The 57671-nt window shown below is 43.5% G+C and carries 57 protein-coding genes, 1 tRNA gene, 2 pseudogenes and 1 riboswitch (1 of these 61 running past the window's edge); of the genes and pseudogenes, 17 read left to right on the plus strand and 43 right to left on the minus strand.

Features of this window, described 5'->3' with window-relative positions:
- A pseudogene (locus ABUE20_RS17890) lies at nt 1–405 on the plus strand (hypothetical protein); the annotation flags it as partial.
- On the plus strand, nt 402–2009 hold the full coding sequence (locus ABUE20_RS17895) for a BatD family protein (protein WP_408621323.1): 1608 nt from the start codon (nt 402–404) through the stop codon (nt 2007–2009). The pseudogene ABUE20_RS17890 and the gene ABUE20_RS17895, both read left to right, overlap by 4 nt.
- A gap of 101 nt (nt 2010–2110) precedes the next feature.
- Here ABUE20_RS17895 and ABUE20_RS17900 read toward each other — a convergent pair whose 3' ends face one another.
- The 4 genes from ABUE20_RS17900 to ABUE20_RS17915 all read right to left on the minus strand — a co-directional run bounded on the left by ABUE20_RS17900 (nt 2111) and on the right by ABUE20_RS17915 (nt 5911).
- On the minus strand, nt 2111–2392 hold the full coding sequence (locus tag ABUE20_RS17900; protein WP_408621324.1) for a YfcZ/YiiS family protein: 282 nt from the start codon (nt 2390–2392) through the stop codon (nt 2111–2113).
- Nucleotides 2393–2549: 157 nt separating this feature from the next.
- Nucleotides 2550–3509, minus strand: a complete 960-nt coding sequence (rssA, locus tag ABUE20_RS17905) for a patatin-like phospholipase RssA (RefSeq protein ID WP_408621325.1) — start codon at nt 3507–3509, stop codon at nt 2550–2552.
- A 207-nt stretch (nt 3510–3716) separates the two neighbouring features.
- Nucleotides 3717–4295, minus strand: a complete 579-nt coding sequence (locus ABUE20_RS17910; RefSeq protein ID WP_408621326.1) for a thymidine kinase — start codon at nt 4293–4295, stop codon at nt 3717–3719.
- A 32-nt stretch (nt 4296–4327) separates the two neighbouring features.
- A complete protein-coding gene (locus ABUE20_RS17915; protein WP_408621327.1) occupies nt 4328–5911 on the minus strand; it encodes a Na+/H+ antiporter NhaC family protein in 1584 nt (527 codons plus the stop codon).
- A 51-nt stretch (nt 5912–5962) separates the two neighbouring features.
- Nucleotides 5963–6137: riboswitch (Lysine riboswitch) on the minus strand.
- A 226-nt stretch (nt 6138–6363) separates the two neighbouring features.
- Here ABUE20_RS17915 and ABUE20_RS17920 point away from each other — a divergent pair.
- On the plus strand, nt 6364–6771 hold the full coding sequence (locus ABUE20_RS17920; protein ID WP_408621328.1) for an H-NS family histone-like protein: 408 nt from the start codon (nt 6364–6366) through the stop codon (nt 6769–6771).
- Nucleotides 6772–6932: 161 nt separating this feature from the next.
- Here the strand turns inward: ABUE20_RS17920 and queE are convergent, their stop codons facing one another.
- Nucleotides 6933–7592: a 7-carboxy-7-deazaguanine synthase QueE gene (gene queE / locus ABUE20_RS17925; protein ID WP_408621378.1), complete on the minus strand. Its 660-nt coding sequence runs from the start codon at nt 7590–7592 to the stop codon at nt 6933–6935.
- Nucleotides 7593–7669: 77 nt separating this feature from the next.
- On the opposite strand from queE, the gene queC reads away from it, so the two are divergent.
- Nucleotides 7670–8329 (plus strand): 7-cyano-7-deazaguanine synthase QueC, encoded by a 660-nt coding sequence (queC, locus tag ABUE20_RS17930; RefSeq protein ID WP_408621329.1) that lies wholly within the window; start codon nt 7670–7672, stop codon nt 8327–8329.
- An 86-nt stretch (nt 8330–8415) separates the two neighbouring features.
- Entirely contained in the window at nt 8416–8910 is a 495-nt protein-coding gene (rrtA, locus tag ABUE20_RS17935) for a rhombosortase (RefSeq protein WP_408621379.1), read from the plus strand.
- Here rrtA and pyrF read toward each other — a convergent pair.
- The 6 genes from pyrF to cmk form a co-directional block, all read right to left on the minus strand.
- A complete protein-coding gene (gene pyrF / locus ABUE20_RS17940; RefSeq protein WP_408621330.1) occupies nt 8882–9583 on the minus strand; it encodes an orotidine-5'-phosphate decarboxylase in 702 nt (233 codons plus the stop codon). The genes rrtA and pyrF overlap by 29 nt on opposite strands.
- A gap of 1 nt (nt 9584) precedes the next feature.
- A complete protein-coding gene (gene lapB / locus ABUE20_RS17945) occupies nt 9585–10751 on the minus strand; it encodes a lipopolysaccharide assembly protein LapB (protein ID WP_408621331.1) in 1167 nt (388 codons plus the stop codon).
- A gap of 6 nt (nt 10752–10757) precedes the next feature.
- A complete protein-coding gene (locus tag ABUE20_RS17950) occupies nt 10758–11045 on the minus strand; it encodes a LapA family protein (RefSeq protein WP_408621332.1) in 288 nt (95 codons plus the stop codon).
- Between the two features lie 62 nt (nt 11046–11107).
- Complete coding sequence (gene ihfB / locus ABUE20_RS17955; RefSeq protein WP_408621333.1) at nt 11108–11398, minus strand: integration host factor subunit beta; 291 nt, start codon at nt 11396–11398, stop codon at nt 11108–11110.
- An 86-nt stretch (nt 11399–11484) separates the two neighbouring features.
- The gene (gene rpsA, locus ABUE20_RS17960) at nt 11485–13158 is read right to left on the minus strand and encodes a 30S ribosomal protein S1 (protein WP_408621334.1); all 1674 of its coding nucleotides are present in this window, start codon (nt 13156–13158) and stop codon (nt 11485–11487) included.
- Between the two features lie 104 nt (nt 13159–13262).
- On the minus strand, nt 13263–13943 hold the full coding sequence (gene cmk / locus ABUE20_RS17965) for a (d)CMP kinase (RefSeq protein WP_408621335.1): 681 nt from the start codon (nt 13941–13943) through the stop codon (nt 13263–13265).
- Between the two features lie 160 nt (nt 13944–14103).
- On the opposite strand from cmk, the gene ABUE20_RS17970 reads away from it, so the two are divergent.
- Entirely contained in the window at nt 14104–15408 is a 1305-nt protein-coding gene (locus ABUE20_RS17970; RefSeq protein WP_408621336.1) for an anti-phage deoxyguanosine triphosphatase, read from the plus strand.
- Nucleotides 15409–15471: 63 nt separating this feature from the next.
- Here the strand turns inward: ABUE20_RS17970 and ABUE20_RS17975 are convergent, their stop codons facing one another.
- From ABUE20_RS17975 to ABUE20_RS17995, 5 genes are all read right to left on the minus strand, one after another.
- Nucleotides 15472–15903 (minus strand): GAF domain-containing protein, encoded by a 432-nt coding sequence (locus tag ABUE20_RS17975; protein WP_408621337.1) that lies wholly within the window; start codon nt 15901–15903, stop codon nt 15472–15474.
- 226 nt (nt 15904–16129) lie between these two features.
- Complete coding sequence (locus ABUE20_RS17980) at nt 16130–16744, minus strand: SanA/YdcF family protein (protein ID WP_408621338.1); 615 nt, start codon at nt 16742–16744, stop codon at nt 16130–16132.
- Between the two features lie 700 nt (nt 16745–17444).
- Nucleotides 17445–18143 (minus strand): phosphatase PAP2 family protein, encoded by a 699-nt coding sequence (locus tag ABUE20_RS17985; protein WP_408621339.1) that lies wholly within the window; start codon nt 18141–18143, stop codon nt 17445–17447.
- Nucleotides 18144–18148: 5 nt separating this feature from the next.
- Entirely contained in the window at nt 18149–18748 is a 600-nt protein-coding gene (locus tag ABUE20_RS17990) for an undecaprenyl-diphosphatase (RefSeq protein WP_408621340.1), read from the minus strand.
- A 279-nt stretch (nt 18749–19027) separates the two neighbouring features.
- Nucleotides 19028–19684 carry an SDR family oxidoreductase gene (locus ABUE20_RS17995; protein WP_408621341.1) on the minus strand — a complete coding sequence of 219 codons (657 nt, stop codon included), beginning with the start codon at nt 19682–19684 and terminating at the stop codon, nt 19028–19030.
- A gap of 333 nt (nt 19685–20017) precedes the next feature.
- Here ABUE20_RS17995 and ABUE20_RS18000 point away from each other — a divergent pair, with 333 nt between their 5' ends.
- Both ABUE20_RS18000 and ABUE20_RS18005 read left to right on the plus strand, forming a co-directional pair.
- Nucleotides 20018–20206, plus strand: coding sequence for a hypothetical protein (locus tag ABUE20_RS18000; RefSeq protein WP_408621342.1), 189 nt, complete (start codon nt 20018–20020; stop codon nt 20204–20206).
- A gap of 407 nt (nt 20207–20613) precedes the next feature.
- Nucleotides 20614–21777 carry a linear amide C-N hydrolase gene (locus ABUE20_RS18005; protein WP_408621343.1) on the plus strand — a complete coding sequence of 388 codons (1164 nt, stop codon included), beginning with the start codon at nt 20614–20616 and terminating at the stop codon, nt 21775–21777.
- 94 nt (nt 21778–21871) lie between these two features.
- On the opposite strand, the gene pptA is transcribed toward ABUE20_RS18005, so the two are convergent.
- Both pptA and ABUE20_RS18015 read right to left on the minus strand, forming a co-directional pair.
- On the minus strand, nt 21872–22102 hold the full coding sequence (gene pptA, locus ABUE20_RS18010) for a tautomerase PptA (protein WP_408621344.1): 231 nt from the start codon (nt 22100–22102) through the stop codon (nt 21872–21874).
- Nucleotides 22103–22335: 233 nt separating this feature from the next.
- Nucleotides 22336–23130, minus strand: coding sequence for an NAD(P)H-dependent oxidoreductase (locus ABUE20_RS18015; RefSeq protein WP_408621345.1), 795 nt, complete (start codon nt 23128–23130; stop codon nt 22336–22338).
- A gap of 89 nt (nt 23131–23219) precedes the next feature.
- Here ABUE20_RS18015 and ABUE20_RS18020 point away from each other — a divergent pair, with 89 nt between their 5' ends.
- Nucleotides 23220–24131 (plus strand): LysR substrate-binding domain-containing protein, encoded by a 912-nt coding sequence (locus ABUE20_RS18020; RefSeq protein ID WP_408621346.1) that lies wholly within the window; start codon nt 23220–23222, stop codon nt 24129–24131.
- A 461-nt stretch (nt 24132–24592) separates the two neighbouring features.
- On the opposite strand, the gene ABUE20_RS18025 is transcribed toward ABUE20_RS18020, so the two are convergent.
- From ABUE20_RS18025 to ABUE20_RS18060, 8 genes are all read right to left on the minus strand, one after another.
- The gene (locus ABUE20_RS18025) at nt 24593–26725 is read right to left on the minus strand and encodes an LssY C-terminal domain-containing protein (RefSeq protein ID WP_408621347.1); all 2133 of its coding nucleotides are present in this window, start codon (nt 26723–26725) and stop codon (nt 24593–24595) included.
- Nucleotides 26726–26973: 248 nt separating this feature from the next.
- On the minus strand, nt 26974–27543 hold the full coding sequence (locus ABUE20_RS18030) for a DUF1643 domain-containing protein (protein ID WP_408621348.1): 570 nt from the start codon (nt 27541–27543) through the stop codon (nt 26974–26976).
- A complete protein-coding gene (locus tag ABUE20_RS18035) occupies nt 27524–28948 on the minus strand; it encodes a glycoside hydrolase family 1 protein (protein WP_408621380.1) in 1425 nt (474 codons plus the stop codon). The genes ABUE20_RS18030 and ABUE20_RS18035 overlap by 20 nt, the downstream gene beginning before the upstream one ends.
- A 92-nt stretch (nt 28949–29040) precedes the next feature.
- Nucleotides 29041–29976, minus strand: a complete 936-nt coding sequence (locus ABUE20_RS18040) for an AraC family transcriptional regulator (RefSeq protein ID WP_408621349.1) — start codon at nt 29974–29976, stop codon at nt 29041–29043.
- A gap of 23 nt (nt 29977–29999) precedes the next feature.
- Nucleotides 30000–30899, minus strand: coding sequence for a DMT family transporter (locus ABUE20_RS18045; protein WP_408621350.1), 900 nt, complete (start codon nt 30897–30899; stop codon nt 30000–30002).
- 250 nt (nt 30900–31149) lie between these two features.
- Nucleotides 31150–32235 carry a Gfo/Idh/MocA family protein gene (locus ABUE20_RS18050; RefSeq protein WP_408621351.1) on the minus strand — a complete coding sequence of 362 codons (1086 nt, stop codon included), beginning with the start codon at nt 32233–32235 and terminating at the stop codon, nt 31150–31152.
- Nucleotides 32236–33009: 774 nt separating this feature from the next.
- Complete coding sequence (locus ABUE20_RS18055) at nt 33010–33915, minus strand: potassium channel family protein (protein WP_408621352.1); 906 nt, start codon at nt 33913–33915, stop codon at nt 33010–33012.
- Between the two features lie 39 nt (nt 33916–33954).
- A complete protein-coding gene (locus ABUE20_RS18060) occupies nt 33955–35961 on the minus strand; it encodes an alpha-amylase family glycosyl hydrolase (RefSeq protein ID WP_408621353.1) in 2007 nt (668 codons plus the stop codon).
- 268 nt (nt 35962–36229) lie between these two features.
- Here ABUE20_RS18060 and ABUE20_RS18065 point away from each other — a divergent pair, with 268 nt between their 5' ends.
- Both ABUE20_RS18065 and ABUE20_RS18070 read left to right on the plus strand, forming a co-directional pair.
- Nucleotides 36230–36823 (plus strand): LysE family translocator, encoded by a 594-nt coding sequence (locus tag ABUE20_RS18065; protein ID WP_408621354.1) that lies wholly within the window; start codon nt 36230–36232, stop codon nt 36821–36823.
- A gap of 19 nt (nt 36824–36842) precedes the next feature.
- Nucleotides 36843–37658: a helix-turn-helix domain-containing protein gene (locus ABUE20_RS18070; protein WP_408621355.1), complete on the plus strand. Its 816-nt coding sequence runs from the start codon at nt 36843–36845 to the stop codon at nt 37656–37658.
- A 72-nt stretch (nt 37659–37730) separates the two neighbouring features.
- Here ABUE20_RS18070 and ABUE20_RS18075 read toward each other — a convergent pair whose 3' ends face one another.
- The 3 genes from ABUE20_RS18075 to xerD all read right to left on the minus strand — a co-directional run bounded on the left by ABUE20_RS18075 (nt 37731) and on the right by xerD (nt 39368).
- A complete protein-coding gene (locus ABUE20_RS18075; RefSeq protein WP_408621356.1) occupies nt 37731–38075 on the minus strand; it encodes a hypothetical protein in 345 nt (114 codons plus the stop codon).
- 231 nt (nt 38076–38306) lie between these two features.
- Nucleotides 38307–38381: transfer RNA gene (locus ABUE20_RS18080), tRNA-Gly, on the minus strand.
- 90 nt (nt 38382–38471) lie between these two features.
- Entirely contained in the window at nt 38472–39368 is an 897-nt protein-coding gene (gene xerD, locus ABUE20_RS18085; protein ID WP_408621357.1) for a site-specific tyrosine recombinase XerD, read from the minus strand.
- A gap of 66 nt (nt 39369–39434) precedes the next feature.
- Between xerD and fldB the strand changes: the two genes are divergently transcribed.
- On the plus strand, nt 39435–39959 hold the full coding sequence (fldB, locus tag ABUE20_RS18090) for a flavodoxin FldB (RefSeq protein ID WP_408621358.1): 525 nt from the start codon (nt 39435–39437) through the stop codon (nt 39957–39959).
- Here fldB and ABUE20_RS18095 read toward each other — a convergent pair.
- The 5 genes from ABUE20_RS18095 to ABUE20_RS18115 all read right to left on the minus strand — a co-directional run bounded on the left by ABUE20_RS18095 (nt 39949) and on the right by ABUE20_RS18115 (nt 44469).
- Complete coding sequence (locus ABUE20_RS18095; RefSeq protein WP_408621359.1) at nt 39949–40908, minus strand: LacI family DNA-binding transcriptional regulator; 960 nt, start codon at nt 40906–40908, stop codon at nt 39949–39951. The two genes, fldB and ABUE20_RS18095, sit on opposite strands and share 11 nt — an antisense overlap.
- Nucleotides 40909–41045: 137 nt before the next feature.
- Complete coding sequence (locus ABUE20_RS18100) at nt 41046–41354, minus strand: PTS lactose/cellobiose transporter subunit IIA (RefSeq protein WP_408621360.1); 309 nt, start codon at nt 41352–41354, stop codon at nt 41046–41048.
- On the minus strand, nt 41354–42757 hold the full coding sequence (locus ABUE20_RS18105) for a glycoside hydrolase family 1 protein (protein ID WP_408621361.1): 1404 nt from the start codon (nt 42755–42757) through the stop codon (nt 41354–41356). The genes ABUE20_RS18100 and ABUE20_RS18105 overlap by 1 nt, the downstream gene beginning before the upstream one ends.
- Before the next feature lie 20 nt (nt 42758–42777).
- Complete coding sequence (locus ABUE20_RS18110) at nt 42778–44133, minus strand: PTS sugar transporter subunit IIC (RefSeq protein WP_408621362.1); 1356 nt, start codon at nt 44131–44133, stop codon at nt 42778–42780.
- 15 nt (nt 44134–44148) lie between these two features.
- A complete protein-coding gene (locus ABUE20_RS18115) occupies nt 44149–44469 on the minus strand; it encodes a PTS sugar transporter subunit IIB (protein ID WP_408621363.1) in 321 nt (106 codons plus the stop codon).
- A 300-nt stretch (nt 44470–44769) separates the two neighbouring features.
- Here ABUE20_RS18115 and ABUE20_RS18120 point away from each other — a divergent pair, with 300 nt between their 5' ends.
- Entirely contained in the window at nt 44770–46056 is a 1287-nt protein-coding gene (locus tag ABUE20_RS18120) for a PTS sugar transporter subunit IIC (RefSeq protein ID WP_408621381.1), read from the plus strand.
- Here the strand turns inward: ABUE20_RS18120 and ABUE20_RS18125 are convergent.
- Nucleotides 46045–47556 (minus strand): Ppx/GppA phosphatase family protein, encoded by a 1512-nt coding sequence (locus ABUE20_RS18125; protein WP_408621364.1) that lies wholly within the window; start codon nt 47554–47556, stop codon nt 46045–46047. The genes ABUE20_RS18120 and ABUE20_RS18125 overlap by 12 nt on opposite strands.
- Before the next feature lie 73 nt (nt 47557–47629).
- A complete protein-coding gene (locus tag ABUE20_RS18130) occupies nt 47630–48355 on the minus strand; it encodes a tRNA1(Val) (adenine(37)-N6)-methyltransferase (protein ID WP_408621365.1) in 726 nt (241 codons plus the stop codon).
- Between the two features lie 110 nt (nt 48356–48465).
- Here ABUE20_RS18130 and srmB point away from each other — a divergent pair, with 110 nt between their 5' ends.
- Nucleotides 48466–49695, plus strand: coding sequence for an ATP-dependent RNA helicase SrmB (gene srmB, locus ABUE20_RS18135; RefSeq protein ID WP_408621366.1), 1230 nt, complete (start codon nt 48466–48468; stop codon nt 49693–49695).
- Nucleotides 49696–49839: 144 nt separating this feature from the next.
- Nucleotides 49840–50229: a cytochrome b562 gene (locus tag ABUE20_RS18140; RefSeq protein WP_408621367.1), complete on the plus strand. Its 390-nt coding sequence runs from the start codon at nt 49840–49842 to the stop codon at nt 50227–50229.
- Nucleotides 50230–50281: 52 nt separating this feature from the next.
- Here the strand turns inward: ABUE20_RS18140 and ABUE20_RS18145 are convergent, their stop codons facing one another.
- On the minus strand, nt 50282–51142 hold the full coding sequence (locus ABUE20_RS18145; RefSeq protein ID WP_408621368.1) for a LysR family transcriptional regulator: 861 nt from the start codon (nt 51140–51142) through the stop codon (nt 50282–50284).
- A gap of 93 nt (nt 51143–51235) precedes the next feature.
- On the opposite strand from ABUE20_RS18145, the gene ABUE20_RS18150 reads away from it, so the two are divergent.
- A complete protein-coding gene (locus tag ABUE20_RS18150) occupies nt 51236–52210 on the plus strand; it encodes a nitrilase family protein (RefSeq protein ID WP_408621382.1) in 975 nt (324 codons plus the stop codon).
- A gap of 259 nt (nt 52211–52469) precedes the next feature.
- On the opposite strand, the gene ABUE20_RS18155 is transcribed toward ABUE20_RS18150, so the two are convergent.
- From ABUE20_RS18155 to ABUE20_RS18180, 6 genes and pseudogenes are all read right to left on the minus strand, one after another.
- Nucleotides 52470–52790, minus strand: coding sequence for a hypothetical protein (locus tag ABUE20_RS18155; protein ID WP_408621369.1), 321 nt, complete (start codon nt 52788–52790; stop codon nt 52470–52472).
- Between the two features lie 364 nt (nt 52791–53154).
- Nucleotides 53155–53631 carry a hypothetical protein gene (locus ABUE20_RS18160; protein ID WP_408621370.1) on the minus strand — a complete coding sequence of 159 codons (477 nt, stop codon included), beginning with the start codon at nt 53629–53631 and terminating at the stop codon, nt 53155–53157.
- Between the two features lie 370 nt (nt 53632–54001).
- Nucleotides 54002–54313 (minus strand): YdhR family protein, encoded by a 312-nt coding sequence (locus ABUE20_RS18165; protein WP_408621371.1) that lies wholly within the window; start codon nt 54311–54313, stop codon nt 54002–54004.
- 444 nt (nt 54314–54757) lie between these two features.
- On the minus strand, nt 54758–55855 hold the full coding sequence (locus ABUE20_RS18170; RefSeq protein WP_408621372.1) for a hypothetical protein: 1098 nt from the start codon (nt 55853–55855) through the stop codon (nt 54758–54760).
- A gap of 555 nt (nt 55856–56410) precedes the next feature.
- On the minus strand, nt 56411–56935 hold the full coding sequence (locus ABUE20_RS18175; protein WP_408621373.1) for a RipA family octameric membrane protein: 525 nt from the start codon (nt 56933–56935) through the stop codon (nt 56411–56413).
- 167 nt (nt 56936–57102) lie between these two features.
- Nucleotides 57103–57233, minus strand: a pseudogene (locus ABUE20_RS18180) (IS256 family transposase); the annotation flags it as partial.
- 310 nt (nt 57234–57543) lie between these two features.
- Between ABUE20_RS18180 and ABUE20_RS18185 the strand changes: the two are divergent.
- Nucleotides 57544–57671, plus strand: the start of a protein-coding gene (locus ABUE20_RS18185) for a type II toxin-antitoxin system TacA family antitoxin (RefSeq protein WP_408621374.1). It continues 148 nt past the right edge of the window; the window shows 128 of its 276 coding nt (coding positions 1–128); the start codon lies at nt 57544–57546; the stop codon falls past the right edge of the window.

Genomic DNA, 57671 nt, shown 5'->3' on the forward strand with positions numbered 1-57671 from the left:
CAACAGCAACAGCAACAGCAACAGCAACAGCAACAGCAACAGCAACAGCAACAGCAACAGCAACAGCAACAGCAACAGCAACAGCAACAGCAACAAAAAAATGCGACACGCTCAGCTGCAAAGCAAGCACAAAATGGTCCGGAACATCAGAAAAGCGCAGAGGAAAAGTCGGGACATCCGACCACAACGTCAAAAGTAGATCCAAACTCACCCGCTCAAACACCGGAAACAGAGCAACAAACAAGCCAAAGCGTGGATAGTGCGACGCCACAGACGCCCAAGGATATGAAAAAATTGCAAAACTGGCTGAATGAAATACCTAACGATCCAAGCCTTCTACTTAAAAATCAAATGCAAATGGAATACCGTCAGCAACCCCACAAGCCATCGGAGGAAAACTGGTGATTCGTTTTATCCGGATAGCTATTTTTATCATTTTAAGTTGTCTCAGTGCGCAGGTTTGGGCCAAAGTTACGGCAACGGTTAGCCAAAATCCTGTCTATGCCGGTCGACCTTTTACACTTGAAATTACAGCCAATGCATCTTTGGATGCCTCAGCATTTAATCGAGCTAAATTGATGCAACCCCAGTTCGTGGTCGGACAAACCTCTACGGGCCGCAACATTTCCGATATCAATGGAGTGACAACCCGGCAAACTCAGTGGGTCACAACATTGTTGGTTCGCCAACCAGGAACCTACACCATCCCTGCATTTAACGTTGGCGGCAGTTTCACGCAGCCGATCCAACTTCAAGTACTAGCTGATACTGGACAACCGATACAACAGCAATATGTCAAACTAGAAACGGCAATCACTCAGAAAAATGCGTGGGAAAATCAACCCCTGCTGTATACCGCCAAAATTCTAATTGGAACAACGTTAAGTGATGGCAATTTTTCACCACCATCCGCTGAGCATGCCGATGTTGAACAAATAGGCAAAGACCAGCAGCAAATTGAAATTATTAATGGTCAACGTTACCAGACACTGATTCGTCACTGGCTGATCACACCCCATCAACCAGGGCCATTCACGATCAAAAGTCCTGAATTAACAGGAAATGCAGGCATCCCCAGTGACACATTTGGCATGACTGAATACCCTGTCACAGTCCAGGGCAAAGATCAATCTATTCAAGTTCAGGCGATGCCGAAGGGATTTAAAATCCCTTGGCTTGCAGCAAGTCACCTGACACTTAGTGATCAAATTAGTCCTAAGCGGGATCAGTATCAACCCGGTCAAGCGATCACCCGTACGATTACCTTAACGGCAGAACAAGCCGGATTAAAGCAACTGCCCCAGCTACAATTTCACTATCCGGCAGGCCTTCGCATTTATCCGGAAAAACCTAAAGATCATTTGTTTATTAAAGATGGGAAAGTTTACGCTCAGCGCACTTATACTATTGCAATGATCCCAGAACATTCGGGCTCGTTGAAAATAGATGCTCAGACCCTTCATTGGTGGAATATTGATGATCAAACCCGTCAGAGTACCACCATTCCGGAAATCCGATTAAACATCGCGGAAACGCCCCATCATTCGGCAGCAACGGCCCCTATCGACACGTTACCTTCCGAACCGACATCCCCCACAGAAACCTCATTCTGGGGCTACATGGGGTATGCGTTATGGTTAATCACTTTGCTCATTTGGCTATTCAGAGAGTGGTCTTTGCGCCGTAAAACTCACGACAAACCCATTACAACAGGGCAACAAGATACCATCCCTCATGATTCAAGCTGGCGAACTTTTGAAAAAGCAGCTCAAAGCAATCAGGCTATCCCAGCCGAAACAGCGTTAAGAGAATGGCTTGCAGAACATCCTGAATTTCAGCCTTTACTTTCAACGTTGCTCAATGAACTAGCCCAAATAGCATGGTCTTCTAAACAAACATTAAACTGGGATGGATTAGAATTTTTACACCGGATCAATCAAATTCTAAAATCGACTCCGGCCACTGTTCACCATAAAGCCAAAACGCAACTCCCTTCACTTAATCCATAAGGGACAGTTGAGTTGGGAGTAGTACTTAAAGTCATGTACGCAACAAAAAGGCCACCATGCAAAAGGTGGCCTTTTCAACTCGACAAAAAAGCGAATAATTATTAACGCAATGACATCTGGAAAATAAGATTTTCAGCTTGGCATCCGAAAGTAACAGTACCAGCCAATTTAAATTGGTCGCCTTCAGGTTGAACTTCAACTTCGATTTGAGCAGGTTCATTCTCCGCTTTACGCACTTTTTCAGTTAATAAAGCTAGGGCCTGCTCTGCTTCAGCTTTAGACGAAAATTGCTGTTCAATAGGAGTCGAGCATTCGGAGCCATCAATAATGGAACCAATTTCAACACAACTACAAGCCACACATTCTTCTGCTTTTGATTTCATACCATCTCCTCGAGAGCTCAATCGCTTAACCCTACTAATATATCACTCCTAGCAATTACCGCCACTGAAGTTCTGGAATCGATAGCATATGTCTAAGAGCCATGATGCTTAAACGGTTAAATTTTATGCAGTTTCAGTCATAAACGCTCAATAACTCTTAAGGCAACATATCGGTAAACTGGTGACTAATTCGCATCACAGCCTGATACCCTAAATCAATACACTCTTGGGCCCGAAAAAATTCCATGAGGCCAATATCACTCACCTGAGGAGCAATTAACACTTCAGGGGGATCTCCTGCCATACGAGAGCGCTTTAGCTTATCTTCAAGAATATCTAAAGAACCAGACATCACAGCCATCATATTAGGGGTGTCATTCTGCCGCTTCACTTTGGCTCGTCCTCCAAGCCGTCCAACGACCGAATGAAAATAACCCGTACCGACCCCCATCATCCGGGAAAATAAAGTGTCATTGCCTTCTCGGCGCGGTTCCCCGCGACGATCATGTAATAAAATCGGTTCCAGACTAACCGATTTACGACTAAATCGATGAGCTTGCAGATCAACAGCAATAACATGGGTTGCCCCCAGAGCCCGACACAATGAAACAGGCACTGGGTTCGAAACGGCTCCATCAACCAGCCACTGACCATGCCAGCGGATCGGTGATAAAAGTCCTGGCATGGCACAGGAAGCACGCACGGCTCGACGCATATTCCCCCGCTGTAACCATATTTCATGACCGCTATAAAGTTCTGTCGCAACCATAGCAAATGGTAACTGTGACGCCTCAATATTTCGTGGTCCCAACAAGTCATCCGCAAGGCTAAAAACTTTTTTACCGGCGATCAACCCTCCCCGATGAAACCCAACATCAAGCAGCTTAAACACCTCCCAGTTGGTCAGAGAACAAACCCAGGGTTCCAGTTCTCCCATGCATCGATTGGCATAAGAGGCTCCGACAAAAGCCCCTATGGAACACCCAGCCACAACTTCCGGATAGATATTCAGCTCTTCCAATGCTTTCAAAACACCGATATGAGCCCACCCTTTGGCCGCGCCGCTGCCAAGAGCAATACCGATCTTAGGATGATTCGGATAGATTTGCTTATACATGAGCAGTAAGCCCCACTACAGTAATTGACTGAAATATTTTCAGGACTTCAACGTAAAACCGAATGCCAGACATTTCAACCGTTATCTAAGCACAATCACGGTTGAACGAGGGATGCATCGTATACAGCTAATCCTATAGGCTCCAATACAAGATCAACCGAACGGGAGAATAGACAGAAAGAGAGAATAAGACATACGGCCAATCAATTAATCTGCAGAAGATTGCCCTGATAGAAAATGCTTACGGCATAAAGAAATATAACGTTCATTTCCACCGATTTCGACCTGTTCACCATCACGCAAAACATGCCCTTCGGAGTCTACCCGGGCGTTAAAGTGAGCCTTATTACCACACCAACACACGGTTTTCAGCTCTTCCAGCTTATCGGCCAAACACAACAAATGGTAAGCACCTTCAAACAACTCACATCGAAAATCAGTTTTCAGGCCATAAGCAATAACCGGAATTTTCAACTGATCAACAATATAAGCAAGCTGATAAACCTGTGCTTTAGTTAAAAATTGAGCTTCATCTACGATAACGACATCAATCGCACTTGGATAACTCACGACAAAATCATAAAGATCTACATCAGATTGAAATGGAATAGCTTGAAGCGTTAACCCAACTCGGGCTGAGATGATCCCTTCTCCTGCCCGGTCATCAATGGCAGGAATTAATGCTAAAGGGTGCATGCCTCGTTCTACATAATTAAAATGCGCCTGAATTAACTGCGTTGATTTTCCAGAATTCATAGCCGCATATTTATAATGTAACGAAGCCATACCACCCCCTGTCAAACTCGTTCTAAACGCTTTTATTCTGAGACAGTCGAACCGGCAGCAACTTGAGGTTGCCGTCTGAACCACAATAAAGAAACACCTAATAGAATTATACCGCTTCCAATGGCCAACAATACAGACCCAGTATAACCGACAATAACATAGCTTAATGCCGTAACAAATGCGGTCAATAACGCATAAGGTAACTGCGTGGTCACATGGTCAATATGATGACAACCTGCACCGGTAGACGATAAAATCGTCGTATCAGAAATAGGTGAACAGTGATCACCAAACACAGAGCCAGCTAAAACAGCCGCTAATATAGGGTACATCAATTCGGGATAACTCACAGCGGCGATCTCTCCGGCAATCGGTAACATCACGCCGAATGTTCCCCAACTTGTTCCGGTTGCAAATGCCATAATCCCAGAGATAACAAAAAGTAACACCGGCAATAAAAATCCAGGTAACGCAATATGCTTCACTAAGCCAGCCAAAAAAGTTCCCGTATGCATATCTCGAATAACAGTTGCAATAGACCAGGCAAATAATAAAACCAAAATTGCACCAATCATCGAATAAGCGCCTTTGATAACGGTTTTACTCAATGGCTGAATGCCTACGCCCATAAATAAACTAAACAGAATAGATGTAATAAAACCAGCACATCCTCCCATAACCAGAGAGCCAGCCACATCAGTATTCTTTAATAAACTAAAAATTGTCACTGGAGCATCAACATCTAAACTCTGATATCCAGTCCAGAGAAAAGCGGTAAATGTAGCGATAGCTAAAATAACCAACGGTAAAATTAATCCCAATGGAGAACCATTCACAATCGCAGCAAAATCCTCCGATGAGCCCGCAGGAACACCTTTTGATTCATCATAAACATGCCCTTCCAGGGCACGCTGTTCATGTCGAGCCATTCCGGCTAGATTGATATTAAAATACGCAACAACAAATGCGGTAAATAGGGCAAATAATGCATAAAAGTTAAGAGGAATGATGGCAACAAAAGCATTTAATGATGAAATATTATTCATTCCATGCGCGGCAAGAATTCCACCGATTAATGCAATTATATAAGCCCCCCAACTGGAGACTGGCATTATTACACACATAGGGGCCGCAGTGGAGTCAAGCAGATAAGCTAATTTTGCTCTTGAAATTTGCGCTTTATCTGTAACCGGTTTTGCAATATTTCCAACAGCAAGACTATGAAAATAATCATCAATAAATACAACGAAACAAAGTAACGCTGTCATTAATGAAGCTCCCCGATGGGTATTTATCCGTTTTCTTGCCCAATTTGCAAATGACTTGGTCGAGCCATTGACCTGCATTAATCCAGTCATGGCCCCTAACAAAAGTAAAAATACCAATATATTTATATTCCAGCTATTCCATTGATCTCCATCACGGATTAATTTTTCAATTAGCTCAAGAAGATAAGCTATAGAGTTTGTTATATTTCCCCCAGCAAGGAATAAGGCACCAATGATAATTCCTCCAGCCAGTGACAATAAAACCCGCCGGGTCAAAACCGCCATCAATAGTGCAACAAAAGGGGGAAGTAACGAATAAATAGAATCAGAATATGATATCAGGTTCATGAGCTCTCGATAAAAATGAAGGAGACCTACCAAATCGACAGTATCGAGATATAACTCAGTAGCTCTCCATAGTTTTCAACTACGACAGTGATGCATCTTTCGAATACATCCCCAATATAGGCACCTTGATAAAATGCATATATTTCGGCATAGTTCCCTTTCATCACTTTTTATCGGCATCACCCTACAAGCGACTACTGATGAACCACGCACCTCTACTTTCAATTTTGGTGGGCGATTGTAAACAGATGAAACCAAATTTCAAGTGATTTATATAAACGATTTTATATGAGATCGTTAATATAAATCGAAATATTTCATTAATAATAAGCATTGTTAAATTATTTTAATTATTTATGCGCAGATTATTTGACAAGACATTTTTATTGAATGAAAATTAGATTTGATATAAATATAAGCACAAAGTACGTAACTAAAAGCGGGAATTAATCATGAGTGATTTTTTAAAAACATTTCTTAATGCACGCAGCTTAAAAGCAGCGACCAAGGATCTTTCTCTGGAACAGATGGAAGAAACCTTGAGTAAATTAGATGCAATTGTGAGTGAACGTCGTGAATCAGAAGACGCACGCGTAGCTGCAGAGCAAGCTAAATTACAAAAATTAAAACAGTATCGGGAAATGATGGAACAAGACGGTATTGATCCTTCTGAATTAATGGATGTGTTCGAATCCAAACAAGCCGCACAGGGCCGTCGTAAACGTGCACCATTACCACCTAAATATAGCTATTTAGAAAATGGTGTTGAAAAAACATGGACAGGCCAAGGACGTACTCCTGCTGTGATTCAAAATGCAATTGATAATGAAGGAAAAACAAAAGAAGATTTCCTCATTTAAGTTTTTGTTATTATTGCTGTCGTAAATCAATAAAAGCCGATATTGTCGGCTTTTATTTTTTTATTCATCACATATTCACTCTAAACTAAACGACGAATTAATTTATTGTAACAAAACGAAAAACTTCTTAGCTCAGCCCTCACTATTTCTAATTAATACTTTTATAAAACTCCGATATATTTATGTAACTGAACGCTCAGGCGCCAATTATTTTTGATGCAGGTTTCGATACACAGTTGTGTTGCTCGAGGTTGCTGACTAATCGGCTGCAACGCGATTTTCGCAGCTGTCGGACAACGCTCTAATAGCGCCTCTAGCGCTTCAATATCGGCCAGACGACCTACCGGATGTTTGACTTCATCAGCCCGGGTCATTGCCTGTGCTAAGACCTCTTTTTTACCTCGCATCCCAATTTTAGGGGATACCGTAACCCAGCTACGAGAATCGACTGAAATAGGATAAGTTCCACTGGTTTCTATCTGACACTGATACCCAGCATCATGCAATTGTGTGGTTAAAGGTCTTAAATCATAAGAACAGGGTTCCCCACCAGTGATGACCACATGTTTAGCCTGATATCCTTTCACTAACTCGACTAACGATGCAACATCACCATGAGCCCATACATTTCGATCTTGGCTGGGTTGATTGATCTGCATTAAAGATCGTTCATCTTCTAAATGGATCTCCCAAGTATGTTTCGTATCACACCACGGACATCCGACATCACACCCCTGTAAACGAATAAATATGGCAGGAGTGCCGGTATAAAACCCCTCTCCTTGAATCGTCTCGAATACTTCATTAATGCGATAATTTATATTAGACATTTGTCACCCGGGCTAATTTAAGCGAAAATCCGTTGTTTATAGTGAATAGCTAAAAGAAGCGCAACCCCATGAAAGAAAAAGTTGTCATTATTTACTCTGGCGGAATGGATTCATATACAGTTTTAAACCGAGCCATTCAAGAAGGATTCGAAGCCTACCCACTGACCTTTAATTATGGTCAACGGCATAAAAAAGAGATTGATGTTGCATCTGCCGTCTGCCAGGAATTAGGTCTGGAGCACAAAGTGGTTGATATCACTGCGATTAATCAACTATTGCAAGGCTCTTCATTGACATCAGATATTGATATCCCTGAAGGACATTATGCTCAGGAAAATATGAAATCAACGGTTGTCCCCAATCGAAATATGATTTTACTCTCTTTAGCAATTGGCTATGCGGTCTCCATTGGCGCCACCAAAGTTTTTTATGGTGCACACTCGGGTGATCATGCCATTTATCCCGATTGTCGCCCTGAGTTTGTTGAAAAAATGAATGCCGTCAGTCAAATTGCCAACTATGATGCCGTTGAAATTATTAGTCCCTACCTACATCAAAGTAAAATTGAGATCTTAAGAGATGGTTTAGAAATGGGTCTAGACTATGGAAAAACTTGGACCTGCTACAATGGCCGGGAAAAAGCCTGTGGCCGCTGCGGTGCTTGTCAGGAACGTTTAGAAGCTTTTGAGCTCAACCACTGCCAAGATCCTCTGGAGTATGAAGACTGAAGCATTTCGCTAAAATTCCAAAAATATTCTGGGCCGCCATTAGTTTAAGTGGATGTTCATTATTACTTCAACCTTGGGGTGATGCTCTGGGTTGGGGGCGTTTTGAAATTATTTATCAACATCAATATTGGCGGCTTTTAACCGGCATTCTCGTTCATGCTAACTTATGGCATTGGCTTATGAATGTCGGAGCCTTACTCCTTATTGCAGCTATTTTTGGAAAACAACTCTCACTGAAACACTGGGGGATCATCAGTCTAATCATGACCCTCATCGCCAATGGATTATTATTACTCCAAGTGCAAACTCGCTTCTATGTCGGATTATCAGGCTTGCTACATGGATTACTAGTGTATGTCGCCCTTCATCAATTTACTCGAGCCAAATTGGAAAGCAGCCTGATATTAACGGCCATTGCGCTCAAAATTTACTTGGAGTTTATTTTCCCTCAAGGGTTAGGTGACCAACAGCTCATTTCCGTTCCTGTGGCCACCATTGTCCATCGTTATTTCTGCTTTACAGCGATTATCTGTTTCATCATTTTTACTAAAATCATAAAACGGTACGAATGGATTGATTGATCGTTTTTAGCATTGCCAAAGGATCAGCGGCCTGAGTAATAGGACGTCCAATGACTAAATAATGAGACCCAGCTCGGAGTGCACTGTCCGGTGTCATAATCCGCCGTTGATCATCACCTTTGGAGTCGGCCAAGCGGATCCCCGGTGTCACTAAAGCAAAATCAGCCCCACAGCACTGCTGCAGTAATTTAGCTTCCTGAGCCGAGCAAACCACCCCATCCATCCCACTCTTTTTCGCTAATAATGCCAACCGCTCAACTTGTTCAGCCACTGAACCGATATAACCTAGTGCTGATAAGTCAGATTGTTCCATACTCGTGAGCACTGTCACGGCAATCAGCAATGGCGGTTTTACATATTCAGAAAGCGCTTCCCGAGCCGCCTGCATCATCCGTTCACCACCACTGGCATGGACGTTCACCATCCAGACCCCAAGCTCTGCAGCCGCTTTAACGGCTTTAGCTACCGTATTGGGAATATCATGAAATTTAAGATCGAGAAAAATTTCAAACCCTTTTGCTTGCAGCTCCTTCACTAATTCCGGCCCAAATAGGGTAAACATCTCTTTACCTATTTTCAGCCGGCACTCATGTGGATCTAATTGATCAACAAGAGATATACAATCTTTTTTGTGAGCGAAATCTAAAGCGACAATGACTTTAGGGTCATACATACTATTCTCCATCTAATCCCCGTATCGGTTTAATTGAACCCCAACTTTTACACGAAGGGCAATGCCAGTACATCGCATGGCTGGAAAATCCACATCGATGACATTTATAATGTGGCCGAACCAAAAGTTGGTGAGCCACTAAGTCTTGCAATAACTGTAAACTTTGCCGGGCAGGACCAGGCTCAGCCTGTCGAACATGATATCCAATAAGCTGATGAAACCCCCGCATCGTCGGATGTCGTTTCAAATCATCCAGCACCAGACGTTCTGCCATCTGTATATTTTCGGTTTCAAGCATATTCGCTAAGGTCACCGTAATTGTCGCACCCCCGCCCAATTTCATCGCCCGTTCCAAAAAATGACGATAGCCTTCGGTATCGTGTAGTCCCAAATAGGCTTTTTCAACCAGATGCAAATAATCACTGAGCATATCAATGTCTAACTCAGGAAGCTGTTCTAACAACTTAATGGCTTCTTTAAAATTATTCTGTTCAATGAGCAATTGTGATAAATAAACCCGAGCCCGAACACACCCTCGATCTTTATTTAATGCTTTCTTCAAAAGGCTGTAAGCTCGTTTTAACTGACCATTGGTTTCTTCCTGCATAGCCAGTTCACAATAAAAATGTGCAATTTGTTGTTGGATGTCAGAAATAGTTTGAGAGGAAAGCTGTTCGGCGACATGAATGGCTTTAGCCCATTCCCGGGTCTGCTGATAAAGTGTAAGTAAATGCGTCAACGCACTTTCTGAATGCTCAGGTTCATCCACTAATTCCAGTAGAATCGCTTCAGCGCGATCAAACAACCCCGCGACCTGATAATCCCGGGATAGTTGTAATAATGCCAATTGCCGTTGTTCAATATCGAGATTAGGACGAGCAATTAAATTTTGATGGATACGAATAGCCCGATCCACTTCTCCACGCTGCCGGAATAGATTTCCCAGCGCTAAGTGGGTTTCGATCGTTTCTTCGTTGACTTGCAGTAAATCAATAAAGAGATCAACCGCTTTATCGGATTGATCAGACAGCAGTAAATTCAGGCCATCAACATATTGTCGGGATAATTGATTGGATTTTTGCTTACGATTCTGCCGCACACTGCGCTGGCCCATATACCAACCATACGCGACAGCAACAGGTAAAAGAAGAAACAACAATCCAAACACGGATATTTAATCTCCGGTCAATTTGCTTTGAAGTTGTTGTAATTCCCGCTGTTGTTTTCTAAATTGTCGTCTGAATTGCATCAGTTGTAAACGAACTTTCAGATAGAAGAAACCGAGCCCCAGACAAGCAATTACAAAACCTAAAATGAACATAATCGCCATGAGCCAGGAAATACGTAAATTTCCCTGTGCGATTAAATAATGGACACGAATAATCTGATCATTTTGTCCTCCAATAGCTAATGCTAAAACAAACAAAATAATCACGAGAACCAGAATACCAATTGCCTTCAAAAATGCTCTCCCCAAATGAATGCCGGGTTACCACCTAAAAGGTCAACGATGCACCGATTCATTTAATCTTGAGAAAATAAATTCACTCTGTCTCGCAGTTCTTTACCTGGTTTAAAATGTGGTACATATTTTCCAGATAACTCAACTCTTTCACCCGTTTTCGGATTACGGCCGACGCGAGGAGCCCGGTAGTGTAATGAGAAACTACCAAAACCACGAATCTCTATTCGATCCCCATTTTGTAACGAACCAGCCATTTGCTCAAGGATCTCTTTAATCGCTAATTCCACATCTTTAGCAGAGAGATGAGTATATTGACTAGCAAGCCGTTCAATCAAATCAGATTTGGTCATATGCACCCCGAAAGTGAAAAATAAACCGACTACTCTCAGTTTAGATAGGATTCAGAGGGGATCAAGTCCCCTCTGAATAATAACGCTTATTCGCTTTTAGCAGCAGCTTTAAACGCTTCAGCCATTGCGTTACCTAACTGCGCATCTTCCTGCGAGTTCAGGCTAGCCATGGCTTCTTTCTCATCAGCTTCATCTTTCGCACGGATAGACAGGCTGATTGAACGGTTTTTGCGATCAACACCAACAAATTTAGCGTTCACAGCATCACCGACGGAGAGAACAGTTGAAGCATCTTCGATGCGTTCGCGAGAGATATCAGCTACACGGATGTAACCTTCAACACTATCGGCTAATTCAACTGTTGCGCCTTTTGCATCAACAGCAGTAACTGTACCATCAACAATCGCACCTTTTTTCAGGTTGTCGACATAGTTGTTGAATGGATCTTCAGCAAGCTGTTTCACGCCTAAGCTAATACGTTCACGTTCTGCATCAACTTGCAGAACAACGGCTTCGATTTCGTCGCCTTTTTTATAGTCACGAACAGCTTCTTCGCCAGCAACATTCCAGCTAATATCTGACAAGTGAACCAAACCATCAATACCACCATCTAAGCCGATGAAGATACCGAAATCAGTGATTGATTTGATTTTGCCTGATACACGGTCACCTTTCGCATGATTTTCAGCGAAAGAATCCCAAGGATTCGCTTTACACTGTTTCAGACCTAAAGAGATACGACGACGTTCTTCGTCGATATCCAGAACCATAACTTCAACAACGTCACCCACGTTAACCACTTTAGATGGGTGGATGTTTTTGTTAGTCCAATCCATTTCTGAAACGTGAACCAAACCTTCAACGCCATCTTCGATTTCAACGAAGCAGCCGTAATCAGTCAGATTAGTCACACGGCCTTCCAGACGAGTGTTTTCTGGATAACGGTTCGCAATAGCAACCCAAGGATCTTCACCCAGTTGTTTCAAGCCTAATGATACGCGAGTGCGTTCACGATCAAATTTCAGAACTTTAACTGTAATTTCATCACCAACGTTAACGATTTCACTTGGATGTTTAACACGTTTCCAAGCCATATCAGTGATGTGCAGCAGACCATCAACGCCGCCCAAATCAACGAATGCACCGTAGTCAGTAAGATTTTTAACAATCCCTTTAACTTCCTGGCCTTCTTGTAAGTTTTCTAGCAACTGTTCGCGTTCAACGCTATGTTCTGTTTCAATAACAGCACGGCGAGAAACAACGACGTTATTGCGTTTCTGATCTAATTTGATAACTTTGAATTCAAGGTCTTTGCCTTCCAGATGAGAAGTATCACGAACTGGACGAACATCAACCAAAGAACCAGGCAAGAATGCACGAATATTGTTAACTTCAACAGTAAAGCCACCTTTCACTTTACCATTGATAACGCCAGTTACAGTTTCTTGCTGTTCGTAAGCAGCTTCCAACTGTACCCAAGCTTCATGTCGTTTCGCTTTTTCACGAGACAGAATAGTCTCACCGAAACCATCTTCCACTGCGTCCAGAGCTACATCAACTTCCTGGCCAACTTCTACTTCCAGTTCACCGGCGCTGTTTTTGAATTGCTCTGCAGGAATAGCAGACTCTGATTTTAGGCCCGCATCAACCAGAACCATTCCGTTCTGAATAGCAACCACAGTACCTTTAACAATCGAACCAGAACGGAATTCCAGATCGTTAAGAGACTCTTCAAAGAGTTGAGCAAAAGATTCAGTCATGTTTAATTTACATATATAAAAACGACCACTCGGCATTCCCGCCAAATGGGGTTATTTCAACAAGCCGCAAAATCCTTATTGCAAGCTATACAAATCCCGAACAATTATCGGGTTATCCTTGAATCGATATAAGCCATTGCCTGATTGACGACATCATCCAGGGTCAATGCCGATGAATCGAGCACCAAAGCATCCTCTGCCGCTATTAACGGCGCAATTGGACGATTTCGGTCCCGATCATCTCGAGCTTTAATATCGCTCAAAAGGTCATCAAAGTTAACACTAATACCTTGCTCTTGCAACTGCCGCTGACGACGTTTTGCCCGAACTTGAGCGCTAGCATCCAAAAATATCTTCACAGGAGCATCTGTAAACACGATCGTGCCCATATCTCGGCCATCAGCAACCAATCCCGGATTTTGCCGAAATCCGCGCTGACGACGCAATAACGCTTCTCGAACCCGAGGAAACGCTGCTATTTTAGAGGCCGTATCGCCTGTACGTTCCAGTCGGAGTTCTTTCGATACATCTTCGCCTTCAAGAACCACCTTAACCAACGTCTCACTCTGTTCAAAACGGACATCTAAATGAGCCGCGAGCAAGCATAATGCATCTTCATTATCCATATCGACATTGTGATGAATGGCTGCAAGTGCCAATACCCGATATATCGCACCACTGTCCAGCAGGTGAAATCCTAACGCTTCAGCAATTCTTGCACACAGCGTTCCCTTCCCTGCGCCACTTGGCCCATCGACAGTTATCACGGGGACTGGTTCTGACATGATACCTCCAACTCACGAACAATATGATTCTGGTCCTTATTATACGTATTTCCTCCTTTAATTGGCACTTTTCAGCAAAATGAATTCTAGAAAAGCTTGACGTCAAAGCATGAACCCCCATACATTGGATACAATTCAATCATACGGGGTTATGTGTGTTATGGAGCGAGCCGTTTCTTCTTTTAAACTTTGGAGCGCGCGGCGCGATACACAACAATCAGAGCGACAACTTGATCCCCGAACGCCTTGGCAACGAGATCGCGGCCGCATCTTACATTCGGCAGCCTTCAGGCGTTTGCAGAGTAAAACGCAAGTATTGGATATAGGGCACAATGATTTTTATCGTACTCGCCTCACCCATTCACTCGAAGTATCCCAAATCGGAACTGGGATCATTAGTCAACTCAAACCACAATGCCACGAGGCCGTTCCTCTTCCCAATCCCGTACTAATTGAAGCGATTTGTTTAGCTCATGATATTGGTCACCCTCCATTTGGGCATGGGGGTGAAGTCGCGCTCAATTATATGATGCATCATCATGGGGGATTCGAGGGCAATGCTCAAACGTTCCGGATTTTAACCCAGCTAGAACCTTATACTCGTGATCAAGGCATGAATCTAACCCGAAGGACACTGTTGGGATTAATGAAATACCCAGTGCTCATCGATACCGTTACCCGACAACAGCATCCCCCTGAAATCAAAAATTTCAGGCATCTTAGAGCATCTTTATGGCTTCCTGCCAAAGGGATTTATAATCAGGACCAAGACTATTTAAACTGGGTCATGGCTCCTTTGACGACATCCGATCAGCAGTTTTTAATGCAAACGGAAGGAATCGGTATTGACGCTCACAAAATATCCGTCCATAAATCTTTCGACTGTTCCATTATGGAGTTAGCTGACGATATTGCGTATGGCGTTCACGATCTCGAAGATGCCATCATGATGGGATTACTGCATAAAGATACCTGGCAAACAGAGATGCTCCCTGAGATCCTCAACTTACCCGCTTGCTGGCTCACCGAACAGATTGAAAGCCTCACAGAAAAATTATTCAGTACCTATCATTACGAACAAAAAGATGCCATCGGTAGCCTTGTCAATGCATTCATCACGGCCATCCGACTCGACTATCAAGATGATGTACAAGAACCGCTCATTGCCTATCAAGCGAAAATGCAATCGCCTTATCAGGAAGCATTAAATAGTTTGAAACATTTTGTCATGGCTCACGTGATCCGGACACCTGAAGTTGAGCAAGTCCGTTACCGGGGACAGCAAACAATTATGGAGCTATTTGAGGCTTTAGATAGTGATCCACTGCGATTACTTCCATTAAACACTCGAACCCGATGGACCCAAGCCCAAGAAGAAGGCACTGAAAAAAGAGTGATAGCAGACTATATAGCTGGAATGACCGACGAATACGCACTGCGTTTATATCAACGTTTATTTGGATAAAAAAGCCCGGCTCCATGCCGGGCAAAGCTAGGGACTATCGCTTTCACGATTCTGTATATCCGGCTATAAACTAGCTTGATTAGGGGCTAGGTTATACTGAATATAATCTTTAGCCATCATTTCAACTAAAAACATATCATGGTCATTAAATCCATCAATTTTGCGCTGAGTCGAGCTAAAGTTCAAAGTTCCAAACACAGTGTCTCGCACAATCAACGGATAACCAATGTAACTTTGTATGGATGTTTCTAGTTCAATATGACCTAGACGAATTTTTTTCGATTCTTCAGGCGCTACAAATGTTAACAAACCTCTCCGTTGCATCACTTGTTCGCAGAAAGTTCCGCGTCGATCAAAGCTATCTCCGGATAACAAGATAGAGTTTCTATCGGCATGGTGAATCACTGTTAAGTGACGTCCACAACAAACACTGACGACACCACATTCCATACCTAACGCAGAACACCCATCATTTAACCAAGCTTGCCAATCCATAACTACACCCCTCTTTGCTACTGAGCAATGAGTTACAAAGGACATGCCAACTATAGATTTAATGCCAAATTAAAAAATAACCATTTGTTTTATCAAAATATATTTTTTTAAATTAGGTTAATTCAAGTGATATGAAATAAATTTTTCAGATGTCATAAAATTGCAATATGCAAAAATTGTCAGAAACAGAATGCAAATTGCAATCGCACTATAAAACTAACGTCAATTAGGCCAACTGTTTAGCCGGGGGCAGAATATATAATTCAAATACGGCAAGAACCCGAGCACCAACTTCACGAATACGGGTACGCCAGTAATAAATAAAAGGAGCATCATCAGCAATTAAACCAATACAATCCATATTAAAATAATTGGCAATAAATAAGGCCCGAGTTAAATGAAATCGCTGTGAAATAATAATGATATGTGATTCACCAAAGACTGACTTAGCCCGAAAAATAGAGTCGATCGTCCGATATCCTTGATTATCAATCTGAATAATACGCCGGGGAACCCCTTTTTTAACCAGATCATTGAGCATAGTGCGGGGCTCATTGTAATACCGGGAAGCTTTATCACCACTGACGATAAAGCGTGTTACTTTACCATGCCGATATAATGCAACCGCCCGATCCAGACGATTCATATAAAATGGATTGAGCCGTTTTCCCACATATTTACTCGTTCCTAACACCAATGCCACAGGACGAGGCGGGATCTTGTTTAAATCGGTATAAACCTGATCCTGAGTGGACCAACGCATCAATTGATCAATGACGACACACCCCAGAACGGCGATCAAGATGACAACAGTCAGCCCAATTCCCAATTTATAAAGCAAGTTGCCTCCTCATCGTAAGTTCATTTAAAGCCCCTTCAGGGAACATCGTGTTCTAATCAGAGTATGGCTCATTATTAGTTCGTCACCGACCGACACTCAGCCGATAGCAATCGAGAGCAAAGACCATTCAACTTCAGTCCCCTAAGCTATCAACTTTCAGATCACTCAGTAAAAATATCATTTCTTTGACTAATAAAAAACAACCACTCCAAACCTTACCAAGGACCTTATGCGTTTATCTCCATCGAGGCAAACCACTATCACACATAGGATACCGATCGAATTTAGACTAAAAGTCAAACTTGCGATGACTCGAAAAGGCATACCTATTCTATAAAAACTCAAGCCATTAAAGTGAATCAACAGAAATCCAGCGACAGCACCGCTATTTTCAACTCTGTTTATCAGAAATTTCACGCAGTCTTCATGCCTCTAATCGCTCAGAACATGAGTCTTATATTAAGCGCATTAAAAGTGTGCGCCTAATTCATCATAATGCATTGTTATTATTGATAAATAATCTTTATCTTTAACCTAAATGATGCGAGTTGATTGGGAAGAACTTGTAGATCAAACGGTGAGGAGCAGTGATTGGAAATTAGTTTTCATGGACAACGCTTGGACTACTTCAGATATTTCAGAAATGGACCTGAAGTAATCCTAAAAGCAATGGATCGTTCATTATTGAATTTTGTGCAAACTAAACCTTTTTCCGCCTATTCATGCGATATGGCAGGTAATACCACCACGTATAAAGGTAATAGAGCGAAACCTGAATGAGCCATACCCACCACATCGCCCACAAGTTATGCGTAAAGAAGTGCGCACCACGCATCACTTGCCCAAATCCCATCAGGGTTCCTAAACCGATCCCAAAGACAAGACTCCATTTAGCCACTCGAGAAGAAATTGGATACAACACAAAATAGAATGCCATTAACCCAAATCCCCCTGAGGCATGTCCCCCAGGGAAACAGCGACCACGCCCGGGAAATTCAGAAATATGCCCTAACAATGGATACTCATAAGCCTGACCACCATACCGGATCAGATCCCACGGACACGAATGGTGGCTAAACGACTTTAACCATCCAATCACTAATGGCCCAGACGCAATGATCAACGCAATCACAATCCAATGATAACGACGTAGAATTACCCCAAGTATTAATAGGGAACTTGACAGTGCAATCACAAAATATTTTACATAATAATGGTTTACAACCGCTAGCCAATAATTCTGTTTCAATGGAAACGAACTGGTTTGAGGATCATACCAAAGGTCACTTAAAAATAAGTCTAAACGTGCATATCGAGATAAAGCAAAAAATACCAAGCCAGAAATCACTAATATAATGAACTGTTGTAAATAAAAACGATTCGCAAATTTATATGGCATTGCATTTACCTAGGCATTGTTGATCTTTGATTTTTAAGCAATAAGCCCATTATTTTTTGATTAATTCGTATTGCCCATACAATCAATGGCTGTAAAAATTGAGAAATATAATTATAGAATAAAAATGTTAACGGCAGCGTCAGGATATAAGCGCCAAAAATATCAAAAGGATAATGTACTCCCGAAAATACCCGTGCCCATCCGGTCACTAACGATAAAACTAAAAGTAGGCCCCCTAATTTTTTATAAGTTTTTTCGAAAAAAATATAAAAACCGACACTAGCCATCAACGTGACATGATCACTTGGAAATGATGAATCCGAAACATGACTCAATAAAGTAAGCCCGATATGATCAGCAAACGGCCGATTATGGTACCAAATTAACGAAATCAGAAAACTCATCGATAACGCCAATACAGCATTGATCCCTGCACTCAATGCCACATTTTGGCTGCGCTCCCCTTTGAACCAAAGGATCATCAGAGTGAATGGAATAATAAACAATGGTAATTCCGCTAATGTTTGAATAGCCATCAATCCAATCTTATCAGGTTGATGTGATGCATTTATAAGCAAAAATAGCCACTGATTTAAAGCGTCCATAAGATACTCTCTTCACTTGAACAACGAATGGCTCTGAAATATAAAAAGTGAATCTTAGGAAATGCTTAGGAAAAAATAGATATATTAAATTTTTATTTCAATTATCCAACTAAAAAAGAGCTAGGGCCTTATAGCGGCTCACTCCAATAAACATAAAATGACTCAATTAAGAAGCTTGAGCCGCTTTAATCATAAATATAACCGATCCCATCATCATGACAGTTTAAAATAAATCATAGGCAGCGCTGCAAGAAATGAAGCGCTGTAGGTCACCGACCGTTATCGGGCTATTTTTGCAACAGCCTCAGCAACCGGGGTATCCCCTTGAGTAAGTTCTAAGATCACCCGATTTACAGCGGGTTGCTCAATAAGTTCCGCCAATGTGGCAGCCACATCTTCCCGGGGAACAACGCCATATGGAATAGCTAGCCCTAAATTAATTTTTGCCGTACCGGCATCATGACTTAAGGTTCCAGGACGCAGGATCACCCAATCCAAATCAGTGGCAGCAAGATACACGTCGGCTTGTTTTTTGATCTTCATATAATGTTCAAAAGCATGATGAACAGGTTCTTGCCCTCGAATCGATTCAGGAAATGCAGAGACCAATAAAAAGCGCTTTATTCCCGCAAGCTTAGCCGCTTCGACGGATGTTTCCAAACCTTCACCATCAATCGCGGTAGTAAGTTCAACTCCGGCACCACCCGCCCCAGCACTAAAAACGACGACATCACATCCGTTCATCAACTCGGCGAGATCAGCACTTTCAAGTTTGACTAAATCACCCAAAACTGGAGTGGCACCCAGCTTTTTAAGTAACTCGGCTTGCTCCGGTTTACGATGCAGACTTGTGACCTGATGCCCCTGGCAAGTTAGCTGTTTAGCCAATGGGCGAGCCACGCCTCCGGCACCACCGACAATAAAAATATGACCCATAATCAAGTGCTCCTGTTTATGAGAATAAAATTTCATAATAACGAGCCTAACTAAAAGCTACAATGTGCTCGCACCTGTTTCCCATTGTTGCTTAAGTTTGGCTAACATAAAACACCTTTGAAAAGCAGCCAGTTTCCCGGAATTATTCTTTGTGGCCATCCACGACACCTATCCACAAATGCTTTCACGCCAAAGATGTGACCCACAACACTTTTCCTTGAAATAAATACATCATAAGTAAAAAAGTCAGTCGGTCTTAAGTTAATCCTAAGTATCAGCGCCTAAGATGACCCTAAAATTAAGTGGATACGTACTTATATTGCGTGAGGATTTATGAACCGTTTCATTTCGTTTGTCTTGTTTATGATGACATTTTGTCTCACATCTATTGTCATCGCCTTCTTTTTTGTGCTTATGCTCGGCATTGTGGCCTATCGGAAACTGTTTGTTCGTCCTGAACCCCAAACTTATAAACCCGGCCGGATATTTGATGGCGAATTTGAAGTCAAACATGATCAATGATGTTTACTCTAATCCCAGATTTTTAGATAAAAACCCAACGCTATCACTGATAACAGCCGTCACTATTTTTCAAGACCAAGCAGTGACGGTTTTATATATCATTATGAAAAATAGTTAATCTTTCCGTTGAATTTTGTTCAAATGAAATGCATTTCGAATAAAGAGTAACGACATTCAGGATGATTTTAAATACACGCTTCTGAAAACCTCTGAGCCGCATGCTCAAATAAACATCACACTGCTTCAGTTTATCCTTACATAAATCTAATTGCCTTTAACATTCACGACCTTTCGCTTTAATGTTAATAACAGATCACATAATAAATTAGATATTAATTATTACCAGAGCGCTACACTGAAATACATCGATCTCACGATGACCCGTACGACATAACAAGGAACTTTGTATGTGCATTGATATCAATATACCGATTATAGATAAAGACCATATTTTTCAGGCAAATACATCAGCCCGATCCATGGAATTTGCAATCAACTTAGAAAGTGAAATAGTTTTTATACCGAGAGCTCATAGTTTTAACGTCAAAGAGAACGATTTAGGTTTTAGCTGGAGCGGAAAATATGCCTTTGCCCATTTGAACATGCTTCGAGACACACTCACCCAACACTATACCGGTTCATCAAAATTTAATGATACCTATAATTATATCTGTGACGGAATGAACGAACATGGTCTGAGTATCGGTGGTCTTTATCTCCCAGGATTTAGTCGGTATCCCGATCCTGACCAACTCACTGAAGCTTGTAAATCAAAAGCCATCAGTAATTTATATTTTGGTTCATGGGTACTCTCAAATTTTGATTCCGTCGAGAATGTGATACAGGCACTCAAAAATGAAGAGGTGATTGTATATAACCCCATCATTGAACCTATTAATATTGCCGCTGACTTCCACTTTGTTATTCATGATCAACAAGGGAATAGTGTTGTTTTAGAATGGACAACCGATGCTTTGTATCCCCAAATGTATACCCGGCACCTTCAGCATGAAAACCGACAGTCGCCTCAAAAACCAATCGATCAACATCAATATATCGGCGTCATGACGAATGCACCAACTTATGACTGGCATATCAATAATATCGCCAACTATACCCATATGACAAACCGCCCATTTGATGATCATGTCATCCCTATCAACCGTCTAACCCAGTCATTAAATGGTAGTGGATTAACAGGGCTCCCGGCCGACTCACTTCCCAGTTCAAGATTTATTCAAACTTATGTTGTTTATCATCTGGCCACACAACCATCAACTATTCCACAAGCCTTGACTCTGGGACAGAAATTACTAAACCGGGTTGATATTCCCTTGGGATTATTACAACAAGAAGATAAATCATCCATTGGTTCCGACATTACGCAGTGGGCTGTTTTACGTGATCACGAACATGCTAAGTACTATTTCAGAAGCTACTCAGATTTATCACTACGCGTTGTTGATATTACAGCGATGGCCCACAAGTACCACACCGTCATGATTTCAAAAGCATGTCAGTTTGATCAAGCTGCCAAGGCAATAGCCATGGAATTATCACCCATCCAGTAAACTATATGAGCTATCCATCCATAAATGGCGACGCTAAACATCGCCTTTATGGATGGTCCTTTCAACGTTTGGCAACAATAGGAACAATCGCCCCTTAGTATTCGTATCCGGGCTTTTTCACCAACGTATCTAAATGTGCTTTGATTTTAGGATCGTACACCTGTTTTTTCCAATCTGCCGGTGCCACTTCCTGCATTGCAATCGAGATAGACTGTTCTGATGCGCCTAGGTATTTTTGCAGGCTTGCAGTTATTTCATGAGCAAGAGACTGCTTTTCTGCATCACTCAAATCCCGGGGAAAATATTCGATCGAAACATGCGGCATAAATCCACTCCTGTATCAATTTATTCTTATCAAAGCGCTACTCTATCATATTTCCCAACGAGACTAATGATGAATCCCCAAACAGGAAAAAGTCGCCATACTCAGTCACCACAGCGGATCCAATAAAAAACGACCCAGCCTCTTCCTTCTAAAACACATCATGATTAAATCTGAATAGATTACCTTATCCAGAGGCTTGGTCTCGAACCGTGGTGATTATTTTTAACACCATTTCAATGCTTATCTTTAAAACCCGAAATATGCGCCGAAAACCCTATAACTGCTGGATTCACATCATCTTTAAGAGTGAGTGATGGGATCGCATAGGCTCCTCCATTTTGCCGCAAATAAGGAATAGCCGGAGTCGAATCTAACGTATCCAAGCGCTGAAACAAATCGGAGCAAATCTGTTCAAAACGAGTCCCATCCGTCTTCCCAGCTCGATAGACAATAAATGGCGGTAAAACCTCAAATCCCGGATAAAATAAAACACCATGCTGGATCGGAAACAGAATATCGTCGATGGGTCCATTGACCCCCCGCTCACTATAATGTGATTCCCATCCCCCCGTCGTAACGACGAGCAGAGCTCGTTTGCCGGACAAATTCCCCTCTCCGTAACGATCCCCCCAATGCCGATCCGAATGTTCACCGAATCCGTAGGCAAATCCATAGGCATACACGCGTTCAATCCATCCTTGCATAATGGCTGGCATCGAAAACCACCATAAAGGAAACTGGAAAATCACGGTATCAGCCCACATTAACTTCTCCTGCTCCGCAGAAATATCACGGCTCTGAGTCCCAGTTTCATAAGCATATTTTGAATCCAAAGATGGATGGAAAGGCTGACTATCATCCCTTGATAACATATCATTTTTATCCAGAACCGCTTTCCAGTTCATCGCATATAGATCAGAGACCTGTACTTCATGTCCTTCAACTTGCAGGTGTTCAACCATTTTGGATTTCAGTGCCCCATTGAGCGACCGAGGTTCCGGATGTGCGTAAACAATCAAAATATTCATCAATCATCGTCCTCAATAAAAAGTCAGGACTCATCATAAAAAAACGCCTAATATAATTTAAATTAATTTCTAAAATACCAGCTATTAATATGATTAATTTCAATACCATCGATTTGAATTTACTCAAGACATTAGATGTGTTGCTAACGGAGCATAATGTCACGCGCGCTGCGGAACGACTACATCTGTCGCAACCTTCGGTCAGTGTACACTTATCCAAATTAAGAGACCTATTGCATGATCCCCTGTTACTCCCAAGCTCAAGAGGTATGAAGCCAACTGTTCTAGCTGAAAGCATACGACAGCCACTACGCCAAGCATTGGTTTCATTAGAAGCGGCACTCAACACGAATCTAATATTTGATCCAACCCAGAGCGAGCGGACTTGGAAATTAGCCGGCTCAGATTATGCGGAATTTGTGGCCATTCAACCAACGATGCATCAGTTGTTACAAACGTCGATACAATGTCGGTTATCTATGATTCACATGCATCCGGAACGACTGATCCGGCAACTGGAACGAGGTGAGATCGATCTGGCCTTTCATCTCCGGGACCCCTCTCTTGCAGAATTGAAAAGTAAGTCATTACTAACAGAAAGATATGTGCTAACGGGGAGACGTAATCATCCGGCTCTCCAAACTCCCATTGATTTAACAACATTTTGTCAGTTAAAACAGGGGATTGTATCGCCATATGGGGGTGGTTTTGCCGGAGTCACTGACACAATACTTCAATCTTTACAGATGGCACGTAACGTTGTGCTTTCCGTCCCGAATTTTCACTTTTTAATCGCATCACTAAAACAATCCGACTTGGTTGCAATGCTACCCGAACGATTAGTTTGCCATGATCCAGAGTTACTGGTTTGTGAACCCCCACTAGCGCTACCCTCGTTTGAACTCGCCATGCTCTGGCATGAACGCTCTCACCGAGATCCGGCGCACCAATGGCTTAGACAGCAATTTACAAAACATGTATCAGAACAAGCGAATATCTGAACCAATCAAATGATGGTTGATAGCAGCCCAATAACCGAGAAAGGTCCCATCATCATTTTATGAATCGCAACGGAAGCGATCTCCGCTCACAAAACATTTAAATGGATAACCCCTTAAACGTCCTGTGCGACAGTGAACGGTGTCTCAAAGAAGCGGGTTGCGAAAATCCATCCTTGGAGCGGCTCACATCGGTCATCCATGACCTCACTTCCTCAAGTTGCGAAACTGTGTTTCGAACTTTCGTCACCTAAGCTGCCTGTGCGGCAGTGAACTAGAGCTTATCATGAAAATAGTCAGATACCATAGACAGTTACGTTAAAATAGCCTGTTAGACCTTTTTTTAGATGCGTTATATAAGCTATTGATTTTTAATCCCCAATTTTTAAAGAACAAATTTTGGGTCAAACATATATCTATTGTCTAATCCTTGAATCGTGCGTATATGATGACGTATGTCGTTGTTACCGACTTGGCCTCAATGAACGACAAGATTTTAAAGTTAAAATACTACGAATACCTTCATACTCGAAACCAGAAACAAAAGGCTGTGGCCGTGTGGCTAGTGGTAACGTAGCTTCGGTAGTGATCCCTCCAATTTTGCGAAGCTGGTTTATCAGACGACTACGTGCAGCATCAAATCCCGAATCTGCCCGGGGAATAACATGCCATTTAGGCAAACGCTCATGACCTGTCGACGCTACAAACACCTGTAAGCCATTCTGCGTTTTGTAATCTGTTGACCAAACTCTTAGAAAATAGCGATTGAAAACCATTCCAGGCGCATCAGGTTGAGACCATTGTTGACTTTGAGGCCGATCTTGCCAAAACCAGAGAGAAAGAGGTGCATTTGGATCATCATGTTGAAACCATACGCTATAGTAGGCCCGAAAAACATGTCGCCAACGAATAGGATCGGCCAAATACCATCCAGCAGCGCGCATACAATTCTGTAACTCATCAGGTTGAGCCTGTATCACTAAATTAATCGGTGATTGCCGAACTCCGGCGACTGAAAGTGCATAACGACTCGCTGGATCAGGAAACAACTGTTCGGCACGATTAAACTGATCCACAATCGGTACAGTCACTACCGGAAGGCTAAACTGGGGAGCGCGTAGATTCATTCCTAAAATAAATCCACCCCAAAGCAAAGTCATCAGAACACTTGCTACGGTCAGTCGTTTTTTCATCGCGGAAGCTCGAAGCAAAAATTGCTGAAAACGGCTCCAGCCCATGTAACTTAAGGCGATACCAAATAAAAGCCCTAGCGAACCCACTAAATAGCCAGCCAAAATATCGCTCAGATAATGAACACCCAAATATAATCGACTAAAACCGATACTAGCTGCTAACAATATCCCTGCAAAAATCAAATTAATTCGAGTTCGCCACCCCCGAACTGAAACAATGAATACAAAAAACAAAAACCCATAAAATGCAATACTAACTGTGGCGTGCCCACTAGGAAACGCATAGCCACCGGGAGTGATTAGCGCGACATCCGGCCGGACTCGGTGAAAAGCAAACTTACCAATAGTTGTGAGCACATTGGCCAGTCCAGCCGCCAGGCACATTGGCAAAATAAATTGGGTCTGACGCATGCGTCCAAATAAACAAGCCATCAGTCCCATTCCCAACACAATCACCGGCGGGCTACCCAAAGTGGTAATAGCATAAAAAACATGATTCAGAAATGGTGTCCGAAAGCTGGCAATTAGGGCATCAACTCGAAGATCTGTGGCTACGATCGCTTCTTTTTCCAGCAAATCTTCCACTAATCCACCGAATAACAGTACAACATAGCCCATCGCCACCCCAATCAAAGTCAACGGTAGCCCTTTTATTTGACTTGTATCGATACGTTGTTTAAAAAACGAACTCAGACGAGGGTGTCGTTTGTTCCAAGTGATGACTTCAGAATTATCAGCAATCGCTTGGCCCACCGACTGGCAGACAGACCAAGCAAGCTGTGCACTACCGGCCCCAAAACGGATCACCGCCCAGCGCAACAGATATAAAAGCAACAACAATGCGATAAGTGCCACCAGCATCATCCCTATACGGGATAACCAGGTGTGGGCCAATGCCAACGATTGTGAAAAAATATACCCTGGTAGGATCCATTGAAGAGCCCAACCTATCGCGCCCAGCAAATTCCAGAGTAAAAATGATCCCCGATTCATGTTGGCCATACCGGCAATAAAAGGCATTAATTCTTTTACAGAAGGCACAAAGCGCCCAAGAAATACACTCTTGCCGCCATGATGTTCAAAAAACACTTCGGCTCTGGATAAATAATCTACTTTTAAAAACCAGCGTGGTTGCTTAAGCCACTGATGCCCATATTTACGCCCTAGACGATAGTTGATGTTATCTCCCAATGCGGCACCTGCAATAGCAAAACACAACAGATCTCCCAGATCGAGCACCCCCTGTCCAGCAAATACCCCCATGAGTAATAAGAATGTCGAGCCGGGTAACAGCAAACCTATCACAAAAAGAGTCTCAGCCAGAGCCGCAACAAATGCGACCCAATAGCCCATCATTCCCATATCTCGAACTAATGTAAGAATAATCTGAGTTATATGATCCATGCGAGTCTCTTTAAAGATGGCAATACGTATCAGTGTAGGAATCGGTTACCGAAGATGCCATGCCAAAATAAAAGATACTTTTTAAATTAGGATAAATGCTATAAATCCAATGTAAACAAACGTGCAGAGTGCCTTCATCCACGAAGTATTGGCTCAGAGGATAAACCGGAAGATAAGATGATGAGTCATAGAGCCTCAAAAGTAAGCGGCTCATGATTGAATTATGCTCAAAGTGAGTTTAAATGAACTCAGAAGACGGTCTGCCCTTTGATAGAAAAATCATCACACTCCTCTCTATGCCATTTCAAAGGCGTTAACTGGGCACTGAGATACAGTGGATGTGCCGGTTCCCCAGATTTATTGAGTTTCAGATAATATAAATCCGGCAACAGGGAAACCACTTGTTTCGAACGCTGAAGATGGCCGCCATGATTGCCCCACGCAGCAACCACGATCCCAGCCTCTCGGGCTAATTGAACCAGCCACTGATCATTATCTTTTCCCACGGGATCTTCTTGAGATTCCATTATTTCAGGCTGGGTTGCCCGATAAGCAAACAGGTTGGTCATACACACACCGCCATACCCCCAACGGTTAGCGTAATGGATACAGCGGGTCACGGTTGGATCATCCTGTTGTTCATCGGCTGTCGACGGATTCAGGCAAACAAACATCACATATGGTTTTGCCTCATCCCAAATCCGCCACAGGGCATACCGATACTTTCGGCATGTTGAAAACTGGGCCGTATTTTTTAACTTTTGAGTGGCTGTTGTCAGTTTCCTTTCCTTGACTTGATTAGCGAATAAATGGTTCATAATCCATCTGAGTGGCGTTCGACGTTATAATCTGCCGATAGTAGTAATAACTATTTTTAATGATCCGTTTGCCACTGCCATGCCCTTGATTGTCTTTTTCGACATAAATAAATCCATATCTTTTTTTCATTTCCCCCGTTCCGGCAGACACTATATCGATAGGGCCCCACCAGGTGTAGCCAATGAGCTCGACGCCATCTTTTATGGCTTCTTTGATCATCTCAACATGATCTTTTAAATACGCCATTCGTTCAACATCAACAATATGGCCCTGTGGATCCACGACATCTTCGGCACCTAATCCGTTTTCCACAATAAATAAGGGTTTCTGATACCGATCATATAATTCATTACAAACGTAACGAAGCCCCAATGGATCGATCGGCCATCCCCACTGAGTTTCTTTCAAATAAGGATTTTTTTTACCTAAAAGACCACCGGTATTTCCTAATATAGGCATGCCCTGCTCATGCAAAGAGCTGCGGTAATAGCTGAATCCTAAATAATCACAAGTACCTTCTTGTAAGGTTCGCCGATCCGCATCGGTGATGGTCAGCTGGATATGATTCTCAGCCTGCCAGCGCTCAAAATATCGAGGATAAGCACCGCGCAATTGAACATCGCTATAAAACAGCGAACGCCGCCGCAGTTCATAAGCGGAAAATACATCTTCCGGTTTACACGTTGCCGGATACACTGGGCTTAATGACAACATGCAGCCGATTTGAAATTTCGGATTAATTTTTCGGGCCACAATACAAGCGCGGGCACTAGCAACCAGCATATGATGACTGGCCTGATAGATTGTTTGTAACTTCTGCTCATCTTCTTGCACGACCACGGCAGCCGCTAAAAATGGCAACGTATGCGCATGATTAATTTCGTTGAACGTCATCCAATAGTTTACTTTATCTTTATACCGTTCAAAGATGACTTGGCAGTACCGTTCATAAAAGGTAATCAAGGCTGCATTTTTCCAGCCTCCATAATTTTTAACCAAGGCCAAAGGGGTTTCAAAATGAGAAATCGTAACGACGGGTTGGATATGATGTTGAATCAACGTATCAAAGAGCTGATCATAAAATTTTAATCCTGCCTCATTCGCGGTCGTTTCATCACCATTCGGGAAAATCCGACTCCACGCTATCGAAAGTCGTAAACATTTAATTCCCATGCCGGCCAATAGCTCAATATCAGACTTAAATTGATGATAGAAATCAATTGCATCGTGACTTGGATAATACGCAGCCGGATCTAAGGTTAAATCCATCTGCTTAAAACGATCCGCACCGACAGGCAGGACATCAGCGACACTCAGCCCTTTACCGGCGACATCATAGGCACCTTCAGCCTGATTTGCCGCTATCGCGCCGCCCCATAAAAAACATTCCGGAAATGACTCTATCATGATAGCTCCTGTGAAATGTGATACTTCACCATGATGCCACTCTCCGTCTCTCTTCTTTTTGATAAAGAAACAGAAAGTGTCATCGCCGCTTAATCCGATGCCATTCGCCCCACATCTTTGCTGGGCGGTACACCAAACGCCCGTACATACTCTCGACTAAATTGAGAGGTGCTAGCATAACCGACTTCATAGGCGGCACTACTTACATCCATCATTTTGGCTCGCATCAAACTACGTGCCTGTTGCAAACGCACTGTTTTCTGGAACTGTAGCGGGCTCATCGAAGTTAACGATTTAAAATGGGTATGAAACGAAGAAACACTCATTCCGGTAAGTTTGGCTAAATCTTCCATCTTCACTGGTTTCGCATAATTATCTTTCAGCCAGGAGATCGCCTTGGTGATCTTCTCCGCATTCGAATCGGCAATTGCAATCTGCACGATTGCAGGACCCATAGGGCTCAGCAGTAACCGAATCAATACTTCCTCAATCATCAGTGGGACCAATAATTCAGTATGTTGCTGCTGTTCAATTTGTTGCAACGCTCGTACCGTGGCCTTAACAATATGTGCATCGGCATCCCCCACATAGACTGCCTGTAGCTTCGGAGCTTTCGGCACGCCATTGGGAAATACTTTAAGGATCAACTGGCGAAGCCTTTTCGCATCCAGCGGGATCATCAAACAAAAATAAGGTTTATCCACAGATGCCTGAGTAATGGCTAAATTAATCGGAACTTCCGCAGAATAAACGACCAGCGTGGACTCATTTTCTTCAAAAGTCATTCCCCCCTGCGTCAGTGATACCGATTTTGCGCCCTGAGGAACAATACAAATACTCGGCCGAGCCAACAAATACGTTTTTTCTGAAGCCGTCTTCGATTCCCGAACAACATGCACATAATCTTTTTGCAGCTGGAAGAAACCATCATAAGGGGCCAATTTAGTTAACAACGCCGCCATCTGTTGTAAATCAACACTATCGGTGCCAGTTTTTGCCACCTGAGATATCGTTTTACTCTCCACTCCATTCACCTTCAGCCCGTCGACTAAGCCTTCACCGGCTCAGCACTACGAGTCACTAACCATACACCGCCTACGACCAATGCCGTCGCAATCGTTTTAACAACAGTCAGATCACTCTGCCCACTGAAAATCGCAATAACTGAAGTAAAAATGGGTAAGAGATTCAAATAAGTACTGACCGTAGTTGCTCGTAACCGCTGCAACGCAATCAATAACAAGAAATAAACTAAAGTACCATCAAATATCAGCACAAACAGCAATTGAAAAATAGCGCTATGGGTGACTTCCGCCGTGTAAATACGCTGAGCCACTAATTCTGAAGCCCCGAAGGGTAATAACATGATCACACTAAACAGAAACATCCATTTCAAAATAGTTACAGAACTATATTGCTGTGTCACCTGACGCGTGATTACTAAATATCCCCCATAACTGGCCATACTGATAACCGCGATAATGACCCCCAACAGATGATTAGCGCCCACCGCTTCACTCACGTTTCCCTGTAGAATCACCAGCACGGCACCAGCGATACTGAAACCGATCCCCAACGCCTTAATCAGCGAGACACTTTCTTTTAAAAATACGACCGAAAGTAACAATACGGTGACAGGCACCATCGCCATGATCAGCGAAAAATTCACCGGTGAGGTATATTGTACCGATTCGGCAAAGGCCATCTGCGATACGATCAACCCTAGGAAACCACCCACGGCCAGTACACCTAAATCTTTAGCGTTCACCGGTTCTCTTGGAAAAAAGAGACTGATCCCCCATAACGCTACAGTACCATAGACCAGACGCGTCAGCGTATACCCCATAGACGTCATCCAGGTTCCAGTCAGTGAATCTGTCACTAAAATATTACTCGCAAAAATAACGCATGAGAGCATGACGGCCATATGACCCGAGATCTTCCCCATATATACCTCGCTGTAATTGATCACGTTGATTCATCATCCGAAGAGTGCTTAATCGTAGTGAAGGGTTTTACGACACCACACGTAACATTCAGATATAAAGAGACGATTTTCTATAAAGTGATTTGCCACAAGCCGTGCCAGCAGCCAAATCAATATGGCTCAGACATGGCGGACAAAGATCAAGAACATGAATGATGATCGATGGCTAAAATATAAAAAAACCAGCAAGTTAAACTTGCTGGGGAAGTCGTTATAAATATTCGTTGCCTTGACCAATAGCATCAAGCAACTGATGTAGTTTCAGGGCATCAGCAAAGCTGGGCGCTTCACGACTGCCTGTTTGAATATCTTTAGCCACCAGTTTATAGATACCGGTCACATTGCGAGGGATCACCTGTTCTGGTAACTCAGCGAACAATTCAGCTGGCGGAACTAACGTGTGCAACTCAGAATCCGCTCCTTTAGCCCCTTTAATCGTCATCTGTGCAAACTGACCGTGGCCAATATTCCCCGTCACCTGAAGATCACCATCAGTACCATTAATTTCCCAGAGGAAGTTTGTCCCTCGTGACATTCCCCCCCGATAGTGGGCCGAAAACGCAGCACCACTTTTAAACTGACCGTGCACCAGAATTTGATCGGCAGCGGAGGTTACCACATCAGCCCCGGTATCGGTGATATGCACCGTATCACGACATTTCAAAGTGCGGCCATTCACATCCGCAAATTCCCCTAATACATCCTGCACACCCGCAAGCGTATGACCAAAAGGAATCGTCAGCATGGTCGCTCCATTGGCTTTATCAAATAGATAAGCCAGTTCTGCTGAACTTTCTGCGCCCCAATTGCCCCCGGAACCAATCAAGCTACTACTCAGTACCGTCCCCACATAACCATCAGCAATCAACTGTTTTAAATATTTAACTTCCGGGGCGGTACGCATCTGCGTGCCCACGGTCGCTACAACTCCTTTTTCAGCCGCTAATGCGGCCAATTTTTGAGCTTCTGCCAAGCCATTTCCCAAAGGCCATTCACAATGAACATGCTTACCCGCGGCTAACGCTGCGCTCACCAATTCATAGTGATAAGGGACTTTCACCGTCACAACCACGAGATCAACAACATCAGAAGTCACCAACTCCTGTGGTGTCGCAAACGCATGCGGAAGATGTAACCGCTCAGCGGTGCGTTGACCACTCTCTGGAGTTGAGTTAGCCACCGCGACGATCTCAAAATCTTCACTTAAAGAGCGCAGTGCGGGTAGATGAGCCATAGCGGCCCAATGACTATCTGGATTTAGACCAATAAACCCCACTCGGATCGGTTTTTTACTCATGGTTTCCTCTCTTTTCGATACACTTAGCAGCCAAATTTTCTGCCGTTTAGCTACCGTAATTGGTAATACAATGAATGTGTTAACTCGATAACCACATCATCAAGAATCAACAAACAAGACGCTTAATGCTACTAAAACTAAACCATGCCTTATAACTCACACATTGATGAAACAGTTATAAAATAAGGTTAACAATAACAACTGATGCATCGGTTCATTCCTGAAACACAGCCAATAACTTATTAAAAATAATTAATTTTCAATAAATTAATTGGTTATCATCAGGATAATTTACAATTTAGAAACAACGACTATCTGAAGACCATTATGAAAATAACTGACTTATTTTTTCCTGCCTAATTCTTGCCAATTCATGCCTAATGCTACAAAGTCAGTTCTCAGGCTAAGCGGCTTAATTCCAAATATATAACGATGTACAAACCAAGACGCCGTGACATCCATTCTTATAGCCCTCCTTATCAAGAGAGTTCCTTCATGATTAAAAACATTTATTCCTGCTAAGGTTAATCTGGATTTATAGCCAAGCTATAGCCATGTGCTGCCATGATCCTTACACTTGTTCACTCCCACGCCTTGCATTTCGGAACTCATTTTCACAAGCATAATCAAGGGTTGGGATTTTCCCGGGAACGTATAAAACGGCCGCTCTGGCTATATGATTGGATCATCATCATGACAGCTCATGATGAGTGATAGGGAGCAAAAAAACATAAAAATTAATTCAACAAGAGATTTCTAAAGCACCTGCAATGGCTATTTGAGGGCATCCTGATCATCAGGATGATGACCACAAGGGTCTTCAATTTTGGACGACGTTTGCACCTTCTCGAGTTTCAAGTGCTGTTCCCGTTCTAACTGCGATTGTTCCACATCCATTGCCAGTGTTAATAACCGATCCAACTTTTTCTCAAGCAGTTCCAGTCGCTGCTCAATGCGACTAATTTGATCCGCATTTAACTGTTCTTTATCAATCAATGCCTGTTCTTCCTGCTGCATAAAAAAAGCTGAAAAACTCGCCGTTAGCATCGAAAACAGACCGATGCCCATAAGAATTAACAGTGAGCCGAAAAAACGTCCAAGAATACTTCCAGGAACAATATCACCATAACCCACAGAGGTGACCGTCACCCAGGCCCACCAAATACCATCCAGTGGCGTTTCAACATTCGGATCAATCACCGCCATCAAAGTCCCGGCCATAATGATGATGACAAAACTGACCATGAGCGTCGGCCCCAGATGATGACGCCCCATAATTTTCTGAAAACTACCCGACATATTCATCATCATGGTAAACATCGCCAACAACCGCAAAGCCCTCAAACCACCGGCATAAGGTAAATAACTCCAGAGTAATGGAATACCTAGCACGATAATGACTAAGTTACTCCAATTAGTTTTTAAATAACGGCACCGATGAGTAACCAACGCCGTTAACGTCACTGTTTCAACTAAAAAGAATACCCATAAAAACCAATCGGTGACATAAGCATAACCAAAAGGCTTTCCATCCCGAACCTCAATGTACCACTCGAATAAAATCCAGAACGAAAACAACAACATCGGCCATTCAAAATAACGCCCGATTTTGCGAGCCCGTTTATTCTCCGAGTGGTCAACCCCGGACAGACCAATCATGCTGGAAACAGAAACCATCATGAACAGCACTCTACATCTAAGACTTAATTTAAGCTTAATCTAATCCTTACATTTAGCCACTATTGCTTGTTCCGGAGTTCCATCGGCATGAAATTGAAGGCTCCAAACATAACGCCCAGCTTGCGGCAAAATGGCAACAGTATCTTGACCATATCCACCCGCGATCAACGGTTGCGATACGGCTGTTTTAAGGCTCAATCCTTTTACCGTAAATTGCGGAGCCCATCCGGGACTGGCATATTGAAAGTGATATCCTCCAGCCATTTCCTTGACAACCGCCTGATAAAGTCCGTTCCCTTTATAATGAAAAGCTCTGAAGGATTTAAAAGTCCAATCGGTATCGGCAAAATCACCGACCAAATACAGAGGCTTATCCAGTAATGGACGGCCTTGATCCGGATTATCACAACGGCCTACGCGGCCAGAAGCCTGCAATTGAACCGGCTGACGCTTAACGACTGGACCGGTAGCAGAGGGCTGTGCAATAGCTAAAAAGCGAGCGTGATAACCAGCTAACGGAACGTGATAAATCCCTTTTGCATCGGCCTCAAATACCTGTTGGCTCAGCAGATCTCGTAAGACTCCGTTCGCGCCGATCTGTTGGCCACTGAGCGACAATAACTGGGGAGCATCACGAGTACTGACCATATACAACAGAACATCACGACCACTACGTTTATAGTCAACTAAGACATTGGCATTGGCTAGAATATTGACGCGTTTCCCCTGATAAAGAGCCGGATGCTGCTGTCGTAAGTGCATCAATTGCGTTAAGTAAGTTTTTAAGGCCTGTTGAGGCTGAGTTAACGTCGCATTCACCCCGGCAATTTTGGCATCAGAGCGAGCTACATGATCATCACAAAGCCCCTGATCGACGCAGATATCAGCAGGGACCTTGACATCAAAATCCTCCACTTGATCGCCGATCTCTTCGCCATAATAAAAGGTAATCGGCCCACTGTAAGCCGCCAAAAATGATAGCGCCGCCCGATGCCGCTGCCAGTATTGTGGCTGTGGAGGATCAGCGATCATTCCCCGTTGCAACAAATCTCCGAAACGTACCAAGTCATGATTTCCCAGCATCAAATTAGGGCGAGCATGAAGAGGATACAACTGTTGCAAATGAAGCCCGTCATTCAACCAATCGCCTCCTTTATGGCCCACTGAGTTTTCGTCAACGGCAAACGTTTCTACCGCCCGATACCGGAGTGGGAAAGCAAACGCCGAGCACAAAGCCGGAGCTTTATCTGATCCATAAGCGGTATTGGTAATCCGATTGAGATTATTCGACCACACCTCAGCAACCATATAGCCCAACGGATGTACCCACTGCCCTTGAGCATTACGATAACGGACGCCTGCGGATGCTTCGGTCACTGTCTGCCTTAAATGGACCCAGTCTTGCAGCGGAACTTGATAGGCCTGATCGAGTCGCCAACCATCAATTTTGAGCGTCCGAGTCCAGTATTGAATCACCTGCTGATAAAATTTCAGGCTCCCGGGATAACGGACATGGTCAGAAGGACCACTGGACAAGGTACCTTGCGGCGAGGGTTCGAGATTGGTTTTATGATGACCGAAGACACCATCTAAAAAAACATACAATCCCAGTTTATGAGCTTTGTCTACCAGTGCTTTAGCATCGGCTAGTGTTCCGATCCGAGGATCAATTTTAAAATAATCACTGGCGAAATAGCCGGTTGCATCAAGTCTGGATGCTGAAAGCGGTTGCCCAGGCATCGGTTTGGACTCAAAAATAGGCGTCAACCAAATGGCATTCATCCCTAATTCTTTGATGTAGTCGAGTGAGCGGATCACACCTTTTAAGTCTCCTTGATGGTGACTCGGGCCATACCCCACCCCATAACTGAGATTCGGATCACCATCAACAAAACTTTCAACCATCACTTCATAGATCCGGAGCTGGTTACTCTGCTGTTGTAACACCGGATCACAAGGGACCTCAGGCATCGATTGCGCAATAGCCGCCTCACTCCCCCACCCCAGTAGCAGTAGTACTGGGAAACGCCACCATTTCCATCTCATCAAAGTCATCCTTTCTTGATCGGTATGGATTCTGATTATGCGGACATCCGCCTTCCTAAAAACCCTCCCTGGCTTACTTTTACAGGGGCGTAGGGCTAAAGGAGGAGTGACTTGCTTCACATTTTTACACTAGCGTTGGTTATTGTTTTTATCGCCACCTGAGCCTAATGGAGGCAAGAGAGAGCTTCAGTCCCATCGACATGCAATATCGTTCAATAACTCTCATTTAGTTTGCCGTATGTTATCCATAGCCAACGAGGGAAAACATATGCAACACCTGATCTTAGCCATGACTTTATTTGCACTGGTCGGAGCCATTACTCCAGGACCTGTAAATTTAATCGCCACCAGCACCGCATTAAACCATGGCAAACAAGCCGCACTCAGACATGTAGCGGGAGCCTCGATCGCCTATTCAATAGTCGTCTATACATCGGGTTATCTCATGCAAATGATCACTCACTACCTACCTAAATTGGAGAGTGTCATGAAATGTGGAGGCAGTCTGTTTTTACTGTATCTAGCCTATAGTCTCTTTAAAGCCCACATATCACCTATTACATCGACTCGGCACTCAAAATCTGGAATACTGACCGGGTCATTCATTCAATTGTTGAATCCTAAAGCTTGGGTGGTTGCTATGTCCGGTGTCAGCCTTTATGTCACAGGTAATAGTCACCCAAACACATTGTTAGTTATATTTACAGGGATTTCACTGGTCATCTGTTTTTTGGGAGTTGGAATGTGGGCGATGACGGGGACACTATTGGCTAAATACCTAGAAACACCGACCCAGCAACACTATTTCAACCGAGTAATGGCCATTCTTTTAGGAATTTCCATCATCATGATATGGATATAACCGACTGGAGCAGTGGATTTTGAAAAAAGATAATAGTGTCCGTTTTAAACAGAGTACCCAGTTTCCCTGGATCGAACTGAGAGTGGCCCGGCATTGCAGTGCCTGCTATGAAGCCCATACCCATGATGAATTCTCTTTTGGCCTAATTGATCAAGGTACGGCACACTATCGAAATAGAAACCACCTACATCACATTCATCCAGGGCAGATTGTCACGATCAATCCCACGGATGTTCATGCCTGTAATCCCCATTCAGACCTTTGGTCTTATCGAATGATATTCATCAATACATTACAAATGGGTGAGATGCAGCGGCAGATTTTCAATCGCATGTCGATGGACTACCGACCCTTCGACTCCGATTTCACCACCAATCCCAAACTTCGAAACCACTTCCCGGCCCTTTTTTCAGCATTACAAGCCAAGGAGAACTCGCTTGAAGCCGAAAGCCATTTATTTGATTTTATTGAAAACTGCTTTATACAGCAGTCCTCATCAGAACTTCCGGCCATAAGCTCAGCCAATTTAGCGATCATTCGAGACCAGCTACTAGACGATATCACGCACATTCACCCTCTCTCTCAGCTGGCTCAGCAGGTCAATATGAGTTCTTATCAATTGCTCAGAGCCTTCAAAAAACAATTTGGATTACCCCCACATGCCTATGTGATGGATGAAAAAATCAAACGCGCTAAAAGCTTACTTAAATCAGGGAACAGTGTCGCAGAAATAGCGTTAGATTTGGGGTTCTCTGATCAAGCCCACTTCCAGCGTCAATTTAAAAGGAAACTAGCGGTTACGCCTAAATTCTATCAATCGCAGTTCTTATCCTAAGTCCACTCAAACGCCACAAACTCAGGATGCATTTAAAGTAAACAAAATTCGACCATGAACATTCACCAGACTCTAGTCAAAAGGTAGCTTCGTTTCCCCGGTTAAAATCAATCCTGGAGAATCGTAAAAACTGCCCCCAACAATTCGATATGGGGCAGCATTCAGCAGCGATTCCGCAGCGTCTGGTTTTATATTCTTGGACATATCGACTGGAAGTATCGCTCTAAACCAGCGACCAGATTTTGAAAATGAAGGGTACTCAACTCGATAAAATAACCAATGTTGGGAACACTCAGGGCATTGATATAACCAAACATCACCACATCGACTATTCTTCATATCGGCGCCTAAGTATGTTCCTTTCTCTTCACAATCCCAGAGTCTGGGTTGTAAGCATTCACATTCTTCAATCAGCATCCACTATCCCTCATCCTTGACAGCCCTTTCATCACTACCAACGATCGCCCTATTCGCGCATTATAAATACTCGTCAGCTTAAGATAGAAAGAGCGGGCTTTATGATCAACATCTATACATCAGATCTTTCCATATAAAAGTGGCGAAAATACGCTGCTAATGAACTGATACTAAATGAATAATTTTCTTAAAAGAAGAAGGGTGGAAATAACAAACGTCGAGAGAAAAATTTGGAGCGGGCAGCGGGAATCGAACCCGCGTCACCAGCTTGGGAAGCTGAGGTAATAACCACTATACGATGCCCGCGAACGCAATGAATTATATCAGGGATAATTCATTGCGCTAGTGGTTATTGCTATTTTTTCGTGTGAAGTCAACTGATTAGTCATTTTTTAATCAGGCTCGGGGATGACTTTCATCATAAACCTGTTTTAAACGCTCGTTAGCCACATGGGTATAGATTTGCGTCGTTGACAAATCACTATGCCCCAGCAGTAACTGCACCACTCGTAAATCAGCGCCGTGATTCAACAAATGCGTAGCAAAAGCATGTCGTAACGTATGGGGAGATAGGGGTTTTTCTATCCCGGCCCGCTGGGCATAGGCTTTAATCCGATGCCAAAATGTTTGCCGAGTCATTTGTACCCCCCGTTTACTGGGGAAAATAATATCGGATTCCTGTTTGAGTAATAGTCCCCGAGCTTCCCGAAAGTAACGATCTAACCAATACTCAGCTTCTTCCCCCATCGGAACCAGCCGCTCTTTACCCCCTTTGCCCAGAACTCGAACGACCCCTTGCCGCAAACTTAATTCATCCATCGTCAAACTCACCAGCTCCGTAACCCGAAGCCCAGTGGCATACAGCAGCTCCAACATAGCCCGATCGCGCAATTCAATCGGCTCATCCAGTTTAGGTTGATTGAGTAGCCTATCGACATCATCTTCACTTAACGTATCCGGGAGGTGCTTCTCTTGTTTTGGAGAATGCAATAAAGCACTGGGATCATCCGCTCGTTCTCCCTGAGCATAAAAATACTGAAAAAACCGACGAATAGCTGAAAGTTGCCGGGCCGCACTACTGGTCTTTTGGCCGTGATCCAGACACCACATGAAATAATCCTGCAGCTCACTCGGCTTCACCTCAATCAACTCAATCCGTTTCTGCCCTAAATAGTCAGCCAGTTTCGTCAAATCATTCCGATAGGAAATCAGCGTATTTTCAGCCAGCCCTCGTTCCAGCCACAATACATCCAGAAACTGCTCAATATATGGATAACGCTTTTCCTGAGTCACTTGCTACTTTGGCCCCCAGACCACTTTTGTTAAACTAACTATAAATTTTATGGCAGAGAGAACGCAATGGCTATTGGCCTTTTTTATGGTTCCACCACCTGTTACACCGAAATGGCAGCCGAGAAAATTCAGAATGCTTTAGGCGGCCCGGAAATTGTCGAGTTACACAATGTCAAAGACACATCACTCACCGAAATGGAGCACTACGATATTCTGATCTTGGGGATTTCAACCTGGGACTATGGTGAGTTGCAAGAAGACTGGGATGCCGTCTGGAATGATCTGGATACGCTCAAACTAGACGGCAAAATCGTCGCCCTGTTTGGTCTTGGAGATCAAGAAGGATATGGAGAATGGTTCTTAGATGCTATGGGGATGTTATACGCTAAATTAGCGATGCATCAGGTCAGTTTTATTGGTTACTGGCCCAATCAGGGATATCAATTTGACACATCCAAAGCCTTAACTCAAGACGGTGACTATTTTGTCGGTCTGGCTCTGGATGATGAAACCCAATACGAGCAAAGTGACACCCGTATCGAGCAATGGACCAACCAACTTCTAGAAGAGTTACAAGCCATTAGCGAGTAGCCGGTAACACAGATTCCCGGATCACCAGACGACCACTCAATTCGTCTGGTTCACTACGATCTAAACGCTGATGCAGTACCCCTTTGAGTCGCTGTAACGCCACATCCACGAGTTGATCCAACGGATAATGAATACAGGTCAAAGGCGGTGTCAATTGCTGGGCCAGTGGGGAATCTTCCAGGCTCATCACCGAAACTTCCTGCGGAACAGCAATATTGAACTGCCGCAGTAATCGCATCGCAATAGCCGCTTCGCTATCACAACGAGTCATCAGTGCAGTAAATGGCAAATAACGGTTCAACAATTCGAGCAACGGTTGCTCAACACCACGCTGACCATGAATGATGAGTTGCCGGTTTAAAGGAATCGATTTGTTTTCCAGCGCCGTTTTGTAACCTTCTTTAAGCTGTTCACTAATGGCCATTGCGTCATCATCAAGCCATAGCGCAATTTGCTGATGCCCTTGACTCAGTAAATAACGGGTCGCACTTTCACAAGCAAAGCGGTGATCGTAATGAATACAGCCGGACGTAGTCCCCGATAACGAAATTAACCGTTCCCCACTGTAATCTTCATCCGTTTCACTTAAGACAATAATGGCGGCAGCACTGGATGTTTCTAAACGTTCAATCTGTTCATAAATAGCCTGCGAGTGATCCACAAAACTCACCAGCATCTCCAAATCCTGCGCCTGAATCCCCTTGGCTAATTTGGGTAAGGCCTCAGCGATAAGCTGACTATCACTCCGTTTTAAAATCACCCCGACACAATTCGAACGCTGATTAGCCAGATTCTGCGCCAGCACACTCGGTCGATACTGCAACGCTTCCACAGCTTTCAGCACCGACTGCCGACTTTCCTCCCGAACCCCTCGGCTTCCGGTTAAAACCCGGGATACGGTTGCTTTGGATACTTTTGCTAATCGGGATACATCATTAATCGTCGCCATGACTCTACCTCACCTTAATATGCCCAAATCATAGCATAATTGGCCGTCAGGGAAATGCAGGGGGATGTTATCGGGCTGGCAAAATTACATAAAAAACCAGCCCGAGTGACTCCGATCACCAACCAGCAGAAAACCAGCTAATCAGATTGACGCTGATACAAGGCAATCAACTCCTGAACAAGCTCTCCGGCCAGCATTGAGGTCATCAAATGATCCTGCGCATGAACCATAATCAGCGTCATAGGAATTTTCCCCTGCCCTTCATCTTCCTCAATCAAGGCAGTTTGCACATGATGAGCTTCACTAATAAAGCCTTTTGCTTCTTGCAGCTTTTGCTCTGCCCGTTCAAATTGCCCGTTTTTCGCATCATTCAGCGCGTCAAAATAGAGGCTCCTGGCCTGTCCGGCATTGACGATAATTCCCATGATGACTTGTTCAGCATCCATTATTGATGATCCTCCACCTGAAAACCATGCTCAGCACTCACCTGAGCAATCCAGTGTCCACTCTTTTTAAGTCGCCGTTGCTGGGTCGCTAAATCCAGAGCAACATATCCATAACGGTTTTTATACGCATTGGTCCATGACCAGCAATCAATAAATGTCCAGAGGTGATATCCCAGACAGTTAGCACCTTCCTCTAAGGCTTTATGCAACCACATCAGATGCCCACGAATGAAATCAATCCGATAATCATCCTGCACTTCGCCATCGACCATAAACCGCTCTTCATTTTCAACCCCCATCCCATTTTCAGAGATATAACAAGGGATATTGCCGTAGTTCTGGCGTAGATTCGTCAGAATGTCATAGATCCCTTTCTCATAAATTTCCCAACCTCGATAAGGATTCATCTTCCGACCGGGCATCTCATAAGGTTCAAAAAACCATTCCGGCATCATGGGGCCTTCAGGATTCACCGCACTCAAGCGTGCTTTCACCCGTCGTGGTTGATAATAATTCACGCCGAGTAGATCCACTTTTCCTAAAGCCAACATCGCGGTATCGTCAGGCTCAGTGATGGGTTGCAAATCATGATCTTGGATCCACTGCGCTAATTCCTGCGGATATTGCCCTAACACGGCCGGATCCAGAAAACTACGGTTAAACAGCAAATCAGCGATCCGGGCCGCTTTCACATCCGCCGGATGTTCCGAACGGGGATAACTGGGTGTCAAATTGAGAATAATGCCAATTTGACCTGTCAATTGACGCTGATGATACTCATTCACCACCCGGGCATGAGCCAACATCGTGTGATAAGCCACTTGCACAGCCCGTTTGAAATCCACCACATTCGGATAATGGGCATCATAAAGATATCCCTGTTCTACCGGCACAATCGGTTCGTTAAAGGTAAACCAGTGCGATACCTGCTCTCCGAAGAGGTCAAAACAAACCTGTGCATAGCGGACATAAGCATCCACAACAGCCCGATTTTCCCATCCGCCTAACTGCTGCATCGCCCATGGCATATCAAAGTGATACAAGCAAATAAAAGGCTCAATTCCAGCAGATTTAAGCTGATGAATCAGTTCACGATAAAACTGCACCGCTTGCTGATTCACTTCCCCCACCCCATCCGGGATCAAGCGAGCCCACGAAATAGAGGTCCGAAAACTGTTGTGACCTAATTGTTTGAGCAACGCGATATCTTCTTCAAAGCGATGATAAAAGTCCGATGTTTTTTCGGGCCCTACCGCATTAAAAAAGCGATGTGGTTGTTGCCGGTACCAATAATCCCAGACGGTATCCGCTTTGCCCGCCTCATGTGCCGCACCTTCACTTTGAGCGGCTGAGCTGGCACTTCCCCACCAGAAATGGTCTGGGAATCGATAAAAACTCATCATGTAATCCTTTCGTTCATTCATTAATGGTTAAATGCTGTTTCATGTTTATCCAATGCCGGATCCGCATCCGCCAATGCAGCTTGTTCTGCCGCTTTTTTCGCTTCTTCAGCCAACAGCTGTTTTTCATAAACTTTCAAAAATGGCAGATACATTAGCGACGCGGTGAACATACAGAACAGACACATAAATACCGGTGTAATGGCCCAGTTAGCAGCCCATGAAGCCCCGATAGGTCCGGGTGTTGTCCAAGCAGTCAGTGACACAACCCGAGGCAGTAATCCCCAATAAGTCGCAGCATAAGCAAAGACGGCATTAATCATTGGGACAAAAACAAAAGGCAGGAAGAACAATGGATTCATAATGATCGGAGCCCCAAATAAAATGGGCTCATTGATATTAAAAATCCCCGGGACAATCCCCATTCGGCCGATACTCCGGAGATGAATCGCTTTACTTCGGATCAATAGAATGGCCAACGGCAACGTCGATCCCACGCCCCCAATCAATAGATAGTGATCCCAAAAACCTTGGGTATAGATGTGAGGAATGGCTTGACCTGCGGCTAAAGCGACCTGATTGGCAGACAAGTTTGCCATCCAGAACGGGTTCATAATCCCGGTCACGATCAAAGCCCCGTGGATCCCAGCAAACCACAACACCTGACAGATAAAGACCGATAACAGTACCGCCGGTAAACTATCGGAAGCCGAAACCAGTGGTTTAAGCAGCGCCATCACGGCTTCAGGCAAAATCATGCCGGTTTCATGCTCAATAAACAGGTTCAAGGGATAAAGCGTAAAAATAATCACCAATACCGGGATCAGAATTTCAAAAGATCGAGCGACTCCGGTTGGCACCTGCGGCGGCAATCGCACTGTTATATGATGCCGTTTTAAAAACGCATACACCTCAGTGGCATAAATCGAAACGATCAGAGCCGTAAAAATCCCCTGCCCCGCAAAATACTGCGTGGAGATCTGACCATCTTTATAAGGTGCGGCCACCAGCAAAAATGACATTAACGCCAGTAAGCCGGTGGTAATTGGATCCAATTTATAATGCCGGGCTAGACTCGAGCCAATCCCAACACAAATAAAGAGGGTCATAATTCCCATACTCAGATGGAACGGCAACATCAACGTTTCCCGATGTTTCGCCGAAAATGCCAGCCAGGCCTGTACAAAACCTAGGCTGCTATTTTCTGAAAACGGAGGGAAAATAAAGACCAGCATAAATGAGCCGACAATCATGAATGGCAAAGCGGCAATAAAGCCATCACGGATTGAGGTAATATATTTCTGTTGTCCGACAGCCCCAGCTATCGGTGTTATCTTATCTTCAATCAGATGGGATAACCGATCAAAGTGCGTACCCATGAGAACTCTCCTGCGCTATCCTGCTATCTCGGTACCGGCCAGAGCCAATCCCTGTTCCAGTACATGCTCACCATTTTGCATGCCGTAATCCATTGGATTAATCGTTTCAACAGGCACCCCATACGGGCTCGCCCGCCGAGCCAGATCCGCCTGTAAATATTTCACCTGAGGCCCAAGCAACACCGCCTGATAGTGGCTGACCTGCTCATCAAACTCGGCGACACTATAAGCATCAATGCTCACAGCAATTCCTTTCTGTTCAGCCACATCTTTCATTTTTTTAACCAGCAGACTGGTCGACATTCCAGCCGAACAACACAACATTAAACGGTACATAATCAACTCCGGTTATTTCATAAATCACTCCATTACTATAGGACTAATGAAACAAATGGAAACCGGTTTCCATTTCATGATTTAGATTATGTGCACAGGATCACATCCCCTCGAAAAACTCCGTGGATAAACGTGACAGAAAGCGAATTACTACAATCAATTAATGTGGAATCATGGCAACAGTGTAAAGTTTGCAGACATTAAAGGACTGTTCATCTTTAGAAATAAGGATGGGCGGCCATAAAAATAGCATAATCTACTGTAAAAATTTGAGGTGATAGTGTGCTCAACGGCCAATGGATGCAGTTGATAGCCAATGCAATTGAAGAATATATAGCTCCTGTTGCCAAGCTGTTAACAAATAGTAAGCATATTCTTGCCGTTCGGGATGGCTTTCAGCTAGCCATGCCTTTTATTTTTGTCGGGAGCTTATTTGTTCCGCTTTTATATCCGCCTTTTATTCCCACCCATCCCGGAACATTTGCCCAGAGCTGGCTAGTGCTTTCCCGGGAATTACGGCCGTTATTGCTCCCGGCATTCCAACTCACATCGGGGCTGATCAGCTTGATTATTTCATTTGGTGCAGCCGCTAGTCTGGCCAAACATTACCAGTTGCCACAACGATTTTCCGGGTTAACGGGTTGTATCTCTTTTTTATTACTGATTGGTTTTTTTACCGATCAAACAGCAGCTATTCGTTATTTAGGGGGCATGGGAATTTTTACAGCGACTTTTGCCAGCCTGTATGCTGTAGAAATTATCCATCAATTTTATACACGGGGATGGTTTTTTTCGATGCCAGAAGAAGTACCTCAAATCACCCGCAATGGTTTTGCACTGATCATCCCTTTATTCTTCATTCTGCTCTCATTGAGCTGTTTCAACCTGATTTTGAAGCATTATTGGGGATTACCTTTTCCACAACTTATGGAAACCATTTTCCAACCACTGATTATTGCTTCGGATTCGCTTCCGGCAATTCTGCTCTCACTGCTGGTCTGTAATGTACTTTTTTTCATTGGGATCCACGGTTCTATTCTGGTCACCGGAATTATGAATCCATTCTGGTTATCAAATTTGGCGGTCAATCAGCATGCACTGGCCGCAGGTCAGGCCATCCCGCACATCTATACGCAAGGTTTTTGGGATTATTATTTACTGATTGGAGGTGTAGGCTCAACACTGCCCTTGATGTTAATGGCCTTTCGCAGTCGTTCTCAGCAACTACGTTCAGTGGGAAAACTTGGATTCATTCCATCGCTATTTAATATCAATGAACCCATTCTATTTGGATTTCCCATCATCATGAATCCACTATTTTTAATCCCATTTATCAGCGTTCCCATGATTAACGCCACCATTGCCTGGTATTTGACCAAATTAGAGATTTTGGATCGATTTATTGCGATGCTCCCGTGGTCCATGCCAGCCCCCATTGGGGCGGCTTGGGCAGCCAACGGCAGTTTAAATAACGCCTTAATGAGTATTCTGGCGATTTCTATTTCATGGAGTATTTACCGCCCTTTCTTTAATGTCCATGAAAAAATGTTATTAAAGCAGGCGCAGCGCGCCCGCTCAGCGAATTGAAGTCGGCGATACGACTTTGATTTGATAGCCCGTCTGATGACCATAACGGATTTCTCGTTGCAAATCGGCAAAGGTCTGAGGATTTTTATCCAACCACTCCGTTGGCAGACCCAGTCGTAATTCATCATGATCAACTTCCAGATAGACTTCCGGCATCTGCTGTCCCCGTCGGCCACGCTGTAAAATAATAGCCAACCGTAATAGCAGCAGTATTTTCAGCAAGGGTTCTTTATCAATGGGGAAATTTTTAGTGATCCGCTTGCGGTGCGCTAACACCAACAAGGCCAGTTCTGATTGCTCCGAGCGAGAAAATCCGGGCAAATCCACATTTTCAACAATATACGCACCATGTTTATGATAATCGCTATGCGTAATATCCAATCCCACCTGAAACAACAGCGATGCCCAATGCAACAATTGTGAGGTATTCCGGTAATCCAGACCCCATCCACCCGCTTGTTCCAGTAAAGATTGAACAATACGATCCACTCGGTTTGCATATTCAAAATTCACATGGAACCGTTCGGCCAGATTCATCACACTCAGATCACGAAAATTATTATGTTCCAAACGGCCTTTCAGATCATAGAGCAACCCTTCACGTAAGGCCCACTGAGCCGCATTCATCGAATCGATGCCCAACCCATCAAAGAGGATCGACAGAATGATCAACCCCCCTAAAAACACGGGACGCCGATTATCTGAAAGCCCTTCCATGGGATAATCGACCACTCCAGCCTCACAATATTCATCCAATAACTGATGGATATATTTTGGCTTGATGGTGCCATCGCTCCACCCTTTAAAACGGCAGATTTCAGCCACGCTACGAATTGTTCCAGAAGCCCCAATAGCCTCACTCCAGCCTTTATCAAATAAAGTATCGAGTACCGGCACCAATTCCTGCATACAGGCCGTACGCGCTTTTTTCAAGCGTCCGGCGGTGACTTTCCCTTTACTGAAAAAACGCTTGGTAATGGCAACACACCCCATACTCAAACTTTCTTTGACCACCGGTTCCATCCCTTCACCGATAATCACTTCAGTACTGCCCCCCCCGATATCAATCACTAATCGGTTGCCGTCTTTAGGGGCTAAATCATGAGCAACGCCCAAATAAATAATCCGCGCCTCTTCCTCACCGGAGATAATCTCCACCGGATGCCCCAGTTGTGCCTGAGCTTGTTGAAGAAAATCATCGACTCGATGCACACTACGCAATGTTTTGGTGCCAGCCACCCGCACATTCCCGGTAGAAATACCCCGTAATCGCTCACCAAACCGACCGAGGCAACTCATGGCGCGCTCAATCGCCTGCTGATCTAAAACGCCATATTCATTTAAACCCCACCCTAAGCGAACCGGCTCTTTGATCCGATCCACAATGTGGATTTGTTCTCCGTCCCAACGGGCGATAATAAGATGAAAACTGTTCGAACCCAAATCGACTGCAGCAATTTGCTGGCTTGCAGGGTAATTCATTGGAGAGAGATCAGACATGCCTATCAACTAAGTTCCATAATAGCTTTAAGTAAACCGTGCCGTTCCCAAGAGGTCAAGCGCTTTAAAAAGATCAGTCTAAATTCAAATAAAAGTCCCGATATAACCGCTTAAATGTCTGGCTATAAACCCCAGGTTGTTGATAAATCGATAACTGCTGTGATTCGCAATCTCCGGAACACCGGGAAAACTCAAGCAACAAACGCTGTGGCTGTATGCTTTTAATTTTCGTCACGACCTCACAACGGCGGCGCAAATACCACCCTGATGACTGACTTATCATGAGCAGTTGTTCCCCTTCAGCATAGGGCAAAATCAAGGACAGTGTTGCATCGGATCGAGCCAGTCGAGCCGCTTGTATCAACAACTGCTGATGCGAAAGCGTGTAAGTCTGGCGAGCAATCGCCCGTCGCGGATCCTCAAACACTTGTCCATGAGGGAAATAAGGAGGATTACTCACCAAATGGCTGTAATGCCCTTGATTAAAATCCACTAGATCCTGATGATAAATATGAATCCGCTCGGCCCACGGCGAATGGGTCACATTCTGTCGGCTTTGAGTCACCGCATCGGCATCGATATCAATTGCATCAATCGCTATTGGCATGTGCTGCGTGCGTTGTGCCAACATTAAAGCAATCAGGCCACTACCACAGCCGATATCCAAAATTCGCTCCGGCTGCTGCAGTCGGGTCCATCCGCCCAACAGGATCCCATCGGTCCCAACTTTCATCGCACACCCTTCATGAGCCACATGAAATTGCTTAAACGTGAAACCGCGTTGCTGATAATGCTTCAAAACTTTCGTTCTCAGGCCAATTTATTACTATAATAGGCGGCAACTTTATGGGGAGAGCACTTCGTTTGCAAGTATCCCCGACAATTCACCTGACCATGCAGTGATATTTCATGACATTTGATCAATTAGAACTTGATGATGAATTGCTTGCTAGCCTTGAGCAGCAACAGATTACCCGTCCTACCACCATTCAGCAGGAAGTGATTCCCGTCTTGCTCGACGGATATGACGTGCTGGCTTCTGCTCCGACCGGAACCGGAAAAACATTGGCCTTTTTATTACCGGCATTTCAGCATTTGCTGGACTTTCCGCGTCGTAAACAAGGGCCAGCCCGGGTTCTGATCCTAACCCCAACTCGGGAACTGGCACTCCAGGTTGCCGAACAGGCCCGGTTACTTGCAGAGCAAAGCGGACATCATATTGTCGATATTACCGGTGGAGTAAACCATCAAGAACATGCCGCCCAGTTCAATGCGGGCTGTGATATTGTCGTGGCGACCCCGGGGCGCCTGATCGAATACATCAATGCTCAGGTTTTTGACTGTCAGGCGATCGAATGGTTAATCTTGGACGAAGCCGATCGCATGCTGGATATGGGATTCATTCGCGAAATGCGCCAAATTGCCGATGAACTCACCGCTCGTTCACATACGGCGCTCTTTTCAGCGACCTTAGAAGGTGAGCTACTGGAGCAATTTGCAGCCGAAGTCATGCAAAATGCGCAAACCATCCGGGTGGATCCCCCTCGACGAGAACGCGCCAAAATTCTGGAACTGTATCACCACTGTGACACGCTGGATCACAAACGCGCTATTTTATGTCACTATCTACGTAGCGATGAAGTGACCCGAGCCATTGTCTTTGTTAAAACCCGGGATCGCCTTGATGAACTGGTGGCTTATCTGCAAAGTCAGAATATTCCATCCGTTTATCTGCGAGGTGAAATGACCCAAGGACGTCGCAACGATGCGCTAGAACGTTTCAAATCCGGGAAGGTCAATGTTTTGATTGCAACCGATGTAGCCTCACGCGGCATTGATATTGCGGATATCAGCCATGTATTTAACTACGACATGCCTCGCACGGCGGATGTTTATGTACATCGGATCGGTCGAACCGCCCGCGCAGGGAAAAAAGGCTGTGCAATCAACCTTGTTGAAGCCCATGAAATTGCTATTTTAGGCAAAATCGAACGCTATACAAAAAATCCGATGCGACGCCGGGTGATCGATTCATTGCGACCACAACACAAAATTCCCAAAAAAGCGCCGAAGAAAGTAAAAGTTAAAAAAACTAAAACCGGCCAAACCAAAACGAAAGCCAAACAATCGAAAAAATGATCACCCAGGAGCCACGAAAGTGGCTTCCTTCCCATTACAGGAACCTTACGCTTTCATAGCATATTTTTAACAAACTCACTTCCGTTATAGCGACATAGCCTCTAAAGTAATAAGCGAGTAAGTTATTAATCAAGGGTTTCTATTATGAAAAAAATATTTGCACTTGCCGTCTTATGTGCCAGCCTCGCTACCGCACCTGCATTTGCCGCTCAGGATGTCGGTATGTCAATGATGCAGATGTCTCAATCCTATCGCGCCGTAATGAAAGACAAAACATTAAAAGATTTGAAAGCTGATCTAGCCAACCTCAAAGCAGCCGTATTAAAAGCACAGGCCGGGGTTCCTGACTTTTTAGCCTCTAAACCTGCTGAGGATCCCATGCGCCAAGCCTATCGGGAAGGCATTAATAAACTGTTAAGCCAAATTAAACTGGCTCAGGAATATGCCAGCGAAGGAAACTTTAGCAAAGCCCAAGAATCGGCCTCTGAATTAGGTCATATCATGCGAAGCTATCATAAAAAACTGGGTGTTTAGTGTAAAAAACCGCCTAAGGCGGTTTTTTTATCACTTAGTACATAGGCGGATGCTACTTCACAAACTCAATAAAATTTCGGACCAAGACATCTTCATGTTCATGATTCCAAAGTAATCCGATATCCCAACTGGCATTAGCGGAGGTTAATTCAAGCAGCTTGATCTCCGGTTGGCAAATAATCCGGGCTCTGGCCGGAATGATCGTATAACCCACGCCGGCGCAAACCAATGCCAACAAGGTGAGAATATCATCGGCTTCCTGCACTACAGCCACGGTCTGATGAACATGGGCGAGATAGCTCTGAACTTGACGATACAAGCCACTGCCGCGTTTAGGATTCAATTGCAAATAATTCAGTTGGCGCAGGGAACGCCACGGATCCTCTGAATCAATAGGCTCTCGTTGATGCACCGCTATCGCCAAATGATCCGAAAACAGCTTCATCGCGTGTAACGGTGGATGAATATCCTGAGTACGGCTGAAACTCAACTGTAAATCACCCGCAACCAAAGCCTCCGCTTGCTGTGAAGACGGCTGATCATTCAACGTAATCGCCACATTCGGATAACAGCGTTTAAACTCCGCAATATACGCGGGCGCATCGGCATAAGCGGAAATACCGAACCCTATATTCAGCTGTCCTGAAGTCCCTTTAGATACGGCGAGTGATAATCGCTGAAACTTATCAAATTGCTTTAAAATCCGAGTGGCATCCGGCAGTAACGCTTTGCCAGCCGGAGTTAATTCTGCGCCATGTCGCCCTCGCGCAAACAGCAAAACACCCACATCTAATTCCAGTCGCTTAATTTTTTTCGTTAACGCAGACTGCGTGATAAACAGATGCTGAGCGGCAATCCCATAATGATGATCCTGCGCCAATTGGTAGAACGCTCTTAAATGATCGATTTCCATTCCTAACATTCATTGATTTTAGAATTTATTTCATTATAAGGAATGAAATCTATCGTTTACAGTCCTCCCACACATCATTCTACATCAGGGAAAATCATGCGAGACATCCGCGTCGCCTCCGTTCAGTTCAATCACCAAGCCGGTAATAAAGCTTATAATCTATCCATCATTCAAAAATTCACAGCGCAAGGAGCCGCTTCAGGCGCGGAAATCATCATCTTTCCGGAGATGTGCATCACCGGGTACTGGCATGTCTCAATCCTGAGCAAAGCAGCGATTGAGCAACTGGCAGAACCCGTTCCCGATGGTATGAGTGCCCAAAGGCTACTCTCATTATCCAAACAGTATCAGGTGAGTATTGGTGCTGGTTTAATTGAACGAGATGAAAACGGCACGTTATTTAACAGTTATCTCTTCGCCATGCCGGACGGTCGTCTGAAAAAGCACCGAAAGCTGCACACCTTCGTCAGCCCCTATATGAGCAGTGGCCATGAGTTTACCGTGTTTGAAACCCCACATAGCTGCAAGGTAGGGATCCTGATTTGCTGGGATAATAACTTAGTCGAAAATGTCCGAATTACTGCGCTCAAAGGAGCGGACATTCTCATCGCGCCCCACCAAACCGGAGGGTGTAATTCCCGTAGTCCCAAAGCAATGGGTTTGATCGAACCCGCGTTATGGCACAACCGCAGAGAAAATCCAGAAGCACTACGCCAAGAAATGCAAGGGGATAAAGGCCGGAACTGGCTACTGCGCTGGCTACCGGCCCGAGCTCACGATAATGGCATGTTCCTCATATTCAGTAATGGGGTTGGCTTGGATATGGACGAAGTCAGAACCGGAAACGCCATGATATTAAGCCCCTATGGAGAAATTTTAGCCGAGACTCAGAGTATTGAAGATGACCTTGTGATCGCTGATTTAAAAGCCAGTGAACTTGATCGATGTACAGGAAGACGGTGGATCAGAGGTCGCCGTCCCGATTTATACGGCCCACTGACCCAAACAACAGGTGATGAATTAGCCCCTCATGCGGCCCGGTTTTCAGAACATAAATGCGAAAAATAATATAACGGAAAGAACAAGAATTAGGCTGGATAATTAGGCCACCCACCGGATAAACCCAGTCATAACAGGATGATTTAGTCTTTATTTTCTAAAGTAATCGGGTAGCAATAACCACTTTGCCGACAAGATGGATCAAGATTCAGAGTGGATATTCTCGGTCACTTTGCTCTTTCTAAATTTCATAAGAACCACATGAATGCTAACTTTATACGGTGGGTGGCCTGTTTATTTCCCTGTTTATTTGTTTGTTATATGGCTTTTATAACTGCACGCCTGGAAATAGTACCCAAATAATTGTGCTAACTACGGCTAAAAAAAATGCACAACCTATAATATTAATAAGCCTCTGAACTGACACACTTTTATTTTTATAATTAGGATAAAAATTCTCAAGAACAAAGCTATTAAGAAAACCGACTATGGACATTTTCCCGATCCATACCAACAGGCTATTGTTATCGGTACGCAACATGAAAATTTGCTTGATCGTTTGACCAGTTTCAAAAGCTTCATATGCCCAAACCAGTCCGAAAAGAATTGGAGGTGCAATGAAAAATAAAATGGGTACTTTGAACTTCATTTTCTCTAAAGCCATTTAACAGTTGGATATTACGCCCGAGCCAAAACTCCCCGCGAACTTTTAGCCCAAACCCCATATAAAGTAATATTTATCAAAATGGATAGTCAAAGACAGCCTTGCCAAAGCTAATCGGCCCAAGGATAGTCAGCTCCCCACCATATAAATCCGGTCATAGCAGGGTTCTTTAACCTCCCTTTTCCAAGTAGTTCAAATAAACGGGTTATCACAACAGCATTACCGACAAAATGAATCAAAATTCAGAGTGAAAATTCTCAGTCACTTTACTCTTTATAAATTTCATAGAAACCGTATAAATACGGGCTCTATACGATAGTTGACCTATTTATTTTTCTGAATTGTATTGTTATGAAACCCGCTTATACCCAACGTAGCCTTCATGATAACACTCCAAGCAGAACCCCTTCTCAACTTGAATGATCCACATATCTAAATCCTCATCAGCAAATTTTGCAGGATGCAGGACTACCACCTCAGCTCTTACCGACATTATAGGCCGTAGTGCATTTCCCCAGGCAATCCATACGATATCGTCAACTTGGAGGTCATTTGAGATAGCTTCGACAATCAAACGATCTCGAACATCATCTTCTACAAAAGGAATCGTCTCAGACCCAGCGCAATTTCCCCAATCTATCCCCGAGAATTGAATAGGGAAATTCTCTGCGATCCACTCCGCAACGTTGTTACCAAATTCAATTTGGTAAGGAATCAACTGTGCATCTAAGAACTTAGTCAAATCCACAATTAAATTGAGGCGATATTGACGTTCGTGCTCTTCACGAAGCTTCAATCTTTTTTGAATGGCCTTTTCTCGATCCATGGGGTTTATAACACCTTGTTAAGTCGCAGTTAGCGCAGTAAAAAAGCCTCTGCATTACACCATAAAAACAAATAGACAAGCCACCCATCCTATAAACCCTGTTATAACAGGATCCTTTAACCTTCCTTTTTCAAAGTCATTCAAATAATCGAGGGCGACAGCAGATTTACCGACAAAATGAATCAAAATTCAGAGTAATGATTTCGGCCATTATGCTTCCCCTAATTTCATAATAGCCGCATGAATACAGGCTTTATACGGTGGGTGGCCTATTTCTACTGGCACAAAACATACCTTCTTCAAAATCTTTTCTATGAATAGAATATACAGAATTTTTGCGGGACTCATAACCAGATGACCGCCCAGTAATTTAAATGCTAATAATTTCCTTAGATACATTATCTACGACGACAGGAGTATCTAAGTATGTGATTTCAGGCTCGGAGCCGTACTTTTCTTTAACAAACTGTTTCCAATCTTCTGTATACACAGCTTCCGCATCTTTTCGCGACTCCCAAAGGTATATTCCACCCACCGCATTACCCTCGTCGAATATGACGTAGCATTTTCGAATTAACCCAGGCAAATCTTTATACTTTGGCGCCGTACTCAAGAAAATCTCTTTTGCTTCTTCTTGGGTAGCAGGCTTAGATAGCTTAAATTTGGTTATGGATGTGATCATTGGCATTCCTTGGTTGTTGCCTAACAGTTGTATATTGCGCACACTCAAAAATTACCTGCGCATTTTATGCTGAAATTTTAAAATATCATATTTATCAATAGATTATTGCTATTTCCCAAATATATATAGGTTGCAAAATGCGCGCGCGCAAGAAAGAATAGACAGTCCGCCCACCTTACACCCCCTGTTATAACAGGATCCTTAAGCCTTCCTTTTTCAAGTCAATTCAGATAATCAGGAGCGACAGCAGCTTTACCGGAAAAATGAATCAAAATTCAGAGTGAAAGTTTCGGCCATTTTGCTGTATCTAATTTTATAAAAGCGCATGAATACTGGCTCTATACGGTGGGTGGCCTACTATTTTCTAAGCTCAGTAGTGAGCACTGGAACGTCATTTTGCCCTGCAAAATGCGGTGACATTTCGAGGTCTATTGCAGCCCATTGTTATGCATTTTTCATGAAGTGACGTTCTATATCGAGACCAACTACTGAGCCTCTTTGATCAAACATGTCTATAAATTTTTTAATTTCTTGCTTACCGTTAGAACCGAATATTAGGCGATTTAATGTAGCTCTGATACCGAACTGATTTTTTAATGTATTCATAGGATTAGTCTGTGTAACCATTTTAAAAATTCCCATACCAGCTTCCATAGTTACAGGCTTATGAGCGGAACCTAATCCAATTTTTGCATTAACATATTCCGACACTGAATCTAATTGCTTACGATAATTAGCAATTTCCGTGATGTTATCTTCAGACAGTACATTCTGAAACAACTTTAGCCATTCTCTTAATTTCGAAAAATATTGTCTCATTTCTAAAGCTATATCAATTAACTGACTAGGAGAACTAGATTCTTGAATAATCCTAATAGGGATTGCGGGCATATTTACAAAAAGAGAATATAAGGCATCTGTTCCGTATATTTTTTTAGATACCCTCATCTGCGCATCATTTAAAAATGAGGTTAATTGATGTAATGCATCCCCCGCAGGTAACATGAAGCCTGAGTTGATGAAAAATCTTTTTCTAAGGGGATGTGGTGTATAACTTTTTTCATAAACGAAACTACGCGCGCACATTCCAGCACCGCCCCACATTGTTGATGAGAGAAGTGGATTCTGAACTGTATTTGTTTCTTTCCAACTTAATACATTTTCTTCGTGGGCTAGTTTCAGAGAATCGGTTGAACTCATATACTCAATGATTCGATCACGCGGTTCTACCAATTTATCTGGATTTTCTAAAAATGGATAGCTCCTTACAACACCAAGAGTCTTAGCTGCCAATATAGGGCTATTGACCTGTCCCCACACATTCTCAAACTTTTCTTCAACTAAAATTTCATCTCTTAAAACAAGATCAGTTAAAAAATCGAAAAGCGCTTCCGTTTGAATGGCTGGATAACTAACTTCTTTGTAGTGATGCTCTCCATCTTGGACAATAATTTCATCGGCATATTCATTTTCCAAGCCATGAACAAACATCTTGGATATATCTTGAAGAGACCAATTATCAGAAATAATACCTTGTGCCATTAAACCTCCGTGATTGGCAAATTAGAAATATGCCTGACAGTTGTATATTGCGCATGCTCAAAAACCACCTGCGTATTTTTATCCCAAAATCTAACAACATCATATTTATCAATAAAGTATAGCCGTTTTACCCAATATACCTAGGTTGCAAAACGTGCGCGCGCAATATCTCCCCTAAACTTGCGTAATAACTCCTTCGTGCTATTTACAACTATTTGATTTATATTATTTTTTAATAACTGAACCAGATAAAAAGTGCGCAACATGAGCGGCAAAGCACGCATCGTTATTAAATCGAATGAATAATACTGTATATCCATCATCTACTTAGTGTTCCTGACAATAGACCAGCCACCCACCTTATAAACCCTGTTATAACAGGATCCTTTAATCTTCCTTTTTCAGGATAATTCAAATAATCGAGGGCGCCACAGCTTTACCAACAAAATGAATGAAATTACAAAATGAAAGTTTCGGCCATTTTGCTTCTTCTAATTTCATAAGAGTCGCATGAATACTGGCTTTATACGGTTGGGTGACCTATTATTTTTTTCGTTAGGCCTTCATGTACAGGATTAGAATTATCCCCCCACAAAAAAATATACAGTATAAAGACAAAAATGCTAGAGCGATAGATACGTGAAAATTGCCACTGGTACTTTCCCCAGTACTTTTATTATCTAATTCAGAAAAGCTAGACTTTATTCTAGTCGAAGAATGCCCGTGTGCCCAAACGGAAATTGCACCTGAAACACATGTTTTAAATGCATCTGAATTTTCAATTTCAATAATACGCTCATTCCAATGCCGTTGCCATTTACCTAAGCTTATTATTTGTGCTTTCCACTTCAATGAGATGAACAAGCCGAATACACTTAGCAACATTATCAAACAGACCCCTCCTATGAAAAAGTCGTGTTTTTTTGGTTCCATATCCATGATATAGCTCGTTAGCGCTACCAATCCAAAAACTACAGTAAGGTTAAACTTTACTGCATCGGTAAACCGCTTTTCTCTTAACTCTGTCTCAAACTTAGATGTTTCCAGAGTCGTTTTATAAAGATCAAATATATCAGCCATTATATACTCCAAACTGAGACTATAATTTGTCTTAAAAATGTTGAATAGGCAACTGGTAAGGCGTAGCATTTATGGGCGCTCCGCTTTTGGCAAGTAAAAACAATCGTGATTTTCAGATCTTGCAGCCATCTAGAGGGCGTTCAGAATTCTGTGTCAACTAATTTTGGTTAGATATCTAAGACCTCATCCAATCGCCCATCGAAGTGAATCGCCAGTTGAGACAATGCCATTTCCAATTTTGGATCGGCATTGTCCATTTTTTAGAAGTGTTCAATATCCCAGCATACAGCAGTTTTAGAAAAATAGGCAGGCCACCCACCTGATAAACCCTGTTATAACAGGATCTTTTAATCTTCCTTTTTCAAGTCAATTCAGATAATCAGGAGCGACAGTAGCTTTACCGGCAAAATGAATCAAAATTCAGAGTGAAAGTTTCGGCCATTTTGCTGTATCTAATTTCATAAAGGCGTATGAATACTGGCTCTATACGGTGGATTGGCTATTATTTTTGTTTCTGATTTACGTGCCAAAGTGACACGCTCATTGCTTTTTTCTCCATTTGATACCATAATATCGATGTGACATTTTGGCACAAAAGGAGACTATTTATGGCAACTACGTTACCTCGCATCACTGCTCGAGTCGACGTTGAGACACAAGAGTTACTGACTAAAGCAGCTGCCATTGCTGGTATGTCTAGTATTAATTCATTCGTTCTCAGCGCCGCTATTGAAAA

This window comes from Celerinatantimonas marina, from assembly GCF_046054165.1.
Taxonomy (GTDB): domain Bacteria; phylum Pseudomonadota; class Gammaproteobacteria; order Enterobacterales; family Celerinatantimonadaceae; genus Celerinatantimonas.

Excerpts from the sequence above, each read along its gene's own strand:
- ABUE20_RS18060 (WP_408621353.1), bottom strand. The coding sequence starts at position 35,961 with ATGAGATGGAAATGGTGGCGTTTCCCAGTACTACTGCTACTGGGGTGG.
- pptA (WP_408621344.1), bottom strand. The coding sequence starts at position 22,102 with ATGCCGCATGTTTCGATCGAATATTTTCCCCGGGATTTGAGTGATGCA.
- ABUE20_RS17920 (WP_408621328.1), top strand. The coding sequence starts at position 6,364 with ATGAGTGATTTTTTAAAAACATTTCTTAATGCACGCAGCTTAAAAGCA.
- ABUE20_RS18145 (WP_408621368.1), bottom strand. The coding sequence starts at position 51,142 with ATGGAAATCGATCATTTAAGAGCGTTCTACCAATTGGCGCAGGATCAT.
- ABUE20_RS18020 (WP_408621346.1), top strand. The coding sequence starts at position 23,220 with ATGATTAATTTCAATACCATCGATTTGAATTTACTCAAGACATTAGAT.
- ABUE20_RS18140 (WP_408621367.1), top strand. The coding sequence starts at position 49,840 with ATGAAAAAAATATTTGCACTTGCCGTCTTATGTGCCAGCCTCGCTACC.
- ABUE20_RS18170 (WP_408621372.1), bottom strand. The coding sequence starts at position 55,855 with ATGGCACAAGGTATTATTTCTGATAATTGGTCTCTTCAAGATATATCC.
- ABUE20_RS18005 (WP_408621343.1), top strand. The coding sequence starts at position 20,614 with ATGTGCATTGATATCAATATACCGATTATAGATAAAGACCATATTTTT.
- ABUE20_RS17900 (WP_408621324.1), bottom strand. The coding sequence starts at position 2,392 with ATGAAATCAAAAGCAGAAGAATGTGTGGCTTGTAGTTGTGTTGAAATT.
- queC (WP_408621329.1), top strand. The coding sequence starts at position 7,670 with ATGAAAGAAAAAGTTGTCATTATTTACTCTGGCGGAATGGATTCATAT.
- ABUE20_RS17910 (WP_408621326.1), bottom strand. The coding sequence starts at position 4,295 with ATGGCTTCGTTACATTATAAATATGCGGCTATGAATTCTGGAAAATCA.
- srmB (WP_408621366.1), top strand. The coding sequence starts at position 48,466 with ATGACATTTGATCAATTAGAACTTGATGATGAATTGCTTGCTAGCCTT.
- fldB (WP_408621358.1), top strand. The coding sequence starts at position 39,435 with ATGGCTATTGGCCTTTTTTATGGTTCCACCACCTGTTACACCGAAATG.
- ABUE20_RS18115 (WP_408621363.1), bottom strand. The coding sequence starts at position 44,469 with ATGTACCGTTTAATGTTGTGTTGTTCGGCTGGAATGTCGACCAGTCTG.
- ABUE20_RS17990 (WP_408621340.1), bottom strand. The coding sequence starts at position 18,748 with ATGGACGCTTTAAATCAGTGGCTATTTTTGCTTATAAATGCATCACAT.
- ABUE20_RS18100 (WP_408621360.1), bottom strand. The coding sequence starts at position 41,354 with ATGGATGCTGAACAAGTCATCATGGGAATTATCGTCAATGCCGGACAG.
- ABUE20_RS18030 (WP_408621348.1), bottom strand. The coding sequence starts at position 27,543 with ATGAACCATTTATTCGCTAATCAAGTCAAGGAAAGGAAACTGACAACA.
- ABUE20_RS18175 (WP_408621373.1), bottom strand. The coding sequence starts at position 56,935 with ATGGCTGATATATTTGATCTTTATAAAACGACTCTGGAAACATCTAAG.
- ABUE20_RS18075 (WP_408621356.1), bottom strand. The coding sequence starts at position 38,075 with ATGCTGATTGAAGAATGTGAATGCTTACAACCCAGACTCTGGGATTGT.
- ABUE20_RS18055 (WP_408621352.1), bottom strand. The coding sequence starts at position 33,915 with ATGATGGTTTCTGTTTCCAGCATGATTGGTCTGTCCGGGGTTGACCAC.
- ABUE20_RS18120 (WP_408621381.1), top strand. The coding sequence starts at position 44,770 with ATGCAGTTGATAGCCAATGCAATTGAAGAATATATAGCTCCTGTTGCC.
- ihfB (WP_408621333.1), bottom strand. The coding sequence starts at position 11,398 with ATGACCAAATCTGATTTGATTGAACGGCTTGCTAGTCAATATACTCAT.
- ABUE20_RS18015 (WP_408621345.1), bottom strand. The coding sequence starts at position 23,130 with ATGAATATTTTGATTGTTTACGCACATCCGGAACCTCGGTCGCTCAAT.
- ABUE20_RS17995 (WP_408621341.1), bottom strand. The coding sequence starts at position 19,684 with ATGGGTCATATTTTTATTGTCGGTGGTGCCGGAGGCGTGGCTCGCCCA.
- ABUE20_RS18025 (WP_408621347.1), bottom strand. The coding sequence starts at position 26,725 with ATGGATCATATAACTCAGATTATTCTTACATTAGTTCGAGATATGGGA.
- ABUE20_RS17975 (WP_408621337.1), bottom strand. The coding sequence starts at position 15,903 with ATGGATTGGCAAGCTTGGTTAAATGATGGGTGTTCTGCGTTAGGTATG.
- cmk (WP_408621335.1), bottom strand. The coding sequence starts at position 13,943 with ATGTCAGAACCAGTCCCCGTGATAACTGTCGATGGGCCAAGTGGCGCA.
- ABUE20_RS18105 (WP_408621361.1), bottom strand. The coding sequence starts at position 42,757 with ATGATGAGTTTTTATCGATTCCCAGACCATTTCTGGTGGGGAAGTGCC.
- ABUE20_RS18160 (WP_408621370.1), bottom strand. The coding sequence starts at position 53,631 with ATGGATCGAGAAAAGGCCATTCAAAAAAGATTGAAGCTTCGTGAAGAG.
- ABUE20_RS17985 (WP_408621339.1), bottom strand. The coding sequence starts at position 18,143 with ATGCCATATAAATTTGCGAATCGTTTTTATTTACAACAGTTCATTATA.
- ABUE20_RS18155 (WP_408621369.1), bottom strand. The coding sequence starts at position 52,790 with ATGAAGTTCAAAGTACCCATTTTATTTTTCATTGCACCTCCAATTCTT.
- ABUE20_RS17915 (WP_408621327.1), bottom strand. The coding sequence starts at position 5,911 with ATGAACCTGATATCATATTCTGATTCTATTTATTCGTTACTTCCCCCT.
- ABUE20_RS18050 (WP_408621351.1), bottom strand. The coding sequence starts at position 32,235 with ATGAGTAAAAAACCGATCCGAGTGGGGTTTATTGGTCTAAATCCAGAT.
- ABUE20_RS18000 (WP_408621342.1), top strand. The coding sequence starts at position 20,018 with ATGAACCGTTTCATTTCGTTTGTCTTGTTTATGATGACATTTTGTCTC.
- rpsA (WP_408621334.1), bottom strand. The coding sequence starts at position 13,158 with ATGACTGAATCTTTTGCTCAACTCTTTGAAGAGTCTCTTAACGATCTG.
- ABUE20_RS17970 (WP_408621336.1), top strand. The coding sequence starts at position 14,104 with ATGGAGCGAGCCGTTTCTTCTTTTAAACTTTGGAGCGCGCGGCGCGAT.
- ABUE20_RS18045 (WP_408621350.1), bottom strand. The coding sequence starts at position 30,899 with ATGGGGAAGATCTCGGGTCATATGGCCGTCATGCTCTCATGCGTTATT.
- pyrF (WP_408621330.1), bottom strand. The coding sequence starts at position 9,583 with ATGTATGACCCTAAAGTCATTGTCGCTTTAGATTTCGCTCACAAAAAA.
- ABUE20_RS18095 (WP_408621359.1), bottom strand. The coding sequence starts at position 40,908 with ATGGCGACGATTAATGATGTATCCCGATTAGCAAAAGTATCCAAAGCA.
- ABUE20_RS18125 (WP_408621364.1), bottom strand. The coding sequence starts at position 47,556 with ATGTCTGATCTCTCTCCAATGAATTACCCTGCAAGCCAGCAAATTGCT.
- rssA (WP_408621325.1), bottom strand. The coding sequence starts at position 3,509 with ATGTATAAGCAAATCTATCCGAATCATCCTAAGATCGGTATTGCTCTT.
- ABUE20_RS18110 (WP_408621362.1), bottom strand. The coding sequence starts at position 44,133 with ATGGGTACGCACTTTGATCGGTTATCCCATCTGATTGAAGATAAGATA.
- ABUE20_RS18065 (WP_408621354.1), top strand. The coding sequence starts at position 36,230 with ATGCAACACCTGATCTTAGCCATGACTTTATTTGCACTGGTCGGAGCC.
- ABUE20_RS18165 (WP_408621371.1), bottom strand. The coding sequence starts at position 54,313 with ATGATCACATCCATAACCAAATTTAAGCTATCTAAGCCTGCTACCCAA.